Source organism: Kitasatospora sp. NPDC034023 (genome assembly GCF_055575795.1).
In genome coordinates this window covers 1-56,621 of record NZ_JBVIRY010000020.1, presented here as the reverse complement: position 1 = coordinate 56,621, position 56,621 = coordinate 1, and the positions used below count along the sequence as shown (strand labels likewise).

At 73.6% G+C, this 56,621-nt stretch carries 48 protein-coding genes (1 of these 48 running past the window's edge); 26 read left to right on the top strand and 22 right to left on the bottom strand.

From position 1 onward, the window contains the following. Positions 1-749 carry the 3' portion of an aminoacyl-tRNA hydrolase gene (locus ACZ52R_RS25315; protein WP_465754200.1) on the top strand. Its footprint begins 52 nt before the window's first position, so the window shows 749 of its 801 coding nt (coding positions 53-801); its start codon lies beyond the left edge, outside the window; it ends in the stop codon at positions 747-749. A 33-nt stretch (positions 750-782) separates the two neighbouring features. Here ACZ52R_RS25315 and ACZ52R_RS25310 read toward each other — a convergent pair whose 3' ends face one another. Both ACZ52R_RS25310 and ACZ52R_RS25305 read right to left on the bottom strand, forming a co-directional pair. Beyond that, positions 783-1,901: a fatty acid desaturase family protein gene (locus ACZ52R_RS25310; protein ID WP_465620689.1), complete on the bottom strand. Its 1,119-nt coding sequence runs from the start codon at positions 1,899-1,901 to the stop codon at positions 783-785. 7 nt (positions 1,902-1,908) lie between these two features. Continuing rightward, positions 1,909-2,964, bottom strand: a complete 1,056-nt coding sequence (locus ACZ52R_RS25305) for a ferredoxin reductase (protein ID WP_465754199.1) — start codon at positions 2,962-2,964, stop codon at positions 1,909-1,911. A gap of 87 nt (positions 2,965-3,051) precedes the next feature. Between ACZ52R_RS25305 and ACZ52R_RS25300 the strand changes: the two genes are divergently transcribed. Next, positions 3,052-4,191: a helix-turn-helix domain-containing protein gene (locus ACZ52R_RS25300; RefSeq protein ID WP_360490177.1), complete on the top strand. Its 1,140-nt coding sequence runs from the start codon at positions 3,052-3,054 to the stop codon at positions 4,189-4,191. A 205-nt stretch (positions 4,192-4,396) separates the two neighbouring features. On the opposite strand, the gene ACZ52R_RS25295 is transcribed toward ACZ52R_RS25300, so the two are convergent. From ACZ52R_RS25295 to ACZ52R_RS25285, 3 genes are read right to left on the bottom strand one after another with little or no spacing between them, the layout of a single operon-like run. Then, positions 4,397-5,146, bottom strand: a complete 750-nt coding sequence (locus ACZ52R_RS25295; RefSeq protein WP_465620685.1) for a hypothetical protein — start codon at positions 5,144-5,146, stop codon at positions 4,397-4,399. A 29-nt stretch (positions 5,147-5,175) separates the two neighbouring features. Continuing rightward, complete coding sequence (locus ACZ52R_RS25290; protein ID WP_465620684.1) at positions 5,176-5,922, bottom strand: hypothetical protein; 747 nt, start codon at positions 5,920-5,922, stop codon at positions 5,176-5,178. After that, positions 5,919-6,836: an ABC transporter ATP-binding protein gene (locus ACZ52R_RS25285; protein ID WP_465754237.1), complete on the bottom strand. Its 918-nt coding sequence runs from the start codon at positions 6,834-6,836 to the stop codon at positions 5,919-5,921. The genes ACZ52R_RS25290 and ACZ52R_RS25285 overlap by 4 nt, the downstream gene beginning before the upstream one ends. A 235-nt stretch (positions 6,837-7,071) precedes the next feature. On the opposite strand from ACZ52R_RS25285, the gene ACZ52R_RS25280 reads away from it, so the two are divergent. After that, a complete protein-coding gene (locus ACZ52R_RS25280) occupies positions 7,072-8,343 on the top strand; it encodes a sensor histidine kinase (RefSeq protein ID WP_465754198.1) in 1,272 nt (423 codons plus the stop codon). Positions 8,344-8,449: 106 nt separating this feature from the next. After that, positions 8,450-9,109: a response regulator transcription factor gene (locus ACZ52R_RS25275; RefSeq protein WP_465620678.1), complete on the top strand. Its 660-nt coding sequence runs from the start codon at positions 8,450-8,452 to the stop codon at positions 9,107-9,109. 105 nt (positions 9,110-9,214) lie between these two features. On the opposite strand, the gene ACZ52R_RS25270 is transcribed toward ACZ52R_RS25275, so the two are convergent. From ACZ52R_RS25270 to modA, 3 genes are all read right to left on the bottom strand, one after another. Next, on the bottom strand, positions 9,215-10,309 hold the full coding sequence (locus ACZ52R_RS25270) for an ABC transporter ATP-binding protein (protein ID WP_465754197.1): 1,095 nt from the start codon (positions 10,307-10,309) through the stop codon (positions 9,215-9,217). Between the two features lie 118 nt (positions 10,310-10,427). Continuing rightward, positions 10,428-11,234, bottom strand: a complete 807-nt coding sequence (locus ACZ52R_RS25265; protein ID WP_465620890.1) for an ABC transporter permease — start codon at positions 11,232-11,234, stop codon at positions 10,428-10,430. 98 nt (positions 11,235-11,332) lie between these two features. Further along, positions 11,333-12,184, bottom strand: a complete 852-nt coding sequence (gene modA / locus ACZ52R_RS25260; RefSeq protein ID WP_465620675.1) for a molybdate ABC transporter substrate-binding protein — start codon at positions 12,182-12,184, stop codon at positions 11,333-11,335. A gap of 475 nt (positions 12,185-12,659) precedes the next feature. On the opposite strand from modA, the gene ACZ52R_RS25255 reads away from it, so the two are divergent. The 7 genes from ACZ52R_RS25255 (at position 12,660) to ACZ52R_RS25225 (ending at position 21,152) form a co-directional block, all read left to right on the top strand. Beyond that, the gene (locus tag ACZ52R_RS25255) at positions 12,660-13,727 is read left to right on the top strand and encodes an RNA ligase (ATP) (protein ID WP_465754196.1); all 1,068 of its coding nucleotides are present in this window, start codon (positions 12,660-12,662) and stop codon (positions 13,725-13,727) included. A gap of 171 nt (positions 13,728-13,898) precedes the next feature. Continuing rightward, on the top strand, positions 13,899-15,260 hold the full coding sequence (locus ACZ52R_RS25250) for a cytochrome P450 (RefSeq protein ID WP_465754195.1): 1,362 nt from the start codon (positions 13,899-13,901) through the stop codon (positions 15,258-15,260). A 424-nt stretch (positions 15,261-15,684) separates the two neighbouring features. Beyond that, entirely contained in the window at positions 15,685-16,548 is an 864-nt protein-coding gene (locus ACZ52R_RS25245; protein ID WP_465754194.1) for an MHYT domain-containing protein, read from the top strand. 138 nt (positions 16,549-16,686) lie between these two features. Next, positions 16,687-19,506, top strand: coding sequence for a sensor histidine kinase (locus ACZ52R_RS25240; protein WP_465754193.1), 2,820 nt, complete (start codon positions 16,687-16,689; stop codon positions 19,504-19,506). Continuing rightward, entirely contained in the window at positions 19,503-19,913 is a 411-nt protein-coding gene (locus tag ACZ52R_RS25235) for a roadblock/LC7 domain-containing protein (protein WP_465620666.1), read from the top strand. Before ACZ52R_RS25240 ends, ACZ52R_RS25235 begins: the two co-directional genes overlap by 4 nt. 5 nt (positions 19,914-19,918) lie before the next feature. After that, a complete protein-coding gene (locus tag ACZ52R_RS25230; protein ID WP_465620888.1) occupies positions 19,919-20,431 on the top strand; it encodes a DUF742 domain-containing protein in 513 nt (170 codons plus the stop codon). Between the two features lie 118 nt (positions 20,432-20,549). Then, positions 20,550-21,152, top strand: a complete 603-nt coding sequence (locus ACZ52R_RS25225; RefSeq protein ID WP_465754192.1) for a GTP-binding protein — start codon at positions 20,550-20,552, stop codon at positions 21,150-21,152. A 203-nt stretch (positions 21,153-21,355) separates the two neighbouring features. Here ACZ52R_RS25225 and ACZ52R_RS25220 read toward each other — a convergent pair whose 3' ends face one another. Then, entirely contained in the window at positions 21,356-21,727 is a 372-nt protein-coding gene (locus tag ACZ52R_RS25220) for a hypothetical protein (RefSeq protein ID WP_360490150.1), read from the bottom strand. 228 nt (positions 21,728-21,955) lie between these two features. Here ACZ52R_RS25220 and ACZ52R_RS25215 point away from each other — a divergent pair, with 228 nt between their 5' ends. Together ACZ52R_RS25215 and ACZ52R_RS25210 are read left to right on the top strand one after the other, a co-directional pair. Then, a complete protein-coding gene (locus tag ACZ52R_RS25215) occupies positions 21,956-22,636 on the top strand; it encodes an RNA polymerase sigma factor (protein WP_465754191.1) in 681 nt (226 codons plus the stop codon). 44 nt (positions 22,637-22,680) lie between these two features. Beyond that, positions 22,681-23,658 carry a hypothetical protein gene (locus ACZ52R_RS25210; RefSeq protein WP_465662230.1) on the top strand — a complete coding sequence of 326 codons (978 nt, stop codon included), beginning with the start codon at positions 22,681-22,683 and terminating at the stop codon, positions 23,656-23,658. 111 nt (positions 23,659-23,769) lie between these two features. On the opposite strand, the gene ACZ52R_RS25205 is transcribed toward ACZ52R_RS25210, so the two are convergent. Further along, a complete protein-coding gene (locus tag ACZ52R_RS25205; RefSeq protein ID WP_465754190.1) occupies positions 23,770-25,203 on the bottom strand; it encodes a cation:dicarboxylate symporter family transporter in 1,434 nt (477 codons plus the stop codon). 154 nt (positions 25,204-25,357) lie between these two features. On the opposite strand from ACZ52R_RS25205, the gene ACZ52R_RS25200 reads away from it, so the two are divergent. The 6 genes from ACZ52R_RS25200 (at position 25,358) to ACZ52R_RS25175 (ending at position 33,859) form a co-directional block, all read left to right on the top strand. Next, entirely contained in the window at positions 25,358-27,319 is a 1,962-nt protein-coding gene (locus ACZ52R_RS25200; RefSeq protein ID WP_465620659.1) for a sensor histidine kinase, read from the top strand. Further along, the gene (locus ACZ52R_RS25195) at positions 27,316-28,041 is read left to right on the top strand and encodes a response regulator (protein WP_360490140.1); all 726 of its coding nucleotides are present in this window, start codon (positions 27,316-27,318) and stop codon (positions 28,039-28,041) included. The genes ACZ52R_RS25200 and ACZ52R_RS25195 overlap by 4 nt, the downstream gene beginning before the upstream one ends. Before the next feature lie 204 nt (positions 28,042-28,245). After that, a complete protein-coding gene (locus ACZ52R_RS25190; protein WP_465754189.1) occupies positions 28,246-29,751 on the top strand; it encodes a diaminobutyrate--2-oxoglutarate transaminase in 1,506 nt (501 codons plus the stop codon). Then, the gene (locus tag ACZ52R_RS25185; protein ID WP_465620654.1) at positions 29,748-31,262 is read left to right on the top strand and encodes a pyridoxal phosphate-dependent decarboxylase family protein; all 1,515 of its coding nucleotides are present in this window, start codon (positions 29,748-29,750) and stop codon (positions 31,260-31,262) included. The genes ACZ52R_RS25190 and ACZ52R_RS25185 overlap by 4 nt, the downstream gene beginning before the upstream one ends. Before the next feature lie 519 nt (positions 31,263-31,781). Beyond that, positions 31,782-32,603: a tRNA-dependent cyclodipeptide synthase gene (locus ACZ52R_RS25180; RefSeq protein WP_465620652.1), complete on the top strand. Its 822-nt coding sequence runs from the start codon at positions 31,782-31,784 to the stop codon at positions 32,601-32,603. A gap of 53 nt (positions 32,604-32,656) precedes the next feature. Continuing rightward, positions 32,657-33,859 (top strand): cytochrome P450, encoded by a 1,203-nt coding sequence (locus ACZ52R_RS25175; RefSeq protein ID WP_465754188.1) that lies wholly within the window; start codon positions 32,657-32,659, stop codon positions 33,857-33,859. Positions 33,860-33,886: 27 nt separating this feature from the next. Here the strand turns inward: ACZ52R_RS25175 and ACZ52R_RS25170 are convergent, their stop codons facing one another. The 10 genes from ACZ52R_RS25170 to ACZ52R_RS25125 all read right to left on the bottom strand — a co-directional run bounded on the left by ACZ52R_RS25170 (position 33,887) and on the right by ACZ52R_RS25125 (position 46,624). Continuing rightward, positions 33,887-34,684 (bottom strand): inositol monophosphatase family protein, encoded by a 798-nt coding sequence (locus ACZ52R_RS25170; protein WP_465754236.1) that lies wholly within the window; start codon positions 34,682-34,684, stop codon positions 33,887-33,889. A 215-nt stretch (positions 34,685-34,899) separates the two neighbouring features. Next, positions 34,900-36,156 (bottom strand): type III PLP-dependent enzyme, encoded by a 1,257-nt coding sequence (locus ACZ52R_RS25165; protein ID WP_465754187.1) that lies wholly within the window; start codon positions 36,154-36,156, stop codon positions 34,900-34,902. Continuing rightward, a complete protein-coding gene (locus ACZ52R_RS25160; protein ID WP_465754186.1) occupies positions 36,153-38,012 on the bottom strand; it encodes an IucA/IucC family protein in 1,860 nt (619 codons plus the stop codon). The genes ACZ52R_RS25165 and ACZ52R_RS25160 overlap by 4 nt, the downstream gene beginning before the upstream one ends. Continuing rightward, positions 38,009-39,232, bottom strand: coding sequence for an MFS transporter (locus tag ACZ52R_RS25155; RefSeq protein ID WP_465662243.1), 1,224 nt, complete (start codon positions 39,230-39,232; stop codon positions 38,009-38,011). Before ACZ52R_RS25155 ends, ACZ52R_RS25160 begins: the two co-directional genes overlap by 4 nt. Further along, positions 39,229-41,076 (bottom strand): IucA/IucC family protein, encoded by a 1,848-nt coding sequence (locus ACZ52R_RS25150; protein WP_465754235.1) that lies wholly within the window; start codon positions 41,074-41,076, stop codon positions 39,229-39,231. The genes ACZ52R_RS25155 and ACZ52R_RS25150 overlap by 4 nt, the downstream gene beginning before the upstream one ends. A 92-nt stretch (positions 41,077-41,168) precedes the next feature. After that, on the bottom strand, positions 41,169-42,395 hold the full coding sequence (locus tag ACZ52R_RS25145) for an ATP-grasp domain-containing protein (RefSeq protein WP_465754185.1): 1,227 nt from the start codon (positions 42,393-42,395) through the stop codon (positions 41,169-41,171). Between the two features lie 147 nt (positions 42,396-42,542). Beyond that, positions 42,543-43,538: an ABC transporter substrate-binding protein gene (locus tag ACZ52R_RS25140; RefSeq protein ID WP_465754184.1), complete on the bottom strand. Its 996-nt coding sequence runs from the start codon at positions 43,536-43,538 to the stop codon at positions 42,543-42,545. A gap of 46 nt (positions 43,539-43,584) precedes the next feature. Further along, on the bottom strand, positions 43,585-44,628 hold the full coding sequence (locus tag ACZ52R_RS25135; protein ID WP_465754183.1) for an ABC transporter ATP-binding protein: 1,044 nt from the start codon (positions 44,626-44,628) through the stop codon (positions 43,585-43,587). Further along, complete coding sequence (locus ACZ52R_RS25130) at positions 44,628-45,662, bottom strand: FecCD family ABC transporter permease (RefSeq protein WP_465754182.1); 1,035 nt, start codon at positions 45,660-45,662, stop codon at positions 44,628-44,630. Before ACZ52R_RS25130 ends, ACZ52R_RS25135 begins: the two co-directional genes overlap by 1 nt. After that, positions 45,659-46,624, bottom strand: a complete 966-nt coding sequence (locus ACZ52R_RS25125) for a FecCD family ABC transporter permease (protein ID WP_465620883.1) — start codon at positions 46,622-46,624, stop codon at positions 45,659-45,661. Before ACZ52R_RS25125 ends, ACZ52R_RS25130 begins: the two co-directional genes overlap by 4 nt. A gap of 287 nt (positions 46,625-46,911) precedes the next feature. Here ACZ52R_RS25125 and ACZ52R_RS25120 point away from each other — a divergent pair, with 287 nt between their 5' ends. Next, positions 46,912-47,784 carry a (2Fe-2S)-binding protein gene (locus ACZ52R_RS25120; RefSeq protein WP_465620635.1) on the top strand — a complete coding sequence of 291 codons (873 nt, stop codon included), beginning with the start codon at positions 46,912-46,914 and terminating at the stop codon, positions 47,782-47,784. 110 nt (positions 47,785-47,894) lie between these two features. After that, positions 47,895-48,281: a VOC family protein gene (locus ACZ52R_RS25115; protein ID WP_465662356.1), complete on the top strand. Its 387-nt coding sequence runs from the start codon at positions 47,895-47,897 to the stop codon at positions 48,279-48,281. Positions 48,282-48,295: 14 nt separating this feature from the next. Here the strand turns inward: ACZ52R_RS25115 and ACZ52R_RS25110 are convergent, their stop codons facing one another. After that, positions 48,296-48,631 carry a DUF6191 domain-containing protein gene (locus ACZ52R_RS25110; RefSeq protein WP_465620633.1) on the bottom strand — a complete coding sequence of 112 codons (336 nt, stop codon included), beginning with the start codon at positions 48,629-48,631 and terminating at the stop codon, positions 48,296-48,298. Positions 48,632-48,739: 108 nt separating this feature from the next. Between ACZ52R_RS25110 and ACZ52R_RS25105 the strand changes: the two genes are divergently transcribed. The 4 genes from ACZ52R_RS25105 to ACZ52R_RS25090 all read left to right on the top strand — a co-directional run bounded on the left by ACZ52R_RS25105 (position 48,740) and on the right by ACZ52R_RS25090 (position 55,162). Further along, positions 48,740-49,498: a dienelactone hydrolase family protein gene (locus tag ACZ52R_RS25105; protein WP_465754181.1), complete on the top strand. Its 759-nt coding sequence runs from the start codon at positions 48,740-48,742 to the stop codon at positions 49,496-49,498. 284 nt (positions 49,499-49,782) lie between these two features. After that, positions 49,783-50,772, top strand: a complete 990-nt coding sequence (locus tag ACZ52R_RS25100; protein ID WP_465754234.1) for an alpha/beta fold hydrolase — start codon at positions 49,783-49,785, stop codon at positions 50,770-50,772. A gap of 124 nt (positions 50,773-50,896) precedes the next feature. Continuing rightward, positions 50,897-53,023 carry a protein kinase domain-containing protein gene (locus ACZ52R_RS25095; RefSeq protein ID WP_465620629.1) on the top strand — a complete coding sequence of 709 codons (2,127 nt, stop codon included), beginning with the start codon at positions 50,897-50,899 and terminating at the stop codon, positions 53,021-53,023. 495 nt (positions 53,024-53,518) lie between these two features. Beyond that, on the top strand, positions 53,519-55,162 hold the full coding sequence (locus ACZ52R_RS25090; protein ID WP_465620627.1) for a M4 family metallopeptidase: 1,644 nt from the start codon (positions 53,519-53,521) through the stop codon (positions 55,160-55,162). A 162-nt stretch (positions 55,163-55,324) separates the two neighbouring features. Here ACZ52R_RS25090 and ACZ52R_RS25085 read toward each other — a convergent pair whose 3' ends face one another. Further along, on the bottom strand, positions 55,325-55,747 hold the full coding sequence (locus ACZ52R_RS25085) for a winged helix-turn-helix transcriptional regulator (RefSeq protein WP_465620625.1): 423 nt from the start codon (positions 55,745-55,747) through the stop codon (positions 55,325-55,327). Between the two features lie 114 nt (positions 55,748-55,861). Between ACZ52R_RS25085 and ACZ52R_RS25080 the strand changes: the two genes are divergently transcribed. Continuing rightward, positions 55,862-56,530: an NADPH-dependent F420 reductase gene (locus tag ACZ52R_RS25080; protein WP_465754180.1), complete on the top strand. Its 669-nt coding sequence runs from the start codon at positions 55,862-55,864 to the stop codon at positions 56,528-56,530. Positions 56,531-56,621: the final 91 nt, after the last annotated feature.

The following is a 56,621-nucleotide window of genomic DNA, read 5'->3' as shown; positions in this document are numbered from 1 at the left end:
CCTCACCTGCCTCGCCTTCCGCAACTGACGCGGGCTCCGGCGAATCCCCGGCCCCCGAGGGTCGTGACGCGCGGCCGCAGTACGTGCTGCCGCTGCTCGTCCGACTGGAGCGGGCCACCCCGCCGGGGCGGACGGACGCGCTGGAGACCTCGGCCCGGGCGGTGCTCACCCTGCTGGCCGACCCGCGGGTGACCGAGGCGGACGGCGAGTGGGCCGAGCGGGTCGCGGCCTGGGAGGACGCCCGGATCCGCAAGGTGGTCCGGCGGGCCCGTGGCGGGGAGTGGCGCCGGGCCGGGGAGCTGCCGGGCATCACGGTGCGGGGGCGGGAGGCGGAGGTGCGGGTGTTCCCGCCGATCCCGCTGGACGGCTGGCCGAAGGAACTCGCCAAGTTGCAGGTCTCCGGGACGGACCTGGAGGAGACCGCCGAGGTCGGCGCGCCCGACCCGGGGCTGCCGGTGCTGTGGCTCAACCCGGAGCTGGAGATGAGCGCGGGCAAGACCATGGCCCAGACCGGACACGCCGCCCAGCTCGCGTGGTGGGAGCTGGACGAGACGCAGCGCAAGGAGTGGGCGGAGTCCGGCTTCGCGCTGGCGGTGCGGACGGCCGAGCCCGAGGCGTGGGAGGAACTCCTCCGCAGCGGGCTGCCGGTGGTCCGGGACGCGGGCTTCACCGAGATCGCCCCCGGGCCGACTGTTGCAGTCGAAGGAGGCGAGCGCTACTGCCCCACCCCGCGCCTTCGGCGTTCGTGAACGCGTCGTCACCCGGAGAACCGGTACCGGGGATCAGGCCGCGACGAGTTCCTGCTCCCGGTCCGGCGTCGTGACCTTGGGCTTCTTGTTCGGCAGCGAGAGCCGGAAGACCTTGCGCCACGCGGAGAACACCTGCTTCGGCAACGGTCCGGTGACGTACTCCAGCTCGTACTTCTCGAACAGCGCGCGCACCTTCACCGCGACCTCGGCGTACCGGTTGCTCGGCAGGTCCGGGAACAGGTGGTGCTCGATCTGGTGCGACAGGTTGCCGGTCATGAAGTGCATGGCCCTGCTGCCGCTGATGTTCGCCGAGCCCATCATCTGGCGCAGGTACCACTGGCCGCGCGTCTCGCCCTTGATCGACCGGCGCTCGAAGACCTGGACACCCTCGGGGAAGTGCCCGCACATGATCACCGAGTGGGTCCAGATGTTGCGGACCAGGTTCGCGGTGAACGTGGCGGCCAGCGTGGTGAGGAACGACGGGCCCGACAGCAGCGGGTGGATCACGTAGTCCTTGAGCACCTGCTTGCGGATCTTGCGGCCCACGGCCTTGGCCCGCGCGCGGAACTCCGGGTTCCTGCGGCGGCGCTTGTGCAGGTTCTTGCCGAGCTCCAGGTCGTACGCCGCGATGCCGTACTCGAAGAAGCAGGCGTTGACGAGGTTCCACAGCGGCTGGCCGAGGTGGAACGGGTGCCACTTCTGGTCCTCGTCGACGCGCATGATGCCGTAGCCGAGGTCGTTGTCCTTGCCGATCACGTTGGTGTACGTGTGGTGCAGCTCGTTGTGCGAGTGCTTCCACTGCTCGGACGGCGAGACGTGATCCCACTCCCAGGTGGTGGAGTGGATCTTCGGGTCCCGCATCCAGTCCCACTGGCCGTGCAGGATGTTGTGGCCGATCTCCATGTTGTCCATGATCTTCGCCACGGACAGACCGGCGGTGCCGAGCAGCCACGCGGGCGGGAAGATCGAGAACAGCAGCACGCCCCTGCTGGCCAGCTCGAGCTTGCGCTGCGCCGAGATGACCTTGCGGATGTAGGCGGCGTCCTTCTCGCCGCGATCGGCGATCACCTCGTCGCGGATCGCGTCCAGCTCGCGGCCGAGCTCCTCGATCTGCTCCGCGGTCAGGTGGGCGGTGGGGTCGATGGCGGTCAAGGTGCCTCTACCGTTCGATGTCGCAGGGGCCCGCCGCGGCGGACACGCAGGTCTGGATGAGGACGCCCGGTTCGGCCTCGGTGATCTCGCCGGTGCGCAGGTCGCGGACGGCGCCCGCCTTGAGCGGCGTGACGCAGCCGAAGCAGATGCCCATACGGCACCCGGAGGGCATCAGCACGCCGGCTTCCTCGCCGACGTCCAGCAACGGCGTGGCGCCGTCCGCGTCGACGGTCTTGCCGGTGGCGCTGAACGTGACCTCGCCGCCGTCGCCGGTGACGACGATGCGGGGGCGGAACCGTTCGGTGCGCAGACGCTCTCGGACGCCGTGCTCGGTCCAGTGCTCCTCTGCGGCGTCGAGCAGGCCCGCGGGCCCGCAGGCCCAGGTCTCGCGCTCGGCCCAGTCGGGCACGAGTTCGCCGAGACGGGCGATGTCGAGCCTGCCGCCTTGGTTGGTGTGCACCTCGGTGAGGCGCAGCTTCTTGTCCGCGACCAGGCTGTGCAGTTCGCTGCGGAAGATCATGTCTTGCGGCTGCGGCGCGCAGTGGACCATGACGACGTCGTCCAACTCGATGTCGCGCAGCATGCCCATCACGGGCGTGATGCCGCTGCCGGCCGTCAGGTAGAGCACCTTGGCGGGCGTGGCCTGCGGCAGCACGAAGTCACCGGTCGGCTGGTCGAGCTGGATCAGCGTGCCCGGTGTCGCCCTGCGGACCAGGTGGTTGCTGACCTTGCCGTCCGGGATCGCCTTCACGGTGATCGTGATGCGGCCGTCCTGGCGGTTTGTCGGCGAGGTGATGGAGTAGGCACGCCACAGGCGCCTCCCGTCGACGTCGACTCCGATCCGCACGTACTGACCGGCCGTGTGGCCGCGCCAGCCCCGTCCCGGCCTGATCACGATGGTCGCGGCGTCACCCGTCTCGGGGTGCACGGCCTCGATGCGCCCACGCAGGTCCGCGCCCGCACGCAGCGGGCTGACCAGGTCGAGGTAGTCCGACGGCAGCAGCGGCGTCGTGACCATCTCCAGCAGTTTCCACGCCCTGCTGCGGAGGGCTGCACTCGTCATGACTCCAGCTTGCTGCGCCTCAGGGCGTAAAGTCCTGACCATAGGACGTAAATCTGGTCGGCTGAATTGTTCGCAGGGAACAAAAACGTGAGCCATGCAATCCTGAGGGCCAGCGAGCTGGTCCTGGATGAGACGACGGTCACCGCGCTTCGGGCTGTGCTGACGGCCACCGCCGACGAGGTCGTCGAGGCGATCATTGACGAGGTCCCTCCCTATGCCAACGCCCTTTCGGGCCGCATGGGCGGCACCATCCGCCGAGCCGTCCGCACCGCCCTGGGGCACTACCTGGACCTCGCGAGCGGGAACGCCACGGGTGGCGACGCCGGTGACGCAGCCTACGAGCTGGGCCGCGGCGAGGTGCGCGACGGCCGTTCGATGGACGCCCTGCTCAGTGCCTACCGCGTCGGCGCCCGCGTGGCCTGGCGATGCCTGGCAGCGGGTGCCGTACCCGCAGGTCTGCCCGCCGCCGAGGTCGCCAAGTTCGCCGAGCTGACCTTCGCCTACATCGACGAGCTCTCCGCCGCGAGCGCCGCGGGCCATGCCGACGAACTGGCCGCCCGGGGCAGGGCCCACGAGCGCCACCTGGAACACCTGGCCCGCGACCTCCTCGCCGGCGCGAGCCCGGACGTGTTGCTGGCCTCTGCTCAACGGGCCGGGTGGCAGCCCCCGGTTTCGCTGACCGCCGTCCTGCTGCCCGCCGCCCAGGCCCGGCCCGCCTACCGCGCGCTCGACCCGAGCACTCTCGTCCTCGACGATCTGCCGGACGCCACCGGTGTGCTGCTCGTCCCCGATGCCGACCGATCACACCTCTTGCGGCAGCTGACCGACCGCACCGCCGTGGTCGGTCCGGCACGGCCATGGACTCGTGCGTCCGCCTCGTACGCACGAGCCGCACGCGCGCGCTCCCTCTCCTCTGATATTCGCGACACCGAGGACCACCTTCCCGAGCTGGTGCTGAGCGCCGACGTGGACGCGTTCGCAGACCTGCGTGCCCGAGCCCTCGCACCGTTGCGGACCTTGCCTGCCGCGACCGCACGGCGGCTGGAGGAGACCTTGCGGGCGTGGCTGCTGCACCAGGGCAGGCGGGACGAGGTGGCGGCGGCGTTGTTCGTCCATCCCCAGACAGTCCGGTACCGGATGTCGCAGCTGCGGGAGCTGTTTCCGGATCTCGCATCGCCGCACCGGGTCCTTGAACTGACCCTGGCGGTGGGTCTTCGGGTCAGTTAGGCCCTTGATCTCTTGTGCGACCAGCAAGGACCCCCGTACAGGGAGATCGCCCCGGGCGGCTGCACGGTGATCGCGGCACCCGGCGCTGTGGCGGCTGGCGGATGGCAGCGAACAGCGAACAGCGAACAGCGAACAGCGAACAGCAGACAGATGACAGATTTCGAAATCTGAAAGCTGAACCCTGTCATCTGTTCGCTGTCTGCCGTTACCCGCCCGACGCCTCGTACCGGCGCATCGCCCGCAGGCCGCCGAGGACCGCCAGCGCCGTCCAGAGCGCCATGATCAGCAACCCGGTCCAGTGCCCGTAGTGGACGCCCGGCTCCGGCTGGGTGCGCATCGCGTACAGGCCGGCCCGGTCGGGCAGGAACTGGCCGACCTCGCGGACGCCGGGGATGGCGGCCAGCCATGTGGTGCCGAGGAAGACCATCGGGGTGAGCAGGCCGAGTGCGGCGCTGAAGTTGCCCAGCATGGTGGTCAGTCCGAGGCAGATCAACACCATCATCGGGTGGTACAGGACACCGGCGAGGAAGCTTCGGGTCAGGCCCGGGGTGGAGAAGTCCAGGCCGGCGGTGGCGTCGACGGCCAGGAACGATCCCGCCGTGGAGACCAACCCGAGCAGCAGGCCCAGCCCGGCGCCGAGCGCGAGCTTGGCGCCGTAGAGCCGACCGCGTCGCGGGACGGCGGTGAGCGAGCTGCCGATCATGCGGGTGTTGAACTCCGGCCCGATCAGCAGGATTCCGAAGCAGGCCACGGCGACGTGGCCGAACAGCAGCCCGTAGAAGATCCCGCCGGCCGGGTCCGCTCCGGGGGTGTGGTCCTTCGCCCCGTAGGCGGCGTTGACCGCCGCCGTGATGCCGACGGTCAGCGCCAGTGCGACCAGCGGGGCCGCCCACTGCGAGGGCAGGGTGGTGAACTTGATCCGTTCGGCGCGCAGGGCGCCGGAAAGCGTGCTCACGGTCTCTCCCATCTCCCGTTCATCCGGGGTTACTTGGTGGGGCTACGGCGCATCGCCCGCAGGCCGCCGTACGCCGCCAGCGCCGTCCAGAGCGCCATGATCAGCAGTCCGGTCCAGTGGCCGTACCCGACCTGCGGGTCGTCGACGTACCGCAGCGCGTACTGGCCGGCCCGGTCGGGCAGGAACCGGACCACCCGGCGGATCCCGGGCACGCCGCTGAGCAGCGGCGAGAGCAGGAAGACGGTCGGGACCAGCAGCCCCATGGCGGCGGTGAGGTTGCCGAGCGCGGTGGTCACTCCGAGGCAGAACACCACCAGTAGCGCCTGGTAGAGCACACCGGCGACGGCGCTGCGGACGAGGGGCGGGCCGTCCCAGGCGCCGGGGACGGTGGCCGCGTACCCGGCGAACGCGCCCGCCGTCCCGACGGCGCCGACGACCAGGCCGACCAGCCCGCCCAGCGCCAGCTTGGCGCCGTACAGTCGGCCGCGTCGGGGCACGGCGGTGAGCGAAACGTCGATCATCCGGGTGTTGAACTCCTGGCCGATCAGCAGGATGCCGAAGCAAGCCAGCGCCGCCTGACCGAAGTTGAGCCCGTAGAAGACGCCGATGCTCGGGTCGTCGGTGATGTTGCGGTCCCTGCCGCCGAGGGCCGCGCCGACGGCCGTGGTGGCCCCGGCGGTGAGCAGGAGGGCGAGCAGCGGGGTGACCCAGAGCGAGCGGAGGGTGGAGAGCTTGACCCGTTCGGCGCGGAAGGCGCCGAAGGCGGCCGACCTCATACGGCGGCCTCCGCCCGGTACTCGACGCTGTCCGCGGTCATCCGCATGAACGCCTCCTCCAGTGAGTCCTGTTGGACGGCGATCTCGTACAGCACCACGCCGTTGGCCGCGGCGAGCGCGGCGATCCGCTCGGGCTCGGCGCCGCTCACCTCCCAGGCGCCGCCGTCGACTTCGGTGGCGTCGAGGTCATGGCCGGTGCCGCCGAGCAGGGCGGCCAGCTTGGTCGGGTCGACGGCCCGCACCCGGATCCGGGTGTGTCCGTGGCGGTCGATGAAGTCGGAGGTCGCGGCGTCGGCGAGCAGCCGGCCGCGGCCGATCACCACCAAGTGGTCGGCGGTGAGGGCCATTTCGGTCATCAGGTGGGAGGAGACCAGTACCGCCCGGCCCTCGGCGGCCAGGTCGCGCAGCAGGGTGCGGATCCAGCGGATGCCTTCGGGGTCGAGGCCGTTGACCGGCTCGTCCAGCATCAGGACCGGCGGGTCGCCGAGCAGTGCGGCGGCCACGCCGAGGCGCTGGCGCATGCCGAGCGAGAAGCTCCGGATCCGGCGCCCGGCCGCGTCCGCCAGGCCGACCTGGGCGAGCACCTCGCCGACCCGGCGCTCCGGCAGCCCGTTGCTCGCGGCGAGCCAGCGCAGGTGGCCCCGGGCGGTCCGCCCGCCGTGCAGGGCCTGGGCGTCCAGCAGCGCGCCCACCCGGCGCAGCGGGTCGGCGAGTTCGGTGTACGGGCGGCCGTCGATCAGGGCGCGGCCGGCGGTGGGGCGGTCGAGGCCGAGGACCAGGCGCATGGTGGTGCTCTTGCCGGCGCCGTTCGGGCCGAGGAAGCCGGTCACCACGCCGGGTCGGACCTCGAAGGTCAGCTCGTCGACGACGCGTCGGCCGTCGTACTCCTTGGTCAGGTCCTGGATCTCGATCACGGTCGCCTTCCCCTCCTCGGGCTGCGGTCTGCGCCGGTCGTGTCCGGCGGTGGTGTCCGTCGGCGGTCCCCGGCGGTGGTGTCCGTCGGCGGTCTCCGTCGGTGGTTCCATTCGACCGGAGGGGGCGGGTGCGGCGGATCCCGCCGGGGCGGGGATCCGCCTCCCTCCTCGGAGGGAGATCGCGGGCGACCGGTGCGGGAGCCCGGCGGCATGGTTGACCTGGCAGGATGGCCGGATGCCCAAGATCGCAGCGCTCAAGGCCCGCGCGCCCGGGAACGGTGTGTCCACGACGGCCGTACCCAGGTTTCTCGCGCCGCTGCTGGCCGGCGCCACGTACGCGCGGCTGGTGCACCTGCTGGTCGGGTGGATCTTCGCGGGCGTCGTGCTGATGATCTATCCGGGGACGTACCACAAGGGCCTCGGCGAGATCCTGATGGCGAGTGTCACGTCGGACACCGTGCTGCTGGTGGTGGTCGCCCTCGTGCCGGCGGCGCGGCGCGCCGAGGGGGTGCAGGCCCGGCTGCTGCTGGTGCCCGACCGCGAGGAGGACATCGCCATCGACCCCTCCCGCAGCTGGGCCGACCGGCGGCGGACGGCCGGCTGGCTGGTCGGGCGGGTCGCGCTCGGTTCGGTGGTCGGGTTCGCGATGGCCCTCGGCCTGGCCGCGGCCTACGGTCGGCTGACCGGCCCGGACGCGCTCCGGTACCTCCCGCTCCTCCCGCTGCTGGTGCTCGGCTTCGGCTGGTTCCTGGTGTACGCGGGCCGACTCCAACTCGCCCTGGCGGTAAGACTGCTGGGCCCGTCCCCGGCGGAGCGGCTGGCGGAGGCGGAGCTGCGGGCCGAACGACTGCTGGAGCGCAACCGGTTGGCGCGCGAACTGCACGATTCGATCGGCCACGCACTGACGGTGACGGTCCTTCAGGCGGGCGCGGCGCGCGAGGTCGGGGACCCGGCCTTCGTCGCCAGGGCGCTCGAAGTCATCGAGGAGACCGGGCGCCAGGCCATGGAGGACCTCGAACGCACCCTCGTCCTGCTGCGCGAAACCCCGGCCGGGGCGAACGGCGTGGCCACCGAACAGCCCGGTATCGACCAGCTGCCCGCACTCTTCGACACCGCCCGCGCGGCCGGCAGCCCGGTCGAGGCGCGGATCGACGTGCCGGTGGGCGCGCTGCCCGGGGTGCTCTCCCGCGAGTCGTACCGGATCGTCCAGGAAGGGGTCACCAATGCGCTCAAGTACGCGCCCGGCGAACCGGTCGACGTCCGGATCGCCGTACGGGCCGGGCAGTTGGAGCTGCGCTGCGCCAGCCGGCTGCCCGGCGGCGGGGCGAGGCCCTCGGTGGGCGGGGTGCGGACGGCGGCAGGCGGGGCGCGCAAGGGCGGCAAGGGCCTGCGCGGCATCCGCGAGCGCGCCACGCTGCTCGGCGGGGAGTCGACGGCTGGGGCGGCGGAGGACGGGAGCGGGGAGTGGGTGCTGACCGTCCGGCTGCCCCTACGCTTGGGCTCGTGACGAACGATCTTGTGGCGGACAGCCCGAGCGGGGGTGCGCGGGGATGGCCGGAGATGTGCGCGGGATGACCGGGGGTGCGCGGGGGATGGCCGGGGGCGCTACGGGGATGACGGACATCCTGCTCGCCGACGACGAGGAGCTGGTCCGGGCCGGCATGCGGGCCGTCCTGGAGGCGCAGGGCGACCTGCGGGTCGTCGGCGAGGCGGCCGACGGCGCGGAGGCGGTCGCCCTGGCGCGTGAACTGCGCCCGCACGTCGTGCTGATGGACGTCCGGATGCCCGTGATGGACGGACTGGCGGCCACCCGTGAGCTGCTGCGCCCCGTCGCCCCGGGGGAGCGGCCGCCGCGGATTCTGGTCGTGACCACCTTCGAGAACGACGACTACGTCTACCAGGCGCTGCGTGCGGGCGCCGACGGCTTCCTGCTCAAGCGCTCCCGCGCGGCCGAGATCGCCCACGCGGTACGGCTGGCGGCGGCGGGTGAGTCGCTGCTGTTCCCGGCCGCGATCCGCCGCCTGGCCGCCGGGCACGGCAACCCGACCGCCCGCGCCGCCATGGAGCGGGCGGCGTTGACCGAGCGGGAGGCGGAGGTGCTGCGGCTGGTCGCCCGGGGCCTCAGCAACGGGGAGATCGCCGAGCAGCTGTTCCTCGGTGTGCAGACGGTGAAGACGCACGTCAGCAGCGTGCTGGCGAAGCTGGGTGCGCGCGACCGCACCCAGGCGGTGATCGCCGCGTACGAGTCGGGGTTCGTCGAGCCGTCGGAGTAGTCCCCGTAGCCCCCCGTAGCACCCGTAGCCCCCATGGTCTTCGGGCCCCGTGGCCTCCGTGGCCTCCGTGGGCCCGGCAGGGGGTGGCGGGCGGCGGGTGGCGGCTCAGGCCGGGTAGGCGTGGGTCTGGGTGGCCTTGACCGAGGCCCAGACCGTGACCCCCGGCGCCAGTTCCAGCTCCGCGACGGCGGCCGGGGTGAGGTCGGCGGCCATCGGCAGGTCGCCGGCCAGGTCCGCGCGGACCCGGTCGCCGTGCAGGTCCAGGCTGGTGACCTCGACCTGCCACAGGTTGCGCGCGCTGGACCGCGGCCGCTCCCGGTAGAGGGTCACCGCGGACGGCGGGAAGGCGACGAACGCCGGGCCGTCCAGTTCCTCGGCGGTGGCCAGGACGGTGCCGTCCGGGAGCGTGACATGCGTCCCCTCGGCCCGGCCCTGGTACAGGTTCAGCCCGACCAGGCGGGCGATGTAGTCGGTGCGCGGCCGCCGGGCCACCTCGGCCGGGCTGCCGGACTGCACCTCGTGCCCGTGCTCGATCACCACCAGCCGGTCGGCCAGCACCATCGCGTCCAGCGGGTCGTGTGTCACCAGCACCGCCACCGCGTCGAACTCGGCCAGGTGGCGCCGCAGTTGGGACCGTACGTCGAGGCGGGTGCGGGCGTCCAGGGCGGCCAGCGGCTCGTCCAGCAGGAGCAGTCGGGGGCGGACGGCGAGCGCCCGGGCCAGCGCCACCCGCTGCGCCTGACCGCCGGAGAGCCGGCCGGGGCGGACCGAGGCGTGGTCGGCCAGGCCCATCCGCTCCAGCCAGGCGGCGGCCTCGGCCCGGGCCGCGCGCTTGGGGCGGCCCTGGCAGCGCGGGCCGAACGCGATGTTGTCGAGCGCGCTGAGATGCGGGAAGAGCAGGTAGTCCTGGAACACCACGCCGACCGGCCGCTCCTCGGCGGGGGTGTGCACGCGCCCGGCCGGGTCCTCCAGGGTGTCGCCGTCCAGGCGCAGGTGGCCACCGGAGAGCGGGAGCAGGCCGGCGAGGGCGCGCAGCGCGGTGGACTTGCCGGCACCGTTCGGGCCGAGCAGCGCGATCACCTCGCCGGGGGCGGCGGTGAGGGCGAGGTCGAGGGTGAACGCGGCGCGGTCGACCCGTAGCCGGGCGTCGAGGGCGGCGCTCGGGAGGCGTTCGGTGTGCGCGGGGTTCGAGGTGCTCATCGGGTCGGCGTCCAGGCGTTTCGGGCGTTTCGGGCGTCTCGGGTGTCTCGGGTGTCTCGGGTCGGTGTCCGGGCGTTCACGGGGGCGTCCGAGGAGGCGCGGGCGGGGGCGGGCGGTGTCACGGGGTCGACAGCCAGCGGTCGCGCAGGCCGACCAGGACGGCGACGGAGACCACGAGCAGTACCAGCGACAACGCGATCGCGGCCTGCGGGTCGGACTCCATGGCCAGGTAGACGGCCAGCGGCATGGTCTGGGTGCGTCCCGGGAAGTTGCCCGCGAAGGTGATCGTCGCGCCGAACTCGCCGAGCGCCCGGGCCCAGGCCAGCACGGCCCCGGCGGCGATCCCCGGTGCGATCATCGGCAGGGTGACCCGCCGGAACGCGGTCAGCCGGGAGGCGCCCAGGGTCGCGGCGGCCTCCTCGTAACGGGGGTCGGCGGCCCGCAGCGCGCCCTCGACGCTGATCACCAGGAACGGCATCGCCACGAACGCCTCGGCGATCACGACCCCGGTGGTGGTGAACGGCAGCGTGACGCCGAAGGCTGAGTCCAGCCAGGAGCCGACGATGCCGCGCCGCCCGAGCACCAGCAGCAGCGCCACACCGCCGACCACCGGAGGCAGTACCAGCGGCAGGGTGACCAGCGCCCGGATCACCCGTCGGCCCGGCAGCTCGGTGCGGGCGAGCAGCCAGGCCAGCGGGACCCCGAGGACCAGCGACACGGCGGTCGCCGCCGTCGCGCTGATCAGCGACAGGCGCAGCGCGTCCCAGACGGCGGGGCTGGTGAGCTGCTCGGACAGGGCGCTCCACGGCGCCCGGACCAGGAGGCCGACCAGCGGGAGGATCAGGAACGCCAGCCCGAGCAGCGCCGGGAGCAGCAGGGTGACCGGGACGCGGTGCGTGCGCGACCGGCGCCGGCGGCGCGGCAGGACCTGCGCGGGTCCTGCCGCGTCGCCGGCGGTCCGGTCCCGGCGGTCCTGGGGGCCGCGGCTCGCGCGCTGCTTCCCGGGGCCGGTGGTGCGGTCGCTCACGGTGCCTGGAAGCCCGCCGCGGTCAGCACCTGCTTGGCCTCGGGCGACTGGATGTACGCGACGAAGGCGGCGGCGCCGTCCTTGTTCGGTGCCTTGGCGAGGGCGGCGATCGGGTAGTCGTTCACGGCCTTGTCGGCCTCGGGGAAGTCCACACCGTCGATCTTCGCAGCATCGGCCTGCACGTCGGTCTTGTACACCAGTGAGGCGTCGACCTCGCCCAGTTCGACCTTGGTGAGCGCGCCCTTGACGTCCTGCTCCAGGGTGACCGGGGTGAGGTCGACGCCGGCGGCCTTGAGCGCGGTCTGCGCGGCGGCGCCGCAGGGCACCTCCTTTGCGCACAGCGCGACCTTCACACCGGAGCCGGTGAGGTCCTTGAGGCCCGCGATGTGCTTGGGATTGCCCTTGGGGACGGCGATGGTGAGCGTGTTCTTGACGAAGGTCGCCGGCTGGCCGCTCGCGCCGCCCGCGTCGGTCACGGTCTTCATGGTGGCCGGGCTGGCGGCGGCGAACACGTCCGCCGGGGCACCGGAGTTGATGCTGGTCGCGAGGCTGGAGCTGCCGCCGAAGTTGAAGGTGACCTTGCTGCCGGGGTTGGCCGCCTCGAACTTCTTGCCCAGCTCGGTGAAGCTCTCCTTGAGCGAGGCGGCGGCGAAGACGGTGATGGCGCCGCCGGCCTTCGGCACACCGCCACCCGCGGCGGCGGAGGACCCGGAGGAGGAGGCGGTCGACGCCGCGGAGCCGGAGGACTTGCCGCCGTCGCTGCCGCAGGCGGTGACCCCGAGGCTGAGGGCGAGGGCCGCTGCGGCGACGGCGAGTCTGCGGGTGGTGCCGGTCGTTCGGGTGCTCATCGGTGATTCCCCTCCGGGGTGCGCGCCGGAAGGGGCGCGAGGGACTGGCCGCAGCTGCGGCCATTACGGCGATCATAGTGCCGCAAATGCGAGCGATAAATCCTCTGTTGCTTCGCACAGGTGGGGACGGGTGGGGGCCGCGGGCCTGCTGTGGGATGGCTCAAACGGGCGCGGTGGGGGTGGCCGACGGGGTGGTCGACAGGGTGGTTGGCAGTGGTCGACAGGGTGGTTGGCGGGATGGCGCGGGCGTGGGCGGCGGGGCGGCGGGGCGGCGCGGTGATGTCGTGGGCGTGGGGTGATGTCGGGGGCGTGGGGTGGCGTGGGGTGAGGTCGGGGCGTGCGGAAAATGCGTCGCGCCAAGGCGGTCGAGCGGTCAGAGTGGTCGCCGTCCGTACACACGACCGAGCTGCGCGTGCGAGCCACCACGGCCGCGGAAGCGCGCCGCCACGGTCGGACCAAGGGGAGGAGTCCGTCCATGTCCACGCTGCGCGTCACCGTCGAGAAGCTGACCATCCTGGAGCACCCGAACGCCGATGCTCTGGAGCTCGCACAGGTCGGCCTCTACCGGGCGGTGGTCGCGAGGGGCGCGTACCGGACCGGAGACCACGCCGTCTACATTCCCGAACAGTCCGTCCTCCCCGAGGAGTTGATCGCGGAGCTCGGCCTGACCGGCAAGCTGGCCGGCTCCCGGGCGAACCGGGTGAGGGCGGTACGGCTGCGCGGTGAGCTGTCCCAGGGCGTCGTCTGCCGGCCCGCCGCACTCGCCGACACCGACCTGGCGGCCGCGGCCGAGCAGGGCGCGGACTTCGCCGAGCTGCTCGGCGTGGTCAAGTGGCAGCCGCCGGTGCCGACCTCGATGAGCGGCGACGTGGTCAGCGCTCCGGACCTGCTGCCCTGGGTGGACATCGAGAACCTCAAGCGCTACCCCGACGTCTTCGAGCCCGGCGAGCCGGTGGTGCTGACCGAGAAGCTGCACGGCAGCTGCTGCCTGGTCACGTACACCGCCGAGACCGGCGAGGTGCAGGTGTCGTCCAAGGGGATCGGTGCGAAGGGGCTGGCGCTGGCCGAGGACGAGCGCAACCTCTACTGGCGGGCGGTGCGCGCGTACGACATCCCGGCGGTGGCGGCCCGGCTGGCGGAGCGGCTCGGCGCCGAGCGGGTCGGTATCTTCGGCGAGGTCTTCGGCGAGGGCGTGCAGGACCTGGCCTACGGGGTCTCCGCGCGCGCCGGGCGGCCCGGGTACGCGGCGTTCGACGTGTCGGCCGTGGTGGACGGGCGGCTGACCTGGCTGTCCGCGCCCGAACTGCTGGACGGTGAGCTGCCGTTGGTGCCCGAGCTGTGGCGCGGGCCGTTCGACCCGGAGACCGTGCTGGCGCACGCCCACGGCAAGGAGACCTGCTCCGGGCGCGAACTCCACCTGCGCGAGGGCGTGGTGGTGCGGCCGGTGACCGAGCGCTGGAGCATGAAGCTCGGCGGGCGGGCGATCGCCAAGGTGGTCAGCGACGCCTACCTGACGCGCAAGGGCGGCACCGAGTACGAGTAGGCCGAGAGGCCGACGGGACCGGCTGCCTTGGCTGTCCCGTCGCCGCGCTGGCCGCGCTGGCTGCGCCGGCCGCGCCGGCTGTCCTGGCGGCACTGGTTGCACGATCCTTCCGGCATTGACTACCCGTCAGTAGAGTTGTCGGTGCGCATCCCTGTGCAGAAGGAGTCACCCATGGCCACCGAAACCGTCATACCCGGACCGGTCGGCAATCCGCTGGTCGGGTCGCTGTTCGACCTCACCCGCCGGCCGCTGCGCACCTACCTCGCGGCGCGCCGCGACCACGGCGACGTGGTGCGGCTGCAGGCCGGCCCGCCCGGACTGCGGGTCGAGTTCTACGCGGTGTTCTCCCCGGACGGGGTCCAGAAGGTGCTGGGCGGGGAGGCGGCCAACTTCCGCAAGGAGAGTGCCTTCTACGACGAGCTGCGGACCAGCGTCGGCAATGGCCTGCTGACCAGCCAGGACGAGGACTACCAGCGCCAGCGCCGACTGATCCAGCCGCTGTTCACCCACCGCCGGGTGGACGGCTACGCGGACGTGATCGCGCGGGAGGCGCAGTCGCTCACCGAGCGCTGGCGCGCGGTGCCGGACGGGGTGGTGGACGCGGCGGAGGAGATGTCGCGGTTCGCGATGCGGGCGGTCGCGCGGATCCTCTTCGGCGCGGACGTGGAGGAAGCGGTCGAGGTGGTCCACCACAACTTCCCGCTGCTCGGCGAGTACGTCAAGGAGCGCGGCTTCGCCCCGGTCCGGGTCCCGCGCACCTGGCCGACCCCGGGCAACCGGCGCGGCCTCGGCGCCCAGCGGGCGCTGTACGAGGTCTGTGACCGGATCATCGCGGAGCGCGCCGCGCGCGGGGACAACGAGGACGCGGACGACCTGCTCACGCTGCTGGGGCGGGCGCGCGGCGAGGACGGGGAACGGCTGGACCCGGACGAACTCCGCGACCAGGTCCTGGTGTTCCTGATCGCCGGGCACGAGACCACGGCCACCTCGCTGGCCTTTGCGCTGCACCTGCTGGCCAAGCATCCGGAGCACCGGAAGCTCGCCCAGGAGGAGGCGCGGACCGTCCTGGCCGGGCGGGCGCCGACGGCGGCGGACCTGGAGGCACTGCCCTACATCACCCGGGTGCTGAAGGAGGCGATGCGGCTCTACCCGGCGGCGTCGCTGGTCGGCCGGCGGGCGGTCGACGAGACCGTCATCGACGGGTACGTCATCCCGGCGGGGGCCCAGGTCGTCGTCGCGCCGCTGGTCACCCACCGGCACCCCGACCACTGGGCGGACCCGGAGCGCTTCGACCCGGACCGCTTCCTGCCGGAGGAGGAGAAGGCCCGGCACCGCTACGCCTGGTTCCCGTTCGGCGGTGGGCCGCGGGCGTGCATCGGGCAGCACTTCTCGATGCTGGAGTCGGTGCTGAGCCTGGCGGTGCTGCTGCGGGACTTCGAGGTGGAGGCGGTGGACCGGCGGGTCGCGCTCGCCCAGGGGATCACGCTGCGGGCGGCGAGCCCGATGCGGATCCGGGTGGCGGCCGCGGGCTGAGCTGGTTCGGCGGTCGGCGGTCGGCGGTCGGCGGTCGGCGGTCGGCGGTCGGCGGTCGGCGGTCGGCGGTCGGCGGTCGGCGGTCGGCGTTCAACTTTCAGCGGACAGATGACAGATGTCAAACTCTGTTATCCGTCTGCTGTTTGTTGTTTGCCGCCTGCCGTCCGGGCATACGACCGGGTCATTCGAACACACCGCCCGTCGCTCGTGGGCAGCTTTTCAGATCTTCGGGTGGCGGTTTCCGGCCCCTCGATAGCGTCCCACGCACCCCAGGCCGAAAGCGCACATGCGAATGGCATATGACGAGACCGGGTCCCCACGGATCTGACAGCGCCTCGCCGCCGATCGCATGGAGTCCGCCCGGCCCGGGGAGCCCGGGCGCACCGCGAACCGCCCCGGGCCCGACCGGTCGACCGGAGGTCCCATGGGCACCCTCAACCCCCTCAGTCTCGGCTGGCTGACCCCCGCCCTCTCGTACCTGATGGCCTGCGCCGGCGCCGCCCTCGGGCTGCGCTGCACGCTGCGCGGTCTGGCCGCGAGCGGTGCCGCCCGGCGGAACTGGCTGGTCACGGCCGCCGCCGCGATCGGCTCCGGCATCTGGACCATGCACTTCGTCGCCATGTTCGGGTTCGCCGTCGACGGCACCGAGCTGCGCTACAACGTCCCGCTGACCGTCCTCAGCCTCGTGGTCGCGGTGCTGGTCACCGGCCTCGGTCTGACCGTGGTCTGCTACGGCGCGCACCGCGGCCTCTCCCTGCTGGCGGGCGGTGTCACCACCGGCCTCGGCGTCGCCGCGATGCACTACCTGGGCATGGCCGCCGTACGAATGCACGGCGCTCTGAGCTACGACGCCGGGACGGTCGCGCTGTCCGTACTGGTCGCGGTCGGCGCCGCCACGGCCGCGCTCTGGGCCGCCGTGACCATCCGCAACGTCTACGCGGCCGGGGCCGCCGCGCTGGCCATGGGCCTCGCCGTCAGCTGCATGCACTACACCGGCATGGCCGCCGTGCACGTCCGGTTGGAGCCGGGCCGGGGCGGCCTCGGCGGGGCCGGCGCGATGGAGCTCGTCTTCCCGCTGGCCGTCGGCCTCGGCTCGTTCCTCTTCCTCGCCTCGGCCTTCGTCGCGCTCTCGCCGACCGCCCAGGAGCGGGCCGGCTACCGGGAGGCGGGCGAGCCGGCAATCGAGGAGCTCCCCGCCACTGCCGCGCCCCCCGTGCCCGAACCGCCCGAGCCCGCTCTCCCCGGAGTCGAGCGCCACGACGCGGAGCACCACGACCGCGCCGCCTGAGCGCGGCAACCTGAGCGCGGCCACCTGAGCGCGGCCACCTGGACACTGCGTGCCCGGGCGCGTCAGGCCTCGTGCGGCTCCCGACCACTCCGCCTCCGCCTCCGCCCGCCCCTGCCCCGCCCGAAAGGCTCCTCATCCATGCGAGAAGACCGCGGTACCGCCCCCGGTGCCCGTCGGGGTGCCCATGCCGGGCCGCCCGCCCGTCCACCGCGGCCCGGCACATGGCTGCACGGGCTGCACGGGCTGCGCCCCCGGACCGTCCGGGCCCGGATCATCGCCCTGCTGATGGTCCCGGTCGTCTCGATCATCGCCCTGTGGGGGTTCGCCACCGTCACCACCGCCCAGGGCGTCTGGGATCTGCTGCGCCAGCGCGACGCCCAGCGCACCGTGCTCACCCCCGTCGCCGGGACCATCGTCGGGCTGCAGGCCGAACGCGCCGCAGCCGGTCAGCTGCTGGCCGCCCCGGCGACCGCCCCCACCGAGGCCCGGGTGAGCGCCCTGCGCGAGGCCTCGGCCACCACCGACCGCGCGATCACCCCGCTGTACCCCGATCCCCGGCACCCCGACCAGGGCTACAACCGCGCCGACGCCCAGGGCCTCGGTGGTGACGCCGCCGCCCGCCTGGACGCCCTCGGCGCCGCCCTCGCGGCCCTGCCCGAGCTGCGCGGGCGCGTGCTGGCCAGGAGCGTCGGCTGGCCCGAGGTGTACGCCGCGTACGGCGAGGCGGTGGACCGGGCGCTTGCCGCGGCCGGCGCCGTCACCCTGCTGCAGGACCATCCGGCCGCCGCCGACAGGAGGGCGCTGCTCGAGCTGGCCCGCTCCCGCGAACTGCTGGCCCGCGAGGACGCGCTGCTGCGAGTCGCCCAGCTCACCGGCGCGCTCGGCGACGACCAGCTGCGCGAGTTCTCCGGCACGGCCTTCGCCCGGCGGGAGTTCGAGCGGAGCTCCGCCGCCGACCTGCGCCCCGCCGACCGGGCGGCGCTGCTCGCCGTCACCGGCGGCCAGGATCATCGCGAGCTGGTCGGGTACGAGGAGAGGGTCCGTGCCGCCGACGGTCGGACGGCCGTCGCCGCGGTGCCGGCGGACCGGTGGGCGGTGGTCGCCGGGAATGTCGTGAGCGGCCTGCGCGCCATCGAGGGCCAGGCCGGACGGGTTGCCTCCGATCGCCAGAGTCCTTACGCCCTGGGCCTGTTCACCCCAGCCGGGATGGCCGTGCTGCTCGGTCTGGTCGGCGTGGTCGCCTCGCTGGTGATCTCGGTGCAGATCGGGCGCGGACTGGTGACCGACCTGATCGGCCTGCGCAATACGGCGCTTGAGCTGGCCGGTCGCAAACTGCCCGCCACCATCCGGAAGTTGCGGGCGGGCGAGGAGGTGGACATCGGAGCCGAGGCCCCGGGGCCGGTGGGCGGGGGTGACGAGATCGGCCAGGTGCACCGGGCGCTCGGCACCGTCCTGCGGGCGGCCGTCACGGCGGCGGTCGAGCGGGCCGAGGTGTTGTCCGGGGTATCCGGGGTGTTCGTCAACCTCGCGCGGCGCAGTCAGGTCCTGGTGCACCGCCAACTCGCCCTGCTGGACGCGATGGAGCGCCGCACCGAGGACCCGTCCGAGCTGGCCGACCTGTTCCGGCTCGACCACCTCACCACCCGCATGCGCCGCCACGCCGAGGGCCTGATCATCCTCTCCGGCGCCGCCCCCGGCCGGGCCTGGCGCAGGCCCGTCCCGCTGGTGGACGTGGTGCGCGCGGCCGTCTCGGAGGTCGAGGAGTACGCCCGGGTCGAGGTGCACCCGCTGCCGCGCGCCGCCGTCGCCGGGCACGCCGTCGCGGACCTCACCCACCTGGTCGCCGAGCTGGTCGAGAACGCCACCGGCTTCTCCCCGCCGCGCACCCGGGTGCACATCCGGGGTGAACAGGTCGGCACCGGCTACGCGTTGGAGATCGAGGACCGCGGCCTCGGCATGGGCCCGGAGGCCCTGGCCGCCGCCAACCGCCGGATCGCCACGGCCGAGCAGACCGACCTCTTCGACAGCGACCGGCTCGGCCTGTTCGTGGTCAGCCGGCTCGCCCGGCGGCAGGACGTCAAGGTCTCGCTGGTGACCTCCGCGTACGGCGGCACCACCGCGGTGGTCCTGCTGCCCACCGCGCTGCTGACCGACGGGGCGGCGGACGGGCTGCATCAACCGTACGATCCGGTGCCGGAGCCGGGCGTCGCACCGGTCGATCCTGCCGCACCGGTCCCGGTCGGGCGCGCGTACCCGGGTTGGGTCGAGCGGGAGTTCGGCCCGACGGGCGGGGACAGCCTGCGCGATGCGGGGAGTGAAGGACTTCCGGCGGTGGGTGGGCCACCGCCGGAGGGTGGGGCACTGCCGCCGTTCGGCGTCCGGGGGAGCGACCCCGGGCCGGTGCGCCGCACCCCCATCCGGGCCTCGAGTGCCCGGGTGGCCGGCCCGGCTGCGGACGGGGGCCCGGGTGCCGCCGTCCGTCCGCAGTCCGGGCCGCCGCAGCCGTACCGACGGAGCCTGGAGTCGGAGTCGGATCCGCAGCCGGATCAGGTGCCCGCCGATCGCCAACTCGATGCAGGGCGCCAGGAGTTGCCGCGTCGGACCCGTCAGGCGAGCCTCGTTCCGCAGCTGCGCGAGGCCCCGACCGGACCGGGCCCCGGCCCCCGCCGTATGACCGCCGCCACCGCCCGACCGCCCACGGCGCCGGGTACGGGCCCCGAACGTCGCGCCCACGAGGGTGACGGTCACGAGGGCCGCAGCCCCGAGGCGGCGCGTGCGGCGATGGCGGCCTTCCAGGACGGGTGGGCGCGCGGCCTGCGCCCCGAGGGCGGACGGTACGACCGTCTCGCGGACCGGCCCGCCGGCCGACCCACCGCTCAGCAGCCCGCCGACCTCCCACCGCCGCAGGGCCCGCGCGGTCCCCTGTTCCCGCCCCGACCCGAAGGAGAGCGCCCGTGATCGGCACCACCCACCGCGCAGGAGAACTGAACTGGCTCCTCGACGAGCTGGTCCGGCGCGCCCCCGAGGTCCGCTTCGCCGTGATGCTCTCCGCCGACGGACTGGCCACGGGCGCCTCGGCCGGCCTGCCGCGCGAGGACGGCGAGCACCTGGCCGCCATCGCCTCCGGCTTCCACAGCCTGGCCAAGGGCGCCGGACGCCACTTCGGCGCGGGCGAAGTCCGGCAGACCATGGTCGAGTTGGAGGGCGGCTACCTGTTGGTCGCGGCCGCCGGGGAGGGCACCTGCCTGGCCGTGTTCGCCACCGCCCGGGCCGACCTCGGTCTGATCGCCTACGAGATGGCCGGACTGGTCCGCCGGGTCGGGGAGCACCTGAGCACCCCGGCGCGCGCGGTGGACGGCTGGTGAGCCCGGTGCCCCGCCCGTCCGCCGAGGGGCCGTCTGCCGAGCGGCCGTCCCGCGAGGGGTGGTCCGCCGAGCGACATCCGGAACACCCGCCGGCCGAGGCCGGGCGACACCCCCGCAACCCGCTCGCTGCCGCCCACCGGGCCCGCTGGTACGACGAGGAGGCCGGCCCGCTGGTCCGCCCGTACGCCATGACGCGGGGGCGCACCGGGGCCGGCGGGCAACAGCTCGACCTGATCGCCGTCGTCGTCAGCGTCCTGCCCGACCCGGCGCTCGTCCCGGACGCGCCCGAGCCGCCGGTCGGTCCCGAACAGGCGCGCATCCACGCGCTGTGCCGGGGCACCCCGCTGTCCGTGGCCGAGCTCGCCGCCGACCTCGACCTGCCGGTGGGCGTCGTACGGGTGCTGCTCGGCGACCTGCTGGCGGCCGGACTCATCCGGGTCAACCGCCCCGTCCCGCCCGCCCTGCTCCCCGACGAGCGCATCCTCCAGGAGGTCATCCATGGACTCCGCGCACTCTGACCACCGATCCGGTCCGTCCGATCCGTCCTGCTGGTCTCACCGGTCCGACCCGTCCGACCCGTCCGACCCGTCCGACCCGTCCGGGGCTTCCGGGGCTTCCGGGTCTTCCGGAGCGTCGGTGGCGGAGGACCCCGACGGCACCGTGCTCGCGCTCAAGATCCTGGTGGCGGGCGGCTTCGGGGTCGGCAAGACGACGCTGGTCGGCGCGGTCAGCGAGATCCGCCCGCTGCGCACCGAGGAGCGGCTGACCGAGGTCGGGCGCGGGGTGGACGACCTCGACGGTGTGGAGTGCAAGAGCACCACGACGGTGGCGATGGACTTCGGGCGGATCACCATCCGGGAGGGTCTGGCGGTCTACCTCTTCGGCACTCCGGGGCAGGACCGCTTCTGGTTCCTCTGGGACGAGTTGGCCCAGGGCGCGCTGGGTGCCGTGGTGCTCGCCGACACCCGCCGCCTGACGGACTGCTTCCCGGCCGTCGACTTCTTCGAGCACCGGGGCATCCCGTTCGTGGTCGCGGTCAACCGGTTCGCCGGGGCCGGGGAGTTCGGCCCGGACGAGGTTGCCCGCGCGCTGGACCTGGACACCGGCACGCCCGTGCTGCTCTGCGACGCGCGCCACCGGTCGTCGGGGAAGGAGGTGCTGATCAACCTGGTCGAGCACGCCGGCCGGGTGCGCGCCGCCCGGCTGCTCGCGGACGCCGCGCCGGCGGGGTTCGGGTGAGGTGGTGTCGGTGTGACGGGCGTCGGCGGTCAGATGACAGCTTTCGGATAACAGCGTTCAGCTGACAGAGTTCAGCCGACAACTGACAGCTGACAGATTTCGAAATCTGTCAGCTGTCAGTTGGTACCTGTTACCTGTCGCCCCTCACCCCGCCGACCGTCGGCCGCCGTCCGCGCCGGGGCCGCCAGGTCGCAGGGGCACGTTCAGCTGTGCCACTGGAAGACGATCTTCGTCCAGGCGGACCCCGGGCAGTTGCCCCAGACGTCCCAGGCCTCCGGCCGCGCGCCGATCCACAGGCCGGTGGTGTGCGTGCCGTTGGCACAGTAGGTGATGGTGCGCAGCCAGCCGGAGTAGATGTTGCAGTAGCCCTCCCAGCGCCAGCCGTAGTTCGCGGTGATGACGCAGTGGTAGGGCGCGGCGGCGACGGTGTTCGACGCCGCGATGGACCCGGGGGTGATGCTCTGGTCCGGGGCGGGCGCCGCCGCGGCCGGCAGGGTGGTGGTCCCGAGCACGCCGAGGGTGGCCGCGGCGGCCATCCCGAACGTGGCGATCTTCCTGGCGATGCAGCCTCGCATGGTGCTTCTCCTTGCTGGACGGTTCTCAATGGGTGGAGCGCCCCGGCCGTCCGGATGCGTGGGCGGGGACGAATTCCCGCTCCCCGTACGGCCGGTGACGTATTGCATACGAATGACTGCGGACAGTGAGACGACGAACTATGATGTGACCTGTGTCACAACGGCTCCGATTGGGCTGCGACCAGGCCCGATCGGGCGTTCGGGGTGCCGATTCCCGGGGAGAGCGGCATGGCGGATTGCGGCGGTCGACGAGTGGGCGGCGGGCCGGAAAAGGGTTTCGGCCCGTGCGAGAGCGGCGGTCAACCGGCCGATTTCAACCGGCTGTTCACCGATCTGCTGCCCCGCCTCCAGCAGGCGGCCGCCTCGCTCACCGGAAGTCCGCTCGCCGCCGGGGACGTCGTCCACGACGTCTACCTGCGGATCGCCCGCCGGCCGGAGCGCTTCCTCGGCCATCCGCAGCCGTACGCCTACGCGTTCACCGCGATGGTGAACATCCTGCGCGACCAGTGGCGCCGGGAGCGCCGGAGGGTCCCGATGCCCGAGGTGCCGGAGGCGGGCGAACGGGCCGGGCGGGGCTGCGCGATGCCCGATCCCCGGGCGGGTGGGATGGCCGAGCTGCAGGCGCGCTGGGAGGTGGTCCGGCTGCTGGGCTTCCTGACCGCCAAGCAGGCCCGCGCGGTGGCGCTGGTCGACCTCGACGGCTACAGCGTCGACGAGGCCGCCGAACTGCTCGGGCTGCACCGCAGCACCCTGGCCGTCACCCGCCGCCGGGCCCACGGGCGGCTGCGCGCCGTCCTCGAACGGGAGCGCGAACGGGAGCGTGGGCGGGAGGGTGAGCGGGAGGGTGAGCGGGGCGCGGACTGGGGTCGTCCGCCGCCCGCCGCGCGGCGGCCCGACGCACCGAGCTGACGGCAAGTCAGCTGATGCGCCGCCCCGGCCCGTACGCTCAAATCGTGATCACGTACGAGGACCGCCGCTTGCGTGCCCTGGCCGAGGGCGGCCGCTGGCACGAGCTGCTCGCCGCCTACCGGCAGGGCCGGGCGGCCGCCGTGGTCGAAGCGGGGGAGGAGACCGCGGCGGCCCTGACCGCGCCGCTCGGCCATCTGATCGCCTACGCGGCGCCGCCCGAGCTGGCCGTCCGGTTGTTCGACCGGGACGGCGGCGAGGGGACGGTCGCCGGGGTGGCCGACCACGACGCCGGCCCGCTGTGGGAGGTGCTCGCGACCCGGCACTCCTGGCTGCGGCTGGCGCCGCTGCTCGGCCCGGCCCCGGTGCGCCGGCTGGTCGCGCACACCCGGGTGCTGCTCGGCGAGGACCTCTCGTACGGGGCCGAGCCCGATCCGGAGGGTGTGCCGCTGCGGCTGGAGCCGTGGGAGGCGGCGGGGTGGGAGGAGCCGGCGCGGGTGCGGGAGTACCTGCCCGGCGGAGGCGCGCGGAGCGCGCTGCTGACCCTGCCGGCCAGCCGGGAGGGCCTGGGCGAGGTGGAGCTGCCGGCGCCCGTGGCGCGGGCCGACGGCCGGCCGGTCGGGCAGCGGGTCACCCGGGCGCTGGCCGAGCTGGGCGCGCTGGCGCCGTGGGCGGAGGTGGTCTGTGTCCGCGGCCAGGCCCCGCTGGCGGCCGCGCTGCTGGCCCGTGGCCGCCGGGTGGTCGGCGGGTACCTGCCGTTCGCGCTCGCCTACCCGGCGCTGGTACGGGCCGCCGCCGTCGGACGGGCGCAGGGCTGCGCGCACGGGCGGCTGGGGCTGTGGCGGGCGCTGGCGGCGATGGCCGGGGCGGACGGGCCGGTGCCGGGTGAGGTGAACGCGCTGGTGGCCCGGATGCGCTGCTTCACCTGGCACGAGCCGGCGGCCGGGCTGCACCACCTGCACGTCGCGCTGGAGGATCCGGCCAGCGGGGTGGCCTGGGCGGTCAGCGGCTCGCAGGAGCTGTGACGGGCGGCCCATGGCGTCGGGGCCGGGGGACGGAAGGGCCCCCGGCCCGGCGCCGTTTCCGGGGGATGGGGGAGGCGCCGGACCGGGGGAGTGAAGGGGACGCGCGGTCGCTCAGGCGGCGGCGGGCGCGGCGCCCCGGGCGGGGGCGGTCTCGGGCTCCGGCGCCGGGCCGCCTTCGCCGTGGCCGTCGGTGCCGTGGCCGTCGGTGTCGTGGCCGTCGGTGCCGTGGCCGTCGACCAGGGTCAGCTCGTCGAACGGCACCTCGCCGGCCAGCACCCGGTGGGCGCGCTCGGTGTCGAGCTCACCGGTCCAGTGCCCGATCAGCACGGTGGCGACGGCATTGCCCGCGAAGTTGGTGAGCGCGCGGGCCTCGGACATGAAGCGGTCGATGCCGACGATCAGGCCGACCCCGTCCACCAGCGCGGGCTTGTGCGACTGCAGCCCGCCCGCGAGGGTGGCCAGGCCGGCGCCGGTGACCCCGGCCGCGCCCTTGCTCGCGATCACCATGAACACCAGCAGAGAGAGCTGCTCGCCGATCGACATCGGCTTGTCCATCGCCTCGGAGATGAAGATCGAGGACATGGTGAGGTAGATCGCGGTGCCGTCGAGGTTGAAGCTGTAGCCGGTCGGCACGGTGATGCCGACGACCGGGCGGCTGACGCCCAGGTGCTCCATCTTGGCGATCAGGCGGGGCAGCGCGCTCTCGGAGGAGGAGGTCGAGAGGATGAGCAGGAACTCGCGGCCGAGGTACTTCAGCAGCGCGAACACATTGACCCCGGCGACCAGGCGCAGCAGCGTGCCCAGCACCACGACGACGAACAGCGCGCAGGTCAGGTAGAAGCCGATCATGATGACCGCGAGGCTCTTCAGCGCGGCCGTGCCGGTGGCGCCGACCACGGCGGCCATCGCCCCGAAGGCGCCGATCGGCGCGACCCACATGATCATCGCCATGACGCGGAAGACCAGCCGCTGCACGTGTTCGATCCCGCGCAGCACCGGGGCGCCGACCGGGCCCATCGCCTGCAGGGCGAAGCCGGTGAGCAGGGCGACCAGCAGGGTCTGCAGCACCTTGCCCTGGGTGAGGGCCGAGAACATGGTGTCGGGGATCATCCCGAGCAGGAAGTCGGCAGTCGACTGGGCTCCGCCGGCCGCCGCCTGGGCGTGGCCGGACTTGGCCAGCGCGGCGGTCAGGTGCAGGCCGCCGCCGGGCTCCAGCAGGTTGCCGACGACCAGGCCGATGGCCAGTGCGACGGTCGACATGACGAGGAAGTAGCCGAGGGCCAGGCCGCCGACCTTGCCGACCTTCGCCGCCTTGGTCACCGAGCCGATGCCCAGCACGATGGTGCAGAAGATCACCGGGCTGATCATCATCTTGATCAGATTGACGAACCCGGTGCCGACCGGCTTCAGCTCCACGGCGAAGCCGGGGGCGGCCAGCCCGACCACCACGCCCGCGATCACCGCGGCGATCACGGCGAGGTAGAGGTAGTGGGTCCGGTCCTTGTGTCTGGGTCCCCCCGCCGTTGCGGCTCCAGCGATCGACATCTGCGGCTCCTTCGCCCTGCAGTCCTGGCGGCCCCGGGTGGTGGGCCGCTCCGAACTATGTGCCGAGGCGTGACGGAGGTCACGTTTGCGTTCATAGAGTTCACGATCGGTGCAGCAGGGTCGGCCGAGCGGCCCGTGGTGCACACTGGCTGGCATGTCCGAGCGCACCGCCCCCACCGCCCCGCGCCGACGGCTCTCCCTGCTCCGCCTGCTCCGTCCGTCCCGCCTGCTCCGTCCGTCGAGGTTGCCCCGTCCGTCGGGTGTGCCCCGCAGGTTGCCCCGGCGCCTTCCCCGTCGGCTGGTCCGCAGCCTGGCCGGGCAGCTGTTCGTCGTCCAGGTGGTGATCGTCGCCGCCGTGGTCGCGGGCGGCGCGGTGCTTGCGTACCTCTTCACCGCCGACCGGAACGAGGACGCGGCCCGCCGCCAGGTCACCGCGGTCGCCCACGCCGTCGCCGACTCGCCGTCCGTCCGGGCCGCGGTCACCGGCCCGGACCCGACCACGGTGCTCCAGCCGTACGTCGAGCAGGTGCGGACGGACACCGGGGTCTCCTTCATCACCGTCATGGACACCGACGGCGTGCGCTGGACCCACCCGCTGCCCGAGCAGATCGGCAAGCGCTACCTCGGACACATCGACTGGGCGCTCGCCGGGCAGACCCGCAGCGAGACGTACACCGGCACGCTCGGCCCGTCCGTCCGGGTGGTCACGCCGGTATGGGACGACCGGCACCGGGTGATCGCGCTGGTCAGCGCGGGCCGCACCGTCGAGTCGATCTCCGCGCAGCTCAGCGGCCCGCTGATGGCCCTGGTCGGGGTGGCGGTGGCCGCGCTCGCGCTCGGCGGAGTCGGCACCTATCTCGCCAACTCCCGGCTGCGGCGGCACACTCACGGCATGGGGCCGGACGAGCTCAGCCACCTCTACGAGTACCACCAGGCCACGTTGCGCTCGGTGCGCGAGGGACTGGTCCTGCTGGACCGCTCGCACCGGGTCGTGCTGTGCAACGACGCCGCCCGCGAACTGCTCGGCCTGGCAGGCGACGTGGACGGGCGACCGGTGGCGGAACTGGACCTGCCGGAGGCGCTGGTGGCGGCCGTCCTGGGTGAAGAGCCGGTCCGGGACGAGGTGCACCTGACCGCCGAGCGGGTCGTGGTGCTCAACACCTCGACCATCGGCACTGGCCTCGGCCGGGTGGTCACCCTCCGGGACCACACCGAACTGCAGGCGCTCAGTGGCGAGTTGGACTCCGTCCGCGGCTTCACCGAGGCGCTCGGTGCCCAGGCGCACGAGGCCGCCAACCGGTTGCACGCGGTCGTCTCGCTGATCGAACTCGGCCGCCACGAACAGGCGGTGGAGTTCGCCACCGCCGAACTCGAGCTCGCCCAGCAGCTCACCGACCGGGTGGTCGCCGCGGTGGGCGAGCCGGTGCTCGCCGCGCTGCTGCTCGGCAAGGCCTCCCAAGCCGCCGAGCGGGGCGTGGAGTTGACCCTCACCGAGGACAGCAGGATCGACGACGGGGTGCTCCCGCCCGGGCTCTCCGCCCGGGACCTGATCACCGTCCTCGGCAACCTGATCGACAACGCCGTGGACGCCGCCATCGCCGGAGCCGCGCAGAGCCCCGTCCCGCCGGAGGTCACCGTCACGGCGCGGGTCGATGGCGGTGGGTTCTCGGGCGGTGGCCCCGCGGGCGGCGATGGCTCCTCGGAGGACGGCGGCTCCTCGGGCGGCGGTGGCTCCTCGGACAGCGCTGGTGGTGAGGGCACGGACGGCGACTGTCTGCTGCTGCGGGTCGCCGACACCGGCGCGGGCATCGACCCCTCGGCCGTCGAGGACGTGTTCCGGCGCGGCTGGAGCACCAAGCAGGACGGCCGCGGGCACGGCCTCGGGCTGGCGCTGGTCGCCCAGGCCGCTCGGCGCAACGGCGGCACCGTCGAGGTCGGGCGCGAGCGCGGCGCGGTGCTGACGGTCCGGCTGCCACTGGCCGGCCGACCGGGGGACCCGGGGGAGTCGGGGGAGTCGGAGATGTCGGAGGAACCGCAGGGGTCGGGAGGGCCGAGAGGGCGTGAGCCGGAGGGGCGGGAGCGGCAAGGACGCGAGCCGGAAGGGGTTCGGGCATGACCTCGCGCCACGAAACCGAGCCGCCGGGGATCTCCGTCCTGGTCGTCGAGGACGACCCGGTGGCGGCCGCCGCGCACACCCTGTACGTCGAGCGCGAGCCCGGTTTCCACGCCGCCGGCACCGTCCACAGCTGCGCGGACGCGCTGCGCTTCCTGGACCGGGCCCGCGCCGCCGGGACTCCCGTCGACCTCACCCTGCTCGACCTCTACCTGCCGGACGGCCACGGGCTGCAGCTGTGCCGTACGCTGCGCGCCGCCGGCCACAGTACCGACGTCATCGCGGTGACCTCGGCGCGCGACCTCGCGATGGTCCGGCAGGCGGTCTCGGCCGGGGTCGTGCAGTACCTGCTGAAGCCGTTCAGTGCCGCCGCCCTGCACGACCGGCTGGAGCGTTACGCCCGCTACCGCGACAGTCTGGGGCGCACCGGCGAGGCCACCGGCCAGGACGAGGTCGACCAGGCGTTCGCCCTGCTCCGCACCCCCGAGCGCAGCACCCTGCCGAAGGGGCTGAGCGCGCCCACCCTGGACACCGTCGCCTCGGTGCTGCGGGAGGCCGCGACCGGGCTGTCGGCGGCGGCCGCGGGCGCCGCCGCCGGGGTCTCGCGGATCACCGCGCGGCGCTACCTGGAGCACCTGGTGGACACCGGGCGGGCGGTGCGGGAGCCGCAGTACGGCAACGTCGGGCGGCCGGAACTCTGCTACCGGTGGAAGGCGAAGCCCTGAGGACCGGACGCGAGGCCGGGCGGGCCGGGTGGGGCGTGACCTTTCGGTGCGGCGGTCGTTGAGAACGGCAGGGGGAGTCGGAGGAGGGCGTGGGGCGGAACCGGGGGAGGTTCACCCGCTCGGGTGGTTCTGGGTGACCCGCGGGCATTCCGCCAGGTCAGGAGCGATAAAGTTAGGCTTACCTAACTTCTTCTGGGGGTTGTCGTGTCGCTCGCTGCCGTACCTGCCCAGGCCGCCTCCGGAGCCCCGGCCCCGGCTCTGGCCCCGCCCCCGGCCACCGGTGAGGCCATCCTGCGCCGTCAGCGCGTCCGCGAATCCGCCGCCAGAACGTACGCCCGCTCCTTCCCGATCGTCCCGGTCCGCGCCAACGGCATGACCGTCGAGGGCGCCGACGGGCGGCGCTACCTGGACTGCCTCTCCGGCGCCGGCACGCTCGCCCTCGGCCACAACCACCCGGTGGTGCTGGAAGCCATCCGCCGCACCCTCGACAGCGGCGCCCCGCTGCACCTGCTCGACCTCGCCACCGCCGAGAAGGACGACTTCACCAGCGCTCTGTTCGAGAGCCTGCCCGCCGAGTTCGCCACCCGCGCCCGGGTGCACTTCTGCGGCCCGGCCGGGACGGACGCCGTCGAGGCCGCGCTCAAGCTGATGCAGACCGCCACCGGCCGCCCCGGCGCGCTCGCCTTCACCGGCGCGTACCACGGCATGACCGCCGGCGCCCTCGCGCTCACCGGCAACGTCGCCGTCAAGGAGCCGCTGCCGAGCGGCGGCGAGGTCGTCCGGCTGCCCTACCCGTACGGCTACCGCTGCCCGTTCGGGGTCGGCGGCGAAGCGGGCGCCGCCCTCGCCGCGACGTACGTCGAGCGGCTGCTGGACGATCCGGCGGGCGGTGTGGTGCCGCCCGCCGCGATGATCCTGGAGGCCGTCCAGGGCGAGGGCGGCGTCGTTCCCGCCCCCGACGGCTGGCTGCGCGAGATGCGCCGGATCACCACCGAGCGCGGCATCCCGCTGATCGTGGACGAGGTGCAGACCGGCGTCGGCCGGACCGGCGCGATGTGGGCGGTCGAGCACAGCGGAGTCGTCCCGGACGCGATGGTGCTCTCCAAGGCCATCGGCGGCAGCCTGCCGCTCGCCGTCGTCGTCTACCGCGAGGACTACGACGGCTGGCGGCCCGGCGCCCACACCGGCACCTTCCGCGGCAACACCCTCGCCATGGCCGCCGGAGCCGCGACCCTGCGGTACGTCGCGGCGCACGGCCTGGCCGAACGGGCGGCCGTCGTCGGCGAGCGGATGACGGCCCGGCTGCGCGAACTCGTGGGCGAACTGCCGGTGATCGGCGACGTGCGCGGGCGGGGGCTGATGCTGGGGGTCGAACTGGTCGACCCGACGGCCGAGGCCGATGCCTGCGGGGCCCACCCGGCGGACCCGGCGCTCGCCGTCCGGGTGCGGGAGGCGTGCCTGGCGCGGGGGCTGATCGTCGAACTCGGCGGGCGCCACGACGCGGTACTTCGGCTGCTCCCGCCGCTCACCATCACGGACGAGCAGGTGGCGGCGGTACTGGAGCGGCTCGCGGACGCGATCGCGGCGGCTTCTTCTTCTTTGGTGGAGGCTCCTGGGGCTGGGGCTGGGGCTGGGGCTGGGGCTGGGGCTGGGGCTGGGGCTGCGGCGGCGTCGCCGTCGGCGCGTGGTGCGGGGAAGGCCGAGCGGTGAGCGGGCCCGGAACCGGACCGGTCGGGCTGCCGGGGGGCGAGGTCGCGCCGGACGCCTTGTCCGGCGGTGCGGCCGGGCCCGGTGCGCTCGGGCCACTGCTGGCCACCGTCCTCGACGCCCTGGACACCGGCACCGCCATGCGCTCCGGACCACTGCCGGCCGGCAGCCCCGCCGAGATCGCCGCGCTGGTCGGCGACGCCCTGGCCGCCGCCCGCGGCCGCGACGCGCTCGCCCGCCTCACCGAACTCCTCGCCTACGGCGCCGCCGACCCCGCCGACCCCGCCTGCGCCGCCCACCTGCACTGCCCGCCGCTCGCCGTCGCCGCCGCGGCCGACCTCGCCGTGAGCGCCCTCAACCCGTCACAGGACTCCTGGGACCAGGCCCCCGCCGCCACGGCGCTCGAGACCGCGCTGCTCGCGGAACTCGCCGAACTGGTCGGCTACGACCCCCGGCGCTCCACCGGGGTCCTCACCTCCGGCGGCACCGAGTCCAACCTGATGGGGCTCATGCTCGCGCGCGACCAGAAACTCGACGGCATCGTGGAGCTGGACGGGATCCCGGCGGGCGCCCGGCCGTGCATCTTCGCCTCCGAAGCCGCGCACTTCTCCGTCCAGCGCGCCGCCGCACTCCTCGGACTCGGCGAACGGGCCGTCGTCCCCGTCCCCGTCGACCGTCAACTCCGGATGCGGGAAGACGAGTTGGAGCGGGCACTGGCCGAGGCCGGCTGGGCGGGACGGACCCCGATCGCCGTCGTCGCCACCGCCGGCACCACCGACACCGGAGCCGTCGACCCGCTGGCCGCCGCCGCCGACCTCGCCGGACGGTACGGCGCCTGGCTGCACGTCGACGCCGCGTACGGCGGCGGGGCGCTGCTCTCCGACCGGCTCGCCCCGCTGCTCGACGGCATCGCCCGCGCCGACTCGGTCTCCCTCGACTGGCACAAGCTCGGCTGGCAACCGGCCGCCGCCGGGATCTTCCTGGTCCGCCGCGCCGAAACGTACGTCTCACTCGCCCGCCGTGCCGAATACCTCAACCCCGTCGACGACGAACAGGCCGGCTACCCCAGCCTGCTCGGCCGCTCCCTGCGCACCACCCGCCGCGCCGACGCCTTCAAACTCGCCGTCACCCTGCGCACCCTCGGGCGAGAGGGCCTCGGCCGCCTCGTCGACACCTGCCACGACCTCGCCCACGTCGCCGCCGACGCCATCCGCGCCGACCCCTCCCTCGAACTGCACGCCGACCCCGTCCTCACCGCTGTCCTCTTCCGCTACCGCCCGCAGGGTGTGACGGACGGGGAGGCACTCGACGAGCTGAACGGCCGACTGCGGCGGCTGTTGCTGCGCAGCGGGCGGGCGGTGGTCGGGCGCACGGAACTGCCGGGGGCGGGGCCGGGCCGAGTGCGGTTGAAGCTGACGCTGCTCAACCCGCACACGACAGCCGGGGAGGTCGGGACGCTGCTGCGGGAGGTGGTGGGCGCGGGTCGCAAGGTGGCGGGCGAACGGGCGGGGTAGCGGCTCCTCCAGAGGCGCCGTGCTCCACTCGTCGTGCTTCAAGCGTCGCGGTTCGGGCGTCGTGGTTCACGTATCGCGGCTCGGGCGTCACACGGTTCGTGTGGCGCCCTTTCTTCTGTTCCCAAATCAGAAGCCTTTTTCCGGAGCGGTGTTGGAGGAAGTGACACTGGCGTGGGAGGCTGTTCGGGGCTATCGGACCGTGCCCTGACAATGTCCGTGGACATAGCTTCGCGAGGGTGTACAGGCTGTTTCCGGCCGCCCGGTGATCACATTCCGCCAACCCCCGGGTAGGGCTTGCGGAGATCCCGAAGAGCGGCGGTAACTTCATGTGGCCGCAGCCCCACCATGCGCACACGGCACCCCGGGGTAGGTCGCCTGATCAGGCACTCGTCGCCCAGGCGCGGTGATCACTCCCTGGCATCCGGGTGAACTCCGCCTATCCGCCGTGCATTTCTGTGAACCCCGGTAAATCCACGTGAACCCCCGTCCTGTGACCATGCTGTGAAGCGGAGGCAAGGCATGCGCGAAACCATCCCGGACGACGAGCCGATAACCACCCCGGCGGGCCTGTACGAGGCCCTCCCGTACTCCCGTCGGTGCCGGGAGATCTGGCAGCGGGGCGAGCACCTGCTCATCGGTGTCAGTCCGGGGAACAGCTATTTCAGTCACCGCCGGATCGCCGAACTCATCGGGTGGGGGCTGGAGTTCTTCGAGCGCATCGACATCGTGTACGCCGACCTCCATGTCGCGACCCAGTTCGAGGCCTTCGGCCACACCCCCGAGCACGCGCAGCGGCGGGCCGCCAAGGAGGTCAAGGCCACCGCCCGCCGGATCGACCGGGGCGTGGCGGATTCCGGCTCCCAGAGTGCCGTACGGGTGCACGCCCTGTCCGACTTCACCGCCGACGACGCCTACCGGCGGCTGCATCGCCAGGCCGTCGACGGCCTGCGGACCGACCCGGTGTACCGGGCCGCTGCGGAGGGCATGGCGCGCGGCTTCCTGACCGCCCGGCTGGACGAGGGACTGGCTCCCAACGAGCCCCAACTCGCCGCCGGACTGCGCTACATCACGGCCGAGCTGCCGTTCTTCCTGGACACCCCGGCGCTCCTCGGGGTGTCGTCCTCGGTCAGCTGCTACCACCTGCAGCTGCCGCTCACGCCCGTCCTGTTCGGGCGGGACGAGGGGATGCGGGCGGCGGCGGGCCAGGCCTACGCGGTGGTCCGGCCGGCCCACGTGCCCTCGGTTCCGGCCGTCCTCGCGTCCGAGCTGCCGGCGGCGGGGCGCGAACCGGTCGTGACCGGAGCCGCGCCGGTCGGAGCCGGTCCCGCCCGGGCCGCATAGCCAACTCCCTGTCCCTCTCCGGGCTTACCGCCGCTTCACCCAAGGAGCCACACGTGACGGAACTGCTGACGACCGACCTGACCTTCCCGCTCTCCAGGCGGGGCGACGTGCTCCCCGAGGAGGCCAACCGGCTGCGCGAGCAGCAACCGATCGCCCGGGTCCGCACCATGACCGGCGACCCCGCCTGGCTGGTCAGCAGCTACGAGCTGGCCAAGCAGGTGTTGGAGGACGAACGGTTCAGCCTCAAGGACACCGCCAACCCCGGTGTCCCGCGCCAGTACGCGCTGACCATCCCGCCGGAGGTGGTCAACAACATGGGCAACATCAACAGCGCCGGGCTGCGCAACGCCGTCATGAAGACGCTCTCCCCGCGTGCCGACAAGGAACTCGACGGCTGGCTGCAGGCCGAAGCCCACCGCCTGATCGACGCATTGGAAATGCAGGGCGCGCCCGGCGAACTGCGCGACGGCTTCACCGAGCCGTACTCGGCCGCGCTGCACTGCCGACTGCTCGGCATCCCGTCCGACGACTGGCGGCGGCTGATGTCCGGAATCGACGTGGCCTTCCTGACCAGCCCGGTGCCCTTCGAGGGGGCAACGCCCAACTGGTACAGGGACCTCGGCTACATGCTGGGGAAGCTCAACGCCGATCCGGAGCCGGTGGACGGGCTGCTCGGGCGGTTCGCCTGGCTGCGCCGCTCCCCGGACGTCTCGGACCGGGTGAGCGACGAACTGCTCGCCACCGTCGCCCTGTCGCTGTTCGGCGCGGGCGCGGTGTCCACCTCGGCCTTCCTGCTGAACGCCGTCATCTATCTGTGTGAACAGCCCGAACTCGCCGAGCGGTTGCGGCGGGAGCCCGCGCTGATCGGCCGCGCGGTGGACGAGCTGCTGCGGGTCAACCTGTCGATCGGTGACGCGCTGCCGCGGCTGGCGCTCGCGGACGTCCAGGTGGGCGATGTCCTGGTGCGGGAGGGCGAGTTGGTGCTCGTCCTGGTCGAGGGTGCCAACCACGACCCGGCGGTCTTCCCGGACCCGGAGCGGATCGACTTCGACCGGACGGAGAACCCGCACCTCGCCTTCGGGGCCGGCCGCCACTTCTGCCCGGCCTCGGCGCTCGGCCGTACGCACGCCGAGATCGCCGTTACCGCCCTGGTCGAGCGGCTGCCGAAGCTGAGGCTCGCCCTGCCCGTCGAGCAGCTGGCCTGGCGGCCGGGGTTCATCAAGCGCATGCCGGAGCGGCTGCCGGTGGTGTGGTGACGCGGTGCTGCCGGTGGCTGCGCGGGGTCAGGCGCCCATGAGGACGTCGCGGGCCAGCTCCCACGTGGCCGGGTCGGCGGCGACGAGGAGGCCGTCCTCGCAGCCGGGGGCCTCGGGGCGGTAGGGGCTGCCGTCCAGCCGGGCGGACACGCCGCCGGCCTCGGTGACGAGCAGGGAGCCGGGGGCGTGGTCCCAGGGGAGGGTGCGCCAGTACAGGATGAAGTCGAACCGGCCCTCGGCGATGTCCGGGTACTCGACCCCGGCGGCGTTCCGGCCGGGGCGGATCTCGCCGAACACGGAGCAGTTGGCTTCGAGGCGCTGGCGGTGGTCCGGTTCGAGAAAGCGGCTCTTCAGGACGCCGGTCAGCTTGGCGGGGTCGGCCGGTGCCGGCGGGCGGGTGAGGCGCCCGCCGTCGCGCCAGGCTCCGGCGCCCAGTTCGGCGCGGTAGGCGGTGGCGGTCGCGGGCTGCCAGATCCAGGAGGCCACGGTCTGGCCGGCGCGGACGAGGGAGCACATCACGGCGTAATCGGGGCGGCCGGCGACGAAGTTGGAGGTGCCGTCGACCGGGTCGACCAGCCAGGCGGCGGGCTCGTCGTGGAGGGCGCGGGCGAGCGAGGGGGCGGCGGCGACGGCCTCCTCGCCGACCACGGGCACCGGCAGCAGCTCGTACAGGCGGCGGGCGATGATGGCCTCGGCCTCACGGTCGGCGATCGTCACGACCTCGCCGGGTGCCTTCTCCATCACCTCGCCGGCGGCCAGCGCCCGGAAGCGCGGTTCCACCGCCTCGGCCGATGCCTCGGCGAGTATCTCCGCCACCTTGTCCATCAGCACGTTCGCGCTCCCTTCGCTGCTTACCACTGTCGCACGAGTGTGCGGAGGGGGCTGCGGCGGACGGGGGAGGCGAACAGCTGACAGCTGACGGATGACAGATGTTGAAATCTGTTATCTGTTATCTGTCAGCCGTTATCTGTCGTCTGTCGACTGAACTCCGTCAGCCGTCAGCCGTCAGCCGCCAGCCGCCGGCCGTCGCCCGTTCGCCCTCACCCGCCCAGGTAGTGGAAGCCCGGGCGCGGGTGCATCAGGAACTCGTGGTGCGAGATGTTCCACGCGTACGCGCCCGCCATGGCGAACAGCACCCGGTCCGCCGCCCGCAGCCCCTCCGCGCCGTCGGCCGCCTGGGTGAGGACGTCCTTCGGGGTGCAGAGCTGCCCGGCCAGGGTGGCGCGGCCGGTGGTGACGGCGGGGCGTGGCCACGGGTGCGGCCAGGCGTCCACCGCAAGCACCTCGAAGGGCTGGGAGTGCCCCCGGGTTGCCGGGGTGCGCAGGTGGTGGGTGCCGCCGCGGACCACCGCGAAGTCCTCGCCGTGGCTCTGCTTCACGTCCAGCACCTCGGTCGCGTACCAGCCGCAGTAGGCGGTGAGCGCCCGGCCCGGTTCGATCCGCAGGGTGAGGCCGGGGTGGTCGTCGAGCAGCTTGGCCAGGCCCTCTCCGAAGGCCGTCCAGTCGAAGCGCGCCGCCGGGTCCTGGTAGTCCACGGCCATCCCGCCGCCGATGTTGACCTCCTCGAGCGGGAAGCCGTGCCGCTCGGCGAGCGCGGCCGACCAGGCGACGATCTGCGACGCGACCGACAGCTGTTCCGCTGCCGCGAGCCCGCTCGCCAGGTGGGCGTGCACGCCGCGCAGGCGCAACTGTCGCGCCGACGGGCCGCCGTCGGTGAGCAGCCGGACGCACCGTTCGGCCTGCTCCGGGTCCAGGCCGAACGGTGTCGGCCGTCCGCCCATCGCCAGCGGCACGGCGTCGAGCGCGTCCGTGGTGACGGCCAGGTTGACCCGCAGCAGTACGTCCACGACCGTTTCCGGCCGGTCCGCGAGCGCGGCGGCGAGGCGGTGCAGTTCCTGCTCGCTCTCGATGTGCCAGCGGTGCACCCCGGCCGCCACCGCGGCGGCGATCTCGGCCGGGGTCTTGCCCGGTCCGCCGAACGCCAGTGGGGCGTCCGGCACGGCGGCCCGCACGTGCGCCAACTCGCCGCCGCTGGAGACCTCGTAGCCGTCGACCGCGTCGCGCAGCGCGATGAGCAGCGGCGCCTCCGGGTTGGCCTTGGCGGCGTAGTACAGCTCGACCCGCTCGGGCAGCGCGGCCCGGACGGCGGCGGCGTGCTCGCGCAGTGCGGCCAGGTCGTAGACGTAGGCGGGCAGTTCGTCGGGCACGAGGGCGGCGACGTGGCTGCGGACGGTTTCGGCGGCGCGGTCGGTCTCGGTGGCGCGGACGGTTTCGCCGGCGCGGACGGTCTCGGTCATCGGGCGATGCTCCCGGCGGGAAGGCGGACGGGCATGCGGGCGGCCTCGGCGAGGACGGAGCCGGCCAGCGGGGAGGGCATCCGGACGTAGCCGGCCTCGCGGTCGGCCTTGCGCTCCCAGCGGGTCAGCAGGTTGGCCTTGGCGGGCAGTGGGACGCCGGCGAGCAGGGCGCGCAGCCGGGGCGGGCAGCCGTGGGCGGTGCCGTACTCCTCCAGGGTGTCCCGGACGGCCTGCCAGAGCGCGCATTCCAGCTCGGGGTGCCGGTCGGCGAGGGCGGCGAGCAGCTCGGATACGTGGTTGACGAGCAGGCAGTAGACCACCCGGTCCCAGCCGCGCTCGGCGTCGTACGTCATCGGTCCGGCCACCTCGGGCGGGAGGGCGGCGAGGATGTCGGCGTTGTGCTCGGGGACGAGCTTGGTGCCTTCCAGGTCGCGGAGGAGCACCTGGACCGGGTGCCCGGTGGCGTCCACGCCGATGAGCACGTTCTGCAGGTGCGGCTCCAGCACCACGCCGTGGTCGAAGTAGGCGGCCAGGACCGGCGGGAGGAGCAGCCGCAGGTAGGCGCGCCACCATTCCAGCGCCGCCGCGCCGTCCGGAACCATGTCCGAACTGCCGTCCAGCAGGCGGGAGATGTGCGCGGAGCTGGTCGGGTGCTCGTCGGCGACGGCGGCCGCGAGCAGTGGGGTGACGCCGGGGCGCAGCACGCCGCCGAAGCCCTCGCGGACGATCAGGCCGAAGCCCTCGTACAGCGCCCGGTCGGGGTGGCCGTCGGCGCCGGGCAGGGCGAGGGTGCGGAAGGCCGGTTCGCGGAGCATCGCCGCGTCGGGGAAGCGCCGGGCGAGGTCGGCGAGCGCCGGGGCGAGCAGTCGGGTGAGCGCGACGGCGCCGGTGAGCTCGTAAGCGGCGTTCTTGCGCAGGCAGTTGGTGATGCGGACGTTGAGGCTGAACTTCAGGAAGGCGTCGGCACCGTGCAGGGTTCGCACGGACGCGGTGGCGGTGAACCGCTCGCCGCGCGGGCCGAGGTCGAGGACATCGCCTCGGGCCATGGCGTCGGGCAACAGCGGGTGGTCGCCGATGAGTTGGTACTGCCAGGGATGGACGGGCAGCAGCCGGTAGCCGTCCGGCACCTCGCCGAGGCCGTCCAGCAGCGCGCTGACGCTCCCGTCCAGCGACTCCTCGGCCAGCAGTTCGGGGCGGACGGCGAGGTGGCGCAGGGGGAAGTCCGCGCGGGACTCCGGGGCGTACCGGCGCCAGTCGCCGCGGGCGGCGGAGCGGGACTTGGGGGCCGGGTGGAAACGGTGTCCGAACAGCAGGGCCTGCTCGGACTCCAGGTAGCGGTCGGCGCCGGCGGTCGGACGGCGGGCGAGGCCCTGGCGGACCCCGTCGTGGCTGGACGCCACCTGGTCGAGGAACTCCTCGTTGACCGTGCCGGTGCGCAGCTCCAGCTCGTCCTGGACGTACCCGGCCAGCTCCTGCCAACCCAACTCGGCCCAGTCGCCATCCCGTTCGACCTCGACCGGCCCGGTGAAGCGGTGTGCGCCGAGCAGCGAGGTACGGCGCAGGGCGACCCGCAGCAGGGCGCCGCGGCGGGGCAGCCGCAGCAGCAGACGGCCGTCGTCGGCGGCGGTCTGGTGCTCGGGCGCGGAGACCTCGCGCAGCAGGCAGTTCAGCAGGGTGTGGGCCACCGCCTCGTCGGCGGTGGGCAGTTCGCCGGTGCTCGGGCCCGCACCGATGCGGTGCGCGTGGGTGATCGGTGCGTGGGCGATCGGTGCGTGGGTGATCGGTGCGTCGGCGATCGGCGCGGGGGCGGTCGGCTCGTGGGCCGTCGGCTTGTCGGTCATCTGCTCGGCGGTCATCGGCGACTCCAGCGCTGGCGGAGGGACGGGAGGGTGAGTGCGGTGGCCGCGACGGCGGCCAGCAGGGCGGCGGCGGTTCCGGCCACCACGGGGGCGGCGGCGCCGAATCGCCCGTTGGCCAGCGCGGCGACGGCGCCGGCGGCGACGGCGCCACCCTTGGAGACGAGTTCGAGGGTGCCGAACATCCGGCCGGGCGCGCGCCCCTTGGCGGCCCCGGCGGCGAGCACGGCGAGGCACACGAGGCCCAGGGTGAGCCCGGCCCCGAGCAGCAGTCGGACGGCGATGAACACGGGCAGCGAGTACGCGACGGCGTGTCCGGCCAGGCCGAGCGCGACGAAGCCGAAGCCGAGCGCGATGCCGGTGTGCGGACGGGAGCCGAACACGGTGTGGGTGCGGGCGGCGAACACCAGGTAGCACAGGTGCGGCAGGGCGAAGAGCACGCCGGTGGTGATGCCGTCCACACCGGGCAGGCGCTGTTCGGCGAGGGCGATGAGGTACGGGAAGGAGATGACCGTCGCGAAGACGAAGGCGAACTCGAAGACGTAGAGCGTCAGGAGCGATGCCGAGACGGTCTTCTCGGACGCCCGGCCCGCGGTGGCCTCCGGGGCCTCGGGGCACTCGGGTTCGGGCAGCAGCGAGAGGAACACCGCGGCCGTGAGCGGGAGCACGGCCATCACCAGGTACTGGCGGTGCGGGTTGATCCACGGGGAGAGTGCCCCGACCAGGATCGGCGCGGCCACCAGGGCCGCCCGCGCGCTGCCCTGCATGAGGGTGAGCGCGCGGGAGAGTCGACTCCCGTCGAGTGCGGCGGCCAGGTAGCCGTTGGTGGCGGCGAAGGTGCCGCCGAGGAAGCCCTGGAGGACCAGTGCGAGGGTGAAGGCGGGCAGGCTGTCGGCGGCTCCGGCCAGCAGGAAGGAGACGGTGAGCCCGAGTTGGGCGCGCAGCAGCAGCCGCTTGCGGCCGAAGCGGTCGGCCAGCCGGCCCCACAGCGGCGCGCCGATCCCGCTGAACACCGTCGGCACGATGTACAGCACGCCGGCCCAGCGGGCCTGGGGGTCGCCGAGTCCGGGCAGGATCGCGGTCAGGTACGGCGGCAGGCCGAGCGCAGCGAAGGATGCGACGAAGTAGCAGGCCGCGACGGCGTGCACCTGGCGTCGGCCGAGCCCGCCGGACTGCGCGGCCGAGGGCTGCGACTGCTGCGGCAGGGTCTCCACGGTCATCGGGTGGTCCCGTCGGCGTGCGCGGCGTCGCGTACGGCACCCCGCGCGGGGCCGCGTGCGGCACCCCGCGCGGGGTCGCGTGCGGCGTCGCGCAGGTGGTCGCCCGGCTGGTCGCGCAGGTAGTTGGGGCCGCTGGTGTAGTGCTTGTTGATGTCGGCGGCGCCCGAGCGCTTCTTGCTGAGCAGCGTGCCGGCGGTGACCATGGCCTTGACCGGCAGACGCTCGGCGTCCAGCAGTGCCGCCCGCAGCGGCTCGCCCACCGGCCCGAGCCGTTCGATGGCCTCCGCCGTGCGCTTGCGCAACAGGGCAAGGGCGTCCGGGAGTTCGGCTCGGCCGTGGTCGGCGAGGCCGAAGGCGAGCGAGCCGGTGCAGAGGTGGCCGGTGATGGTGGCGAACAGGTCGGTGAGCGCCCGGTCGTCGTCGCCGAAGATCCGCTGGTCGTCGAACTCGGCTGCGGAAGGGGCGAGTTCACCGAGGGCCGCGGTCATCCGGGCGGTGTGCACACGCGGGCCGTCGTCGTCCTTGTAGAGCAACCGCAGGCCGTCCCGGTCGAGCACCAGCGAGGTGTTCTGCTGGTGCGACTCCAGGGCGATGCCGTAGCCGAACAGCGTGGTCTGCCAGTCCAGCAGCAGCTCCAGCAGGGCGTCGTAGCAGGCCAGGACGTCGCCGCCGTGGTAGCGGTCGGCGAGGTGGTCGATGACCAGGCGGCCGTCCGGTGCGGGGGCCGACAAGGCGGCCAGCGGGAGGGTCGACGCCCCCTCCAACCCGGCCGGGTAGCGGCGCAGCAGGACGGCCAGCAGCTCGTGCCCGGCGTGCGCCCAGGTCTGCTCGTCGGCGTGCAGGATCCGGCCGGCGAACCGAGGCTCGCGCTCCAGGACGGCCTCGAACAGCCGCTGGCCGGCCGCGCCGTCGACCAGTGTGCCGGGCTTGATCGTGCGGCGGTTGAGGCGGCCCAGGGTGGCGGTGGCGAGCGGGAGTTTGAGGTGGCAGGCGGGGTCGTCGGCGACGGCGACGGTGCGCATGGACAGGGTCGGAACGACGGTCAGGTACGGCCGTTCGGCGAGCACCGCGCGGTCGGCCAGGCCGGTGGCCGCCAGTGCCTCGTCCAGCGGCGCGCCGACGGTGAGCGGGTGGACCGGCAGGGTGGTCCAGCCGTCGCCGGGGCACTGGTCGGCGAGGCCGAGCCAGGCCGGGGTGGGCCACCAGCTGGGCAGTGGCCGCTCGCCGTGGACGGTCAGCGCGTCGGTTGGCACGGCCAGCCAGCGCAGTTCGAAAGCCGAGTGGAACTCGGGTGCGTAGGACCGCAGTTGGGGATCAGTGAGGCCGGAGCGGCCGCGCGCGGTCGGGTAGACCGGGTGATCGAGGTAGGCGGCCAGGGTGTCGTAGCCGAGGGCGGCGGCGAGGCCGGTCCAGTCGGTCGGGTCGGCGCCGTACAGGTCGGTCAGCCGGTCGTGCACCTCGGCGCGGGCCCGCTCGTGCAGCTCCATGGTGGTCAGGGTCTGCCGGCACTCCTCGGCAAAGTCCGCCCAGCCGGGCCGGTCCTCGGCCTCGGCCAGCCCGGCGAGGGCCGCCACGACGGTGTCCGGGCCGGTGATCCGGTGCCCGTCGAGCTCCAGCATCGGCAGTCGGGCGGCGTACTCGCACTGGAAGCCCTCCGGGGCCACCGGCAGGGCGAGTCGCAGCTCGGCGACGGTCAGCCAGGGGCCGTCCGGACGCTCCTCGACGGCGCCGCTGGTTCGCAGGCCGAGGACGTCCTCGCGGAGCAGGGCGGAGAGCACCCGCAGGGTGAGCTGCTCGGCGGCGGTGGTGGGACGGCCCTGGCTCGTGGCGCGGGGGTCGCTCATCGGGCGGGCGTCGCCGGTGGGGTGGACGTCGCTCATCGGGTGGACGTCGCCGGTGGGGCGGGCCTCGGCGGCTGCGGGCCGGTCTCCGGCGGTCACGGGGTGATCTCCCACCGGTTGGCGGCGAGGAAACGGGCGACGGCGGCGTCCACCGCGCCCTGGTCGGCGCCGACGGCCCAGATGACGCCCAGGTAGTCGCGGTTGGTGCGGTAGTGCTCGTGGCGTTCGCCGAGCGCGCGCAGCGGGCAGTATGCGAGCCGGACGCCGTCGTGCACCTCGTCGGACGGACCGGGGGCGGCGGTCAGGACGCCGGCGCGGGCGGCGCACACCGCCTCGTTACGGGCCCGGCGGGGGGTGGCGGCGCACCGCTCGGCCAGGTCGGCGGGCAGTTCGCGGCCCAGGTGGACGCCGAGGATGAGCTCGAACAGGGGTATGTCGAGGATCTCGGCGAGCATCAGGTCGCACTGGTCGCCGATGGCACGGTAGTTGACCTCGATGATGCGGGCGCGGCCGTCCGGCTGGAGGACGAACTCGGTGTGGCAGGCGCCGAGTCCCACACCGAGCGCGTCGAGTTGGGCGAACACCTGGTCGACCACCGGCTGAGGGTGCGCCGGGACGAAGGTGAGCACCTCCTCGATGAAGTCCGGCGGCGGGGAGAGCCGGGTGCGGAAGCCGCCGAGGACGTGTCGGCGGCGGCCGTCGCCGAGGGTCTCCAGGGTGTACAGCTGCCCGTCCAGGAACTCCTCGACCACCAGGGTCGCTCCGGCCCTGCGGTGCTGGATCTCCTGGCAGCGCTGGGCGAGTTCGGCGGCGTCGGCGACCAGGGTGACGTCCTCGCTGGCCACCCCTTCGCGCGGTTTGACCACGCAGGGGAACGGCGGGTCCAGCTCGGCCGGGTCCTGCCCGGGGGCCAACTCGGCGGACCAGACGGTGTCCTGGCCGGTCAGCGCGAGGTGGCGGCGCAGCTGGCCCTTGTCCTTGGCACGCAGCGCGGCCTTCCAGTCCTTGGCCGGGAGGCCGAAGTACTCGGCGGCCAGGGCGGTCTGGGTCTGCAGGTGGTCGCTGTTGCTGAACACCGCGTCGGGCGCGTGGTCGGGGGAGGCCAGGGCACGGCGGGAGACCAGGCTGACGACGGCGCGGAAGTCGCGCACGTCGCACTCCAGGACTTCGGGCGCCGCGAAGGGGAGCGTGGCGTAGGCCTGCCGGTGGGGTTCGGCGCAGTCGGTGAGGACGGTGACGTCGAGCCCGAGCCGGGCGGCGGCGGGCAGGAAGCCGGCGGTGACCGAGTCGGTGGGGTTCAGGGCGAGCAGGTAGAGCCGCATGGAGAGTCCTCGGAGGGATGGCGGAGGAGGGTGGGCGAACGGATGACAGCTGACAACTTTCGAAATCTGTTACATGTCAGCTGCCAGCTGTTGTCGGTCAGCTGTCGGTTGTCAGCTGTCATCCGTTCGCCGGCGTTCGCGGGACGACTACTGGGGCGCGTCCACACCCGCGGCCTTGGCGATGTCGACGAGCATCGCGTCGGCGGCCTGGACGCCGATGCCGGACATCCAGGTCTCGTCCGGGACGTTGAACACCTTGTTGTTCTTGACGGCGTTCAGGCCCTGCCAGACCGGGGTCTGCTGGACCTCGCTCTCCTTGGTCTTGGTCGGGTCGTCGGCGGTGGTGACGAACACCAGGTCGGCGTCGGCCTGGTTGATCTGCTCGGCGCTGACCTCGACGATGTTCTGGTCCACGTCCTGCGAGGCCGGGCGAGCCAGGCCGACGTCCTTGAGCACCACGCCGCTGTAGGAGGACTTGGCGTACAGGCGGGTGGGCCCGGCCACGAAGCGGACCACCGACGCGGTCGGCATGGTCCCGTTGAACTTGGCCTTGATCTCCTCGCCGAGCTTCTTCGCCCGCGCCTCGTAGTCCGCGAGCGCCTTCTTGGCCTCGTCCTCCTTGCCGAGCGCCTGGGCGTACAGCGCCAGGTTCTCCTTCCACGGGAACCCGGTGGTCTCGGCCAGCACGGTCGGGGCGATCGCGTTCAGCTGGGAGTACACCTTGGCGTGGCGGACCTTGGAGGAGAGGATCAGGTCGGGCTTGAGGGAGGCGATCAGCTCCAGGTTCGGCTCGTTCATCGGGCCGACGTCCTTGGTGTCCTTGATCTTGTCCCTGAGGTAATTGGGGAACCCGCCCTCGGTCTTCATGTGCGGGGACACCGCGCCGACCGGCGTGATGCCGAGCAGGGTGACGTCGTCCAGCTCGCCGCTGTCCAGGACGACGACGCGCTTGGGCCGACTCTTGAGCTCGGCGGTGCCGGCGGCGTGCTTGACGCTGCGCGGGAACCCGGCGGCGGTGCCGGCCGAGGCGGAGGCCGCGGAGTCGCCGCCGGACTTGGCACCGTCCCCGCTGCTGCCGCAGGCGGCGAGCAGGGTGGTCGAGAGGGCGACGGCGAGGGCGGCGACGGGGAGTCGGCGGTTCATCGGGGTTCCTTGGATCGGGTCGAACGGGGGGACGGGTGAGGGAAGTTCAGGGCGCCACGGAGTCAGCGGACGCAGCGGAAGCAGTTGAAGCAGCGGAGGAAGTGGAGCCGGTGGAGGCAGCGGGGGCGGCACCGGAGGCGGCACCGGAGCACCGTGCCCGATTCCGTGCCCGATTCCGCGCCCGCGGCACGACCAGCGGCGTGCCGGTCTCCGGGTCGGGCACGATCCGGCACGGCACCTGGAAGACGGTCTCCACCAGCTCGGCCGTCAGCACCTCCGACGGCGGACCGGCGGCCGCGAGCCGCCCGTCCTTGAGCACCACCAGGTGGTCGGCGTACCGGGCGGCCTGCCCGAGGTCGTGCAGCACCATGACGACGGTGCGTCCGGCCTCGGCGTGCAGGTCGGCGACCAGGTCGAGCACGTCGAGCTGGTGACGCAGGTCCAGGAAGGTGGTCGGCTCGTCGAGCAGCAGCAGGTCGGTCTCCTGGGCGAGCGCGAGCGCGATCCAGACCCGCTGACGCTGCCCGCCGGAGAGTCGGTCGACCTGCCGGTCGCGCAGCTCGGCGGTGCCGGTGCGCTCCAGCGCCTCCTCGACGGCGGCCTGGTCGGCCTTGGACCACGGGCTGAGCATCCGCTGGTGCGGGTACCGTCCGAGCCGTACCAGCGCCTCGACGGTGACTGCCTCTGGTGTGACCGGTTGCTGCGGAAGCAGGCCCATCCGCTTGGCGAGTGCCCGGGCGGGCATCCGGTGGATGTCCGCGCCGTCCAGGGTGACGGTGCCGGCGGCCGGGTCGAGCAGTCGGACGAGCCCGCGCAGCAGCGTCGACTTGCCGCAGGCGTTCGGTCCGACGATCGCGGTGACGGCGTTGCCGGGCAGTTCGAGGTCGAGCCCCTCGACGATGGTGCGGTCGCCGTAGCGCAGGCCGAGGCCCCGGGCGGCCAGCCGGTTCGCGGGCACAGCGGCGGGCACGGCGGCGGCCACAGCGGAGGTCGCGGGGGAGGTCCCGGCAGCGGGCACGGCGGAGGTCTCCGGGGACGTTGCGGCGGCGGGCACGGCGATGGCCGCGGTGGAGGTCTCGACGGAGGTCATCAGCTGCTCCTCTGGGGAAGCCGGCCCTGGCGGATCATCAGCACCAGGAGCCAGGGCGCGCCGAGGGTGGCGGTGACGGCACCGACCGGCAGGCCGTGGACGGGGATCACGTGGAGCACCAGGAGGTCGGCGGAGAGCAGCAGCACGGCGCCGGTGAGCGCGGTGAGGCCGAGCGTGCCGAGGGTGGGCGGCCCGGCGAGCAGCCGGACGAGGTGCGGGACGGCGAGCGCGACGAAGGCGACCGGCCCGGTGAGGGCGGCGGCCAGCGAGGCGAGGGTGATGGTGAGCAGCAGCAGCCAGAGCCGGTCGCGGGCCGGGTTGAGGCCGAGGCTGCCGGCGGAGTCGTCGCCGAGGTCGAGCACGGCGATCCGCCGCTGACAGAGCAGGGCGCCGACGGCGGTCAGCGCGATGGCGGAGCCGCCGATCCACACCTCGGTCCAGTTGCGGCCGTAGAGCGAGCCGGTGGTCCACTGCAGCGCCGAGGAGGCCAGCTCGGCCGGGAACCGTACGATCATCAGGTTCACGGCGGCGGCCAGGCCCTGCTGCACCGCCAGGCCGACCAGCACCAGCCGGGTGACGGCCATCTTCGAGCGCCAGGCGAAGCCGCCGAGCAGCAGCGCCGCGAGCAGCCCGCCGCCGACCGCGGCCAGCGGGATCAGCTGCTGGGAGGCGCCGGTGGCGAGCATCAGCACCGCGCCGAAGGAGGCGCCGCCGGTGATGCCGATGGTGTCGGGGGCGGCCAGCGGGTTGCGGAACAGCCGCTGCAGCATCGAGCCGGCCATCGCCAGTCCGGCGCCCGCGATCAGGGCGGAGACGACGCGGGGCGCGCGGAACTGCTGCACCACCAGGACGTTGCCGGGATCGCCCTGTCCGACGAGCGCGCGCAGCGCGTCCCAGACGGGGATGCCGACCTGCCCGGTGCCGAGCGCGACCCCGGTCAGCAGCACCAGCAGCGCGGCGGCGACCAGCGACCAGACGGCGGTACGGGTCCGGCGGCGGGCGAGGGCCCGGGCGGGGAGGAGGAGCGCGGTCACCGGGCCACCTTCCGGGCCAGCACCGCGAGCAGCGGTGCGCCGAGGAAGGCCGTGACGATGCCGACCTCGATCTCGGACGGGCGGACCACCAGTCGGCCGAGCACGTCGGCGGTGAGCAGCAGCAGCGGACCGGCGATCAGACAGCCGGGCAGTAGCCAGCGGTGGTCGTTGCCGAGCAGCGGGCGGACCAGGTGCGGGGCGGCCAGTCCGATGAACGCCACCGGCCCGGCGACGGCCACCGCACTGCCCGCGAGGAGGACGACGGCGAGCCCCCCGGCCACCCGGATCCGGGCCACCGGCACGCCCAGCGACTGCGCGGTCTCGTCACCGAGGGCCAGCGCGTTGAGCGCGGGCGAGATGGCGAGGGCGCCGACCAGACCGAGCGCGAGGAAGGGCAGGACGGGGGTGAGGGCGTCCAGGTGCCGCCCGGCGATCGAGCCGACCAGCCAGAACCGGGCCTCGTCCAGAGTGCGGTGACTGGCCAGCATCAGCGCCGAGGTCCAGGAGGTGAGCACCACGGTGAGTACGGTGCCGCCGAGCGCGAGCCGGACCGGGTCCAGGTCCCCGCCGCGCCGGGACATCGCGTACGCGGCGACGGCGGCGACAGCCGCGCCGGCGAAGGCGAACCAGACGTACTCGACCGGCCGGGAGAGGTCCAGCACGTAGATCGCGGCGACCACGGCGAGGCTCGCGCCCGCGTTGATGCCGAGGGTGACCGGGGAGGCCAACGGGTTGCGGGTGACGCCCTGGGCGACCGCCCCGGCGACGCCGAGCGCGGCCCCGACGGCCAGCCCGATGAGCGTGCGCGGGACCCGAAGGCCCGTCACCACATCGGCGTCACCGCCGTGGGCGGCGCCGGTGAGGGCGTCGACGACGGCGGACAGCGGAATGGATCGGGAGCCCAGGGCCAGGCTCAGGGCCGCACACAGCACGAGCGCGCACACGCCGGCGGCCAGCAGCAAGGGCTGCCGGACCGCCGAGGCACGAGGCGTCGCCGGGGCTGTGGAGGCCGACGGTTCGGTTCTCAGCACGAGGCGATATCTTAGGTTAGGTTTACCTAAGTTCGTCAAGGCGGGGTTCGTTTGCCCCCGACCGGTCCCGATTGACCCCCCGACTGCCCCCCGACCGATCCGGCGTGCCGGATCAATGTGTCGATCGGCGAGGTCCTGCGTGGTCGCCGAGCGACATGAGGCATTGTAAGGTGAGCCTCACCTTAATCGATCATACGGAATCGATCTCGGGAGTGTCGATGGTTCCCGGAACACCCCTGCCCGTCGTGCCTCGCGGCGCCCTGCCGCTCGCGGCGTCCACCGCGCTCGTCGGCGACTACCGGCGGCTGCTGGAGCTGTGCCCGGTGCTGGAGCTGCGCCTGCTCGACGCTGCCGAGCCCGCCCCGCGCGCCGCCGACGGCTGGTACTCCGGAGCCGAACTCGCCACCGACGAACGGGCGCTGGCCGCCGTCCTGGCCGGCGAGGAGGACCGCATCGCCGCCGAGCACGGCCGCGCCCCGCGACCGCACGTCACCGCCTCCCGGCTGCTGCACCACTACGTCTGGTCGACCTGCCTGATCGTCGCCGGCCCCTGGCACCTCGCCCGGCGGGTCCCCGTCGTCGACCCCGCCGACCTCTGGCTGCACGCCCCCACCGGCGCGCTCGCGCTGCGTCCACGCGGTCACGTGACCCTCCCCGGCGACGACGAGCTCCGTGCCGAACTGCGGGCCGCCGTGGTCGCGCACGTCGAGCCGGTGCTCGCGGCGCTCGCCGGGCCCACCCGGCGCCGCGACCGGGCGCTCTGGGGCATGGTGACGGACGATCTGGCCTCCGCCATCTGGTACCTCGGCCGGATGCTCGGCGAGGCGGACAGCGCCGCCTCGAAGGACACTGCCTCGAAGGAAGCCGCTGCGGAGGACGCCGCCGTCGCCGCCGCCGAGGCCGTCCTGCCCGGCGGCACCCAGCCGCTCCCGGGCGCCGCCGACTTCCGCCGCCTGCGCACCCCCGACGGGCGGGCCCACCACACCCGCACCCGGCTCGGCTGCTGCCTCTACTACGCGGTCAAGCCCGAGGCCGTCGCCTGCCTGACCTGCCCGCGCACCACCGACGAGGAACGGCTGCAACGGCTCTGACGGCCCGGCCGTATCCCTGGCGGCCCTGACGGACCGTCCGCAACCGTGCGGCGCACCGGGGTTCGTTGTCAGTGGCATCGGCTATGGTCACCCGCGTGATCGATTCCACCATGCGGGTCCGGATCGCCCGCCCCTCGCGCGACCTCGCGGCGGCCGAGCGCTTCCATGTCGGCGGCCTCGGTCTCGACGTGCTGTGGCGCACCACCGAGCGGGTGTCCGGCGAGCACGACCTGCTCATGGTCGGCCCGCCCGGCGGCTCCTGGCACTTCGAACTCACCCACGACCCGGAGCGGCCGCTGGAGCCCACCCCGACGCCGGACGACCTGTTCGTCGTCTACCTCGGCACGCCGGTGGACGAGGCCCTGGTCGCCCGGCTGGAGGCGGCCGGCGGCACCCGGGTCAAGGCCCACAACCCGTACTGGGACGAGTTCGGCGTGACGATAGCCGACCCGGACGGCTACCGGCTGGTGCTCTGCTCCCGCACCTGGGGGAGTTGACCGGTCGGGCCCGTTCAGCTCCCGTCGCGCGGCGCCGGGCCGGGCGCAGGGTCTCCGGTCCCGCCGGGCAGCACCGCCACGCCCCGGTCCAGGTCCACGCCGAAGTGCGGCGGTGATCCGGCCTGCGCGTCGTCCCGCAGCGCCAGTTGCTCCTTCTTCTGCTCGACCTGTATCCGCTTTCCCGGGCTGAACAGCGCGTGCAACTCGTCCATCCCGCCGACGCCGAAGCCCACCCCGGGCCCGCGCTGCCGCTGACGCGGTGACGCCTCGTCCCGGATCTGCCACGCCGCCAGCACGGCCAGTCCCAGCACTGCCGCCACTGCCGCCACCACACCCACGATCAACCCCATGTCCGCTCAACGCCGCACCGGGGCAGGGGCGTTCCCCGAAGGCCCGTTCGGATCGGGTGCCGCGCCGACCGGTTACGCTGCCGCACGAACGGAAGGAGCGCCCTCACCATGACCGTGCGCGGAACCCTCGTGAACATCCGGACGGCGGACGGCACTGCCGACGCCTACCTCGCCCACCCCGACGACGATCGGGCCCACCCGGGCGTCCTCCTCTACATGGACGCCTTCGGGCTCCGGCCGCATCTGAAGAGCACGGCCGACCGCCTGGCCGCGGCCGGGTACACCGTGCTCGTCCCCAACGCCTACTACCGGAACGGCCGCGCGCCGGTCGTCGAACTGCCCGAGTTCATCGACCCGGAGCGCGACGACGCGCTCTTCGACCGGCTCATCCCGCTGCTCGCCACCCTCACCCCCGACGTGACCGAGCGCGACGCGGACGCCTACCTGCGCTGGTTCGCCGAGTCCCCGCTGGTCCAGGACGGCCCGGTCGGCCTCACCGGCTACTGCCGCGGCGCCCTCCTCGCCCTGCGCACCGCCGCCAGCCACCCGGACCGGATCGCTGTGGCGGCCAGCTTCCACGGCGGCAACCTCGCCACCGAGCGCCCTGACAGCCCGCACCTGGGCGCCCACCGGATCACCGCCGAGCTGTACTTCGGCCACGCCGACCAGGACGAGTCGCTGCCGCCCGAGCAGATCGACCGGCTCGCCGAGGCCCTCACCGCCGCCGGCGTCCGGTACCGGGCCGAGGTGTACACCGGCGCCCTGCACGGATACACCCAGGCCGACACCATCCGCTACGACGCGGCCGCCGACGAACGGCACTGGGAGGCGCTGCTCGGCCTGCTGAAGCGCGTCCTGCCGGCCTGAGGCCCGTCCGCGGGTCCGCCCGCGTCCGGTTTCCGCCGACCTGCCCGCCGGCTCGCCTGCCCGCCCCGGCCGCGTCCGGCCCCGCCGGCACGGTCCGCGCCCGATCTGTTGGCCTCCGGTTCATTGCCCGGACCGACGGAGTTCGGGCGTCGGAGCGGACCGGCGGGCAACGTCGGGTGCCTGACGAGGAGTCGGGTCGCGTCGCGCTGGGCATCGGGGTAACGACCGCGGGCATCGGGGGAACGGGACCGAGCGACGGATCCAGGGGGCCGTACGTGCACATCATGCAAGGCAAGCGGGGGACGCAGAGCGGGCCGGGCCTGCGGAGCGTCCAGGACACCATCGCGCGGGCATTCGCCGAGTGCACGCCCGGCGGGGTGCGGCCGGGCGAACTCGACCGCGGCGGAAGGGCGTTGCGCTGGGTCGAGGCCGGGCAGGGCGGCGGCGCGCCGGTGGTCCTGATCGCAGGCTGCGGCACCCCGTCGCTCACCTGGACGCCCGTCCTGCCCGAACTCGCCCGGCACGGGCGGGTGGTGGCGTACGACCGGGCCGGACTCGGCGCCAGCGAGCCCCACCGCGCGACAGGCCGCGCGACAGGCCGCGCGACAGGTGGCGCCACAGGGCGCGCCACCGGCCTGGCCGTGGCCCGGGCCGCAGCTCCGACCCTGGACGGTCAGCTCGAGGACCTCGCCGCCCTGGTGCGGCACCTGGACGCAGGGCCGGCGGTCCTGGTCGGCCACAGCTGGGGCGGCCAGCTGGCCCAACTCCTCGCCTGGCAGCGGCCGGAGCTGGTGGCCGGGCTGGTCCTGGTGGACCCGGCGCACGAGGAGTTCCAGCCGCCGGCCATCCGCGTCGCCGAAGCCGCGCTGAACCGGATGTGGCTGCTCCGTGCGGCGCTGGCGCCCTCCTCGCCCGGAGCGGCGGATCCGGTCGCCCGGGCCGAGGCGGCCGTGGTCGCGCACCACCACCAGCGGTGGACCGTCCTCGCCGAGAACCGGCTGACGACCGTCGCCGCCCCCGAGATCCGGCGCCGCCGCTCCACGGCGCGGCTGCCCGAGGTGCCGGTGGCCGTGCTGAGCGCGACCGAGGGGCTGCCCGGGGTGCTGCGCTCCCGGTGGACCGCCCTGCAGTCGCAGATCGCGTCCGGTGCCATCAGGGGAACGCACATCGTGGTCCGCGGCGCCGGTCATGCCGTCCACGCCGACCGGCCCAGGGCGGTCATCGCGGCCGCGCTGGAGGTGTCCGACCACGCCCGATACATCCGGAAGGTCTGACAAGGCTCTGGCAGTTGTGCTCAATTCCTTTGCACATCCGAGCGGCTGAGGACACGACACGCTCTGGCACACTGTGTGCCGACGACCCGTCGGGGAGGGTCACGACACACGGGGGGACAGGGGCATGAGCGGGGCGGGCACCGTGCTCGGCGGGCGGTACAGGCTGGTCGAGAAGATCGGCGGCGGCGCGATGGGCTCGGTCTGGCGGGCCGAGGACACCGTGCTGGCGCGACAGGTGGCGGTCAAGATCCTCCGCTCGGAGCTGTTCGAGGACGGCACCGCCGCCCAGCGCTTCCGCCGGGAGGCCCAGCTGGTCGCCGCGATCGACCACCCCGGCGTCGTGCACGTCCACGACTACGGCGAGAGCGGTGCGGACGGTGACGAGCGCTGCGCCTACATCGTCATGGAGCTGATCGACGGCCGTCCGCTGGACCAGGTGCTCGAGGACACCGGCCCGATGACCGTGAAGCGCGCCCTCGGCCTGGTGGCCGGCGCCCTGGACGCGCTGCACGCCGCGCACCGGCGGGACATCGTGCACCGGGACATCAAGCCGTCCAACCTGATGGTGCGTACCGACGGCCGGGTGGCCGTCACCGACTTCGGCATCGCCCGGGCGATCGCCAGCACCAAGCTCACCGCCCCGTTCGCGATCATCGGCACCGCGCTCTACATGTCCCCGGAGCAGGCCGAGGGATTGTCCCTCGGGCCGGCCACCGACCTCTACTCGATCGGCGTGGTCTGCTACGAACTGCTGGTGGGCAAGCCGCCGTACTCCGGTGACGGGCCGCTGCAGATCGCGCTCAAGCACGTCAACCAGCCGGTGCCGGAGCTGCCGGAGGCCTTCCCTGCGGCGGTCCGGGTGCTGGTCGCCAGGGCGTTGGCCAAGAAGCCCGAGGAGCGGTTCGCGGACGCCGCCGCGATGGCGGCCGCGGCCCGCGCGGCGCTCGGCGGCGTCGGATCCGGGAGCGCCACGGGCGACAGCCGGACGATCGCCCTCCGGCCCGGCACCGGCTCGGCGGCAGAGGGGGAGGCCAAGCGAGAAGCCGAGGCGGCACCCAAGGAACGAGCCGAGCGAGAGACGCCCGCGGGCGCGTCGGCCGAGGGCGAGCCGGGCAAGGGCGCGTCGGACAAGGGCGACCCGGCCAAGGGCGCGTCGGACAAGGGCGACCCGGCCAAGGGCGGGTCGGCGAAGGCCGGCGCCGTGGTCGCTCCCGCCATGCGTGACACCCCTTCGCCGGACGAGGTCGCGAAGGTGCAGTCGCAGGCGCAGACCGAGCCCGGCAAGCGCCGGTCCCGGCGCGCCCTGCTGGTGCCCGTGATCATCCCCGTCGTCATCTCGATGGGCACCGCCACCGCCCTGTTGGTCGACCGCAGCCCCGGCGACTCCGGTGCGGCCGTGCCGCCCGCCGCCCAGCCGACGGTCGTGGTCACCGTCTCCGCGAACCCGGTCACCGGCAGCCCAGCCGCCGCGACCACCACCGGGCCCGCCACCCCGCCGCCGACCGACACCCCGGCGGCCACCCCGACCCCCGACCAGCCGGCGCCCGGCACCCCGAACCAGCAGCAGGCCCCCGTCCCGGTTCCGGGCCAGGCCGGAAACGCCGGCGGCGCCTCGGGCGGCAGCCGGGCCGGCGGTGCGGGCACGGCCTCAGGCGGTGGTACCTCCGGCAACGTGGCCGGTGGCAACGGGTCCGGTGGCACGTCCGGCAACGGGTCCGGTGGCGGCCAGGCGAACCAGCCCGGCGGCGGTGCCAACCCGCCCGCCCCGCCTGCCAACCAGAACCCGCAGCCGCCGGCCCAGACCACGGGCGGCGGCACCACCGCGGCCCCGCAGAGCCCGAGCCGGCCCCCGTCCTGCGGCGGCAACAGCTGGAGCACCATCGTCAGCGTCAAGGACGGCCGTTCGATCGGGATGCGCGACGACAACCTGAACGGCGACAACCCGATCGTGCTCGGCGGTGCCGCGCAGTACGGCTGGGTGCGGTCGACCAACCCCGGCTCGTGGATCCTCTTCAACGCCTGCAACAACGGCGGCCCGCAGCTCGTCCAGACCACGGACGGGAAGGTCGCGTTGAGCAACGGGTTCAGCTACCTCACCAACTGGACCGTCCGCAACGGCTCCACCGCGGGCTCGTACACGCTGGCCGACTACATGAACTCGGTCTGCATGACCAACAACGGTCCGGGCAACGCGGTCACCATGGTGACCTGTACCCCCGGCAATACGGCCCAGGAGTGGCGGCTCCAGTGAAGGCGTCCGAGGAGTCCTAGCAGTCGTCAGGCGCGCGGACAAGGGTGCGGGGTGGCGGACCCTCGCCACCCGGGTGTCAAGGGACCGTGTGGAAAGTTCTACACAGATGTAAAAGTCGATCGCAGGTCGATCGAATCCGCCCGCCGGACGGCCGTTCGGCGGGCGAAGGGCTGCCGCGCAGGCGGTCGGACATGGTTCGAGTGGAAACGAATCGCAGGATGCGGTGAATCGCCCCGATTCGCCTGCCACTTGAACACCCTTTACCCCGTGGCGGGACCTGGCCAATCCTTGAGGCAGACCTGTCATTTCATCTGTTGGATTGTCATGCTTGTGGTCATCCCCAGCGGTAGCCCCCACCCCCACCCTTGGTGGCGAGCCGCTCGACTGCACGGGATTTCAGCACGTCAGCGCCCGTTCCGCCCCACAGGTGCCGACCCGGCCCCCCGGGACGTGGCGTGACCGCGCCCAGACGCGGTTTCCCGGAAGGACTCCCACGTGAAGCGAAAGCTCGCGGCTGTCGCCGTACTCTCGGCCACCGCCCTGCTGACCGGTGTGATCCAGGTGAGCACCGCCGCCCAGGCCGCCCCCGCCTCCTCGCCCTCGCCGCAGGCCCAGGCCGCCCAGCAGCACGCGACCGTGCTCGCGGTGGCGAGCGGCCAGGCCGGCCCGCTCGCCAAGGCGCTCGGCCTCGGCGACAAGGAGCAACTGGTCGCCAAGGACGCCGTGGTGGACAAGGACGGCACCCGTCACCTGCGCTTCGAGCGCACCTACGCCGGCCTGCCGGTGATCGGCGGCGACCTGGTCGTCCACCAGAAGGCCGACGGTGCCGTGAAGTCGGTCTCCAAGGCGGTCTCCGCGCGGATCGACCTGCCGAGCGTCACCCCGAAGGTCCCGGCCGACCAGGCCGCCGCACAGGCCACCGGCGCGGTCAAGGCCACCGTCGGGGCGACCCTCGACGCCGACCAGTCGCCGCTGGCCGACGTCCACCAGACCGGCAAGGCCCAACTGGTGGTCTGGGCCACCGACGGCAACCCCCGCCTCGCCTACCGCACCACCGTCGAAGGCGTGCGCGCCGACGGCACCCCGAGCAGCCAGGTCCTGGTCACCGACGCGGCGAGCGGCCAGGTGCTGTCCACCCACGAGAAGGTGCAGACCGCCGCCGGCACCGGCAAGGGCGTCTTCGTCGGCCAGGTCGCGCTGACCACCGCGGAGAGCGGCGGGCAGTACCAGCTCAAGGACGGCACCCGTGGCGGCCAGTCCACCACCGACATGAGTAACGGCACCTCGGGCAGCGGCTCGCTGTTCGCCAACACCACCGACACCTTCGGTGACGGTACCGCCGCCAACCGCGAATCCGCCGCCGTGGACGCCCAGTTCGGCGCCGCCACCACCTGGGACTTCTACAAGAACACCTTCAGCCGCAACGGCATCCGCAACGACGGCGTCGGCGCCCTCAGTCGGGTGCACTACGGCTCCAACTACGTCAACGCGTTCTGGAGCGACGACTGCTTCTGCATGTCGTACGGCGACGGCAGCGGCGACGCCGCCCCGCTCACCGAACTCGACGTGGCCGGCCACGAGATGACCCACGGCGTGACCGCCGCGACCGCCAACCTCAACTACGCGGGCGAGTCCGGCGGCCTCAACGAGGCCACCTCCGACATCATGGGCACGATGGTCGAGTTCTACGCCAACCTGACCTCCAACCCCCCGAACTACTGGGTCGGCGAACTGATCAACCTGAACGGCGACGGCAGCCCGCTGCGCTACATGGACCAGCCGAGCAGGGACGGCCAGTCCGCCGACTACTGGGACGCCAACGTCGGCAACCTGGACGTCCACTACTCGTCCGGCGTGGCCAACCACTTCTTCTACCTGCTGTCCGAGGGCAGCGGCGCGAAGAGCATCAACGGGTTCAACTACAACAGCCCGACGTACGACAACTCGACGCTCGCCGGCATCGGCCGGGACAAGGCCGCGCAGATCTGGTACAAGGCGCTGACCACGTACTTCACGTCCACCACCGACTACGCGGCGGCCCGTGCGGCCACCCTCAGCGCGGCGACCGACCTGTACGGCGCGGGCAGCACGGAGTACAACGCCGTCGCCGCCACCTGGACGGCGGTCAACGTCAACTGAGGTGGGGCGACCGGGTCGGACTGATCGAGTCGGGTTGACCTGACTCGGGCGAAACCGAGGCCCTGCCGGGCCGTGGGTGCCGGCCGGAAGGGCCATGGGCGGCGGGGGCGACGGGGTGCGGACCACCGTCGCCCCCGCCGCTTCTTGTCGTTTGACGACACGTCAGGACCGGCCGATGTCGTGCAGCTCCTGCGCGGCGAGGACGGCGTCGCCGTGCTCGACGGCCCAGGAGCCGAGTGCGCGGATCGGGCCGAGCAGGGCCGCGCCCGCCTCGGTGAGGGCGTAGTCGACCCGTGGCGGGGCCTCGGCGTAACGGCGGTGCTCCACCAGGCCGTTGTACTCCAGTCGCCGTAGCGCCTCGTTGAGGACCTTCGGGCTGATCCCGCCGATCCGGTCGAGCAGCGCCCGCGGGCGCATCGGTCCCCGCTCGCCGAGGACGTAGACGACAACGCTGTCCCAGCGGTTGGCGATCACCTCGAAGGCCAGCCGGGCGCGGCAGTCGGCCGCGAAGGCGCCGCCGCCCAGGTCGTCGGCCTCCTCGCCGTCCCCCTTCTCGATCTCGCCGCTGCGGCTCGTGGTGTCCATGCGGCCATCCTGCCCGAACCGATGCGTACCGGGCGGTGTGCATCGGGCCGCCTAGCGTGCCGGGTACGGAAGTTCGCACCGACTGCGGTCGGGCACCGATGGCGAGGAGTGGACATGCGGATCGGCATTCTGGGGACGGGCGCCATGGCGGCGGCCCTCGGTGGGGCCTGGGTGCGGGCCGGGCACGAGGTACTGGTGGGCGGCCGCGACCCGGAGGCGGCGAAGCAACTGGCTGCAGCGATGGGCGCGGTGGACGGCGGCGACCCGGCGCAGGCAGCGAGGTTCGGGGAGGCCGTACTGGTCGCGGTACCGGCCGCGGCGGCGGTGGCGGTGGTCGCCCCGCTGGCGGCCGAACTGGCCGGACGGACCCTCCTGGACTGCACCGTGCCGATGGCCCCGGGCGCGGACGGCCCGCACCTGACCACGAAGGGAACCGCCGACTCCATCGCCGCGCGGCTCGCCTCGACGGCTCCGGCGGCCCGGGTGGCCAAGGTGTTCGGCATCTGCCACGAGAGCATCTGGACCCTGCCGCGGCCCGCTTTCGAGGGCGGCACTCCGCTCGGCGTCCCGTACTGCGCGGACGACCCGGTGGCCGCCGCGCTGGTCGCCGACCTGGTGGCTTCCATGGGCTGCCTGCCGGTGCACTGCGGCGGGCTCGACCGGGCCGGACTGCTGGAGGCGACGGCCGTCTTCGCGATCGGCGTCTGGTGGTCGGGCGGCGAGGCGCGCCGGGTCTTCCCGTCGCCGGCCCTGGCGCCGGGAGCGACCGACGACGAGGGCTAGTGGCTCGTCTCGGATCCCCGTCCGGGTAATTGATCCTTCGTCCGTTGCACGGCAGGCTTCCTCCAAGTCTTGATCGTGGAGGTGGTCGTGG

Coding starts and splice junctions, on each gene's coding strand:
- ACZ52R_RS25255 (WP_465754196.1), top strand. CDS start 12,660: ATGTCCACGCTGCGCGTCACCGTCGAGAAGCTGACCATCCTGGAGCAC.
- ACZ52R_RS25095 (WP_465620629.1), top strand. CDS start 50,897: ATGAGCGGGGCGGGCACCGTGCTCGGCGGGCGGTACAGGCTGGTCGAG.
- ACZ52R_RS25195 (WP_360490140.1), top strand. CDS start 27,316: ATGACCTCGCGCCACGAAACCGAGCCGCCGGGGATCTCCGTCCTGGTC.
- ACZ52R_RS25275 (WP_465620678.1), top strand. CDS start 8,450: ATGACGGACATCCTGCTCGCCGACGACGAGGAGCTGGTCCGGGCCGGC.
- ACZ52R_RS25180 (WP_465620652.1), top strand. CDS start 31,782: ATGCGCGAAACCATCCCGGACGACGAGCCGATAACCACCCCGGCGGGC.
- ACZ52R_RS25140 (WP_465754184.1), bottom strand. CDS start 43,538: ATGAACCGCCGACTCCCCGTCGCCGCCCTCGCCGTCGCCCTCTCGACC.
- ACZ52R_RS25085 (WP_465620625.1), bottom strand. CDS start 55,747: ATGGACACCACGAGCCGCAGCGGCGAGATCGAGAAGGGGGACGGCGAG.
- modA (WP_465620675.1), bottom strand. CDS start 12,184: ATGAGCACCCGAACGACCGGCACCACCCGCAGACTCGCCGTCGCCGCA.
- ACZ52R_RS25245 (WP_465754194.1), top strand. CDS start 15,685: ATGGGCACCCTCAACCCCCTCAGTCTCGGCTGGCTGACCCCCGCCCTC.
- ACZ52R_RS25205 (WP_465754190.1), bottom strand. CDS start 25,203: ATGTCGATCGCTGGAGCCGCAACGGCGGGGGGACCCAGACACAAGGAC.
- ACZ52R_RS25100 (WP_465754234.1), top strand. CDS start 49,783: ATGCAAGGCAAGCGGGGGACGCAGAGCGGGCCGGGCCTGCGGAGCGTC.
- ACZ52R_RS25155 (WP_465662243.1), bottom strand. CDS start 39,232: ATGACCGTGGAGACCCTGCCGCAGCAGTCGCAGCCCTCGGCCGCGCAG.
- ACZ52R_RS25305 (WP_465754199.1), bottom strand. CDS start 2,964: ATGACGAGTGCAGCCCTCCGCAGCAGGGCGTGGAAACTGCTGGAGATG.
- ACZ52R_RS25170 (WP_465754236.1), bottom strand. CDS start 34,684: ATGGACAAGGTGGCGGAGATACTCGCCGAGGCATCGGCCGAGGCGGTG.
- ACZ52R_RS25160 (WP_465754186.1), bottom strand. CDS start 38,012: ATGACCGCCGAGCAGATGACCGACAAGCCGACGGCCCACGAGCCGACC.
- ACZ52R_RS25240 (WP_465754193.1), top strand. CDS start 16,687: ATGCGAGAAGACCGCGGTACCGCCCCCGGTGCCCGTCGGGGTGCCCAT.
- ACZ52R_RS25165 (WP_465754187.1), bottom strand. CDS start 36,156: ATGACCGAGACCGTCCGCGCCGGCGAAACCGTCCGCGCCACCGAGACC.
- ACZ52R_RS25135 (WP_465754183.1), bottom strand. CDS start 44,628: ATGACCTCCGTCGAGACCTCCACCGCGGCCATCGCCGTGCCCGCCGCC.
- ACZ52R_RS25215 (WP_465754191.1), top strand. CDS start 21,956: ATGGCGGATTGCGGCGGTCGACGAGTGGGCGGCGGGCCGGAAAAGGGT.
- ACZ52R_RS25105 (WP_465754181.1), top strand. CDS start 48,740: ATGACCGTGCGCGGAACCCTCGTGAACATCCGGACGGCGGACGGCACT.
- ACZ52R_RS25200 (WP_465620659.1), top strand. CDS start 25,358: ATGTCCGAGCGCACCGCCCCCACCGCCCCGCGCCGACGGCTCTCCCTG.
- ACZ52R_RS25115 (WP_465662356.1), top strand. CDS start 47,895: ATGCGGGTCCGGATCGCCCGCCCCTCGCGCGACCTCGCGGCGGCCGAG.
- ACZ52R_RS25080 (WP_465754180.1), top strand. CDS start 55,862: ATGCGGATCGGCATTCTGGGGACGGGCGCCATGGCGGCGGCCCTCGGT.
- ACZ52R_RS25110 (WP_465620633.1), bottom strand. CDS start 48,631: ATGGGGTTGATCGTGGGTGTGGTGGCGGCAGTGGCGGCAGTGCTGGGA.
- ACZ52R_RS25145 (WP_465754185.1), bottom strand. CDS start 42,395: ATGCGGCTCTACCTGCTCGCCCTGAACCCCACCGACTCGGTCACCGCC.
- ACZ52R_RS25220 (WP_360490150.1), bottom strand. CDS start 21,727: ATGCGAGGCTGCATCGCCAGGAAGATCGCCACGTTCGGGATGGCCGCC.
- ACZ52R_RS25120 (WP_465620635.1), top strand. CDS start 46,912: ATGGTTCCCGGAACACCCCTGCCCGTCGTGCCTCGCGGCGCCCTGCCG.
- ACZ52R_RS25250 (WP_465754195.1), top strand. CDS start 13,899: ATGGCCACCGAAACCGTCATACCCGGACCGGTCGGCAATCCGCTGGTC.
- ACZ52R_RS25150 (WP_465754235.1), bottom strand. CDS start 41,076: ATGAGCGACCCCCGCGCCACGAGCCAGGGCCGTCCCACCACCGCCGCC.
- ACZ52R_RS25290 (WP_465620684.1), bottom strand. CDS start 5,922: ATGAGGTCGGCCGCCTTCGGCGCCTTCCGCGCCGAACGGGTCAAGCTC.
- ACZ52R_RS25270 (WP_465754197.1), bottom strand. CDS start 10,309: ATGAGCACCTCGAACCCCGCGCACACCGAACGCCTCCCGAGCGCCGCC.
- ACZ52R_RS25280 (WP_465754198.1), top strand. CDS start 7,072: ATGCCCAAGATCGCAGCGCTCAAGGCCCGCGCGCCCGGGAACGGTGTG.